Consider the following 57,086-nt stretch of genomic DNA (forward strand, 5'->3'; position numbering starts at 1 on the left):
GGGGCGGGCGGCGGGGGCGACGGCCTCGGCACGCCGGGGCGCGGGCACGGAGGCGGTGTCGCCGGCGGCGGAGGGCGCGGCGGGGCGGCGCGGGTGCTCGCCGGCCGGCGCGGACCGGACCGGGGCGGAAGGCGTCATGGCCGGAGCATGCGGACGCTCCCCCGGCGTCACCGACAGACCCGGCACGGAAGGCGTCGTGGCCGGACCCTGCGGACGCTCGCCCGGCGTCGCCGACCGGACCGGAGCGGAAGGCGTCGTGGCCGGACCGTGCGGACGCTCGGTGGGCGGCGTGGGCGCGTGTGGGGCGGTTTCCTGCCTGGGGGGTGCCGCGGGCTCCTGTCCCGGCTCGCCCTTCGCGGGGCGCGCCGAGGACGGGGGGCGTTGTGCGTCCGTGGTCAATGGCCCCCCTCGTACCCGTCGTGCGTGCGCTGCGGATCGGCTTGGCCGGCAGGGCCGTTCGTCGCCGCGTGGGCGCTACTTTACGGGCTGGGGCGCGTCGGCAGGGATACGGTCCGGGCTCGGGGGATCTGCACCGACTCGTCCCCCTACCCCCGGGTAGGCCGTTCTGGCAGGCTCTGCGCATGACTCCCCGCGCCGCTGACCGGGCCCGGTACGACCGGGCCACCGCCGCTCTCGACGCCCCCCTCGCGCTCGTGGACCTGGAGGCGTTCGACGCCAACGCCGACGACCTGGTCCGGCGCGCGCAGGGCAAACCGATCCGGGTCGCCAGCAAGTCCGTGCGGTGCCGGGCGCTGCTCGAACGGGTGCTGGCCCGGGACGGGTTCGCCGGGATCATGTCGTTCACGCTCGCGGAGTCGATCTGGCTGGCCAGGGCCGGGTTCGAGGACGTCCTGCTGGCGTATCCGTCGGCCGACCGGGACCGGTTCGCGGAGCTCGCCGCCGACCCCAAGCTGGCCGCCGCCGTCACGGTGATGGTCGACGACCCGGCCCAGCTGGACCTCGTCGACCGGGCGCGCGACCGGCACGACCTGCCGGTACGCGTCTGTCTGGAACTGGACACCTCGCTGCGGCTGTTGGGCGGGCGGGTGCGCGTCGGCGCCCGCCGCTCCCCGCTGCGCGAGCCCGCGCAGCTCGCCGAGCTCGCCCGTGCCGTGGTGCGCCGCCCCGGTTTCCGGCTGGTCGGACTGATGGCGTACGAGGGCCATGTGGCCGGGGTCGGGGACGCGATCGCGGGGCGGCCGGTGCGCTCCCGGGCGATCCGGCTGATGCAGGCGGCGGCCCGCCGGGAGCTGGCGGCCCGCCGGGCCGAGGTGGTGCGGGCGGTCCGGGCCGTGGCGCCGGACCTGGAGTTCGTCAACGGCGGCGGGACGGGGAGCGTGCAGCACACGGCGGCCGAGGACGCGGTCACCGAGATCGCCGCCGGGTCGGGCCTGTATGTGCCGCGGCTGTTCGACAACTACACCTCGTTCACCGGGCGCCCGGCCGCGCTGTTCGCCCAGCCCGTGGTGCGCCGGCCGGGTGTCGGCGTGGTCACCGTGCTCGGCGGCGGCTACCCCGCCTCGGGGGCGGCGGGCGTGGACCGGCTGCCCGTCCCGTACCTCCCCGAAGGACTGCGCTACGACCCGCAGGAGGGCGCCGGGGAGGTGCAGACCCCGCTGCTCGGCACGGCCGCCGACGATCTGCTGATCGGGGACAAGGTCTGGTTCCGGCACGCCAAGGCCGGTGAACTGTGCGAGCGGTTCGACGAGTTGCACCTGGTGGAGGGCGACCGGATCACCGCGACGGTCCCCACCTACCGGGGCGAGGGCCGCACGTTCCTCTGAACCGCGCCCGGCGGCTCACGGCGCCGGGGGCGCCACGCTGTTGCCGACCCCGCCGCTCTGCGGGCCGCCGAGGGCCCGGATGCCCGCCGTGATCCGGTCCAGTACGGCGAGCGGCGGGGCGCCCTTCCCCGCGTCGAAGGCGAAGCGGACGACGATCATCGACTCGCTGCCGACGCTCGACGGGAAGGCCAGCGACTGGACGTAACCGCCGGGCCCCGCCCCCGTCTTCACGCTCCAGCGCACCAGATAGCCGGTGCGCCCGGCGACCACCACGGACGCGGCCCGCACCTCGCGGTGCGAGACGATCCCGCCGTAGCGCCGCCGGCCGACGACGTCCTCGCCGAACGCGGCGTCGGCCGCCTCGCTGATGTCGTGCCTGGCGAGCGCCTCGGCGGTCTTGAGGTCGGTGCGGGTGGGCGTACGGGTGTTGACCGTGGCGTGGCGGCAGAACGCGCCCGAGTCGCCCGGGCAGTCGAAGGTGTCCTCGGTCTGCATGGTGGGCAGCCCGTCGATCTTGGAGTCAGCCTTCTCCCAGCCCGGCAGGACCGGCAGCGTGATGCCGTTGAGCTGGTCGACCAGCAGGCTCGGGTCGTCGCTGGGCGACGGCGGCGGCGCACTGCTCGCCGCCTGGGACGCGGCCGTGGTGGCCGCGCCACCGCTCGGCGCCGCGGCGGCCGGGGCTCCGTCGTCCCCGTCGTCCCCGTTCAGGACGACCACCCCGGCCACCAGTGCCGTGACGAGCACCGCGGCGGCCACGGCCACGACGGCCACCGGGCCCCGGCCGCGCGGCCGGGGCGCGACGGGCCCGAGGGGAACGGTCGGCGGCGAGGGCGGCACCACCGGCTGACCGGCGGCCCTGGTGTGCCCGGTCCAGGCCGTGCCGTCCCACCAGCGCTCCAGCACGGGCGTGCCCGGATCCGGGTACCAGCCGGGCGGTGTCGTCATGCTCATCGGGCCACCCTAGAGCGGCGCCTCAGCCGCCGTACACCGAGTCCCGCTGGTCGGGAACGACCGTGCCGTCCGCGCGGCGGACCGGCCCGGCGGTGCCGTCGCGGCCGGTGTACGCGGTGGTGGCGCACGGGTAGGTGCCGCTCTTCTGGCCCTTGGGCTGGATGAACATCGGGTTGACGATCCAGCGGCCGTCGCTGTTGTCGTACGCCCGGCACATCAGCTCGTTCTTGTTGCGGTTCAGGACCAGCCGCAGCCCGGTCGCGTCGCGCAGGAACGAGACGTCCGTGTCGGAGTCGCCGGCCGCGAACACCTGGCGCCGCGCGGCGGGCTGCACCCGCTCGGCCGCCGCCCCGCGCACCCCGAAGACCTCCTGGTTGATCCAGCACCGCTTGCCGTCGATGTACGTGATCATCGCGTCCTCGCCGTCGGCGACCGAGCCGCAGCCCTTGAGGTGCGGGGTGAGCCGCCCGTGCGCGGTGACCGGGCGGATGCCGATGGTGTGGTCGGGCGCGATGCCGACGCCGGCCGCCCAGACGTCGACGACGGGCTCGGGCGACGCCGAGGTGACCCAGACGTCGAACCCGGCCCGCTCGAGCGTACGGATCAGATCGCGCTGCTGGTCGTAGTAGCGCACCCAGCCCATCACCTCGGCCGTGCCGACGCGCTGCCGGGCGCCGATCGGCGCGGCCAGGTTCTCGGCGCGGGCGGCCCGGGCGAAGGAGCGGATGTCGCCGGCCCGCCAGCCGCTCATCAGCTGGGCGAGCCAGGCGTACTGCGGCTCGATGGTGCGCCGGTCCCAGCCGGCGAACGCGGCGGCGCCAGCGGTGGTCCTGCCGTCCCCGTAGACCGTGCGTATCTCGTCGGCGCAGCGCGGGTCGGTGGCGGTGGGCAGCGTGGCGGCGTCCGCCGGGCAGGCGGCGGCGAGCGCGGTGGCGGCCGGTTCGGTGAGGTAGCGGCTGGTGGTGTGCCAGTCGCCGTGCTGGGGGCGGCGGATCTTGGAGTGGCGCAGCATCCAGTACATCGTGGCGTCGCCGACGTCGTTCTTGACGACGGTGTTGTCCCAGTCGAAGACCGCGACGGGCTGGTGGCCCCTGGCCGCGCCCGCGCCCTTCCCGCACCTGCCGTAGGTGTCGACGAGCTCCTGGAGGCGGGCCTTGTTCTGCCCGTACCAGCCCTGGGTCACGGTGAGTTCGGGGCACGCGCCGGTCCGGGCCTGGGCGGTGGGGGCGGCGGCGAAGGCGCTGCCGGCGATCGCCAGGGCGGCGGCCGCGGCCTGCCAACGACGTGCACTGCGCATGAACACTCCTGTCACAAAGGGAAGATCACCGGGGACGGTAGGCAGAACAGCCGGGCGTCGTGCGACGCCCGGCTGTCGGCTGGGTGGAGCGAAGGTGAACGCCTAGAGCGGGGTCACGTACGCGCCCGAGATCCCGCCGTCCACCAGGAAGTCCGTCGCGTTGACGAACGAGGAGTCGTCGCTGGCCAGGAACGCCACCGCCGCCGCGATCTCGTCGGCCTCGGCGAAGCGGCCGAGCGGGATGTGCACCAGGCGGCGCGCGGCCCGCTCCGGGTCCTTGGCGAACAGCTCCTGGAGCAGCGGGGTGTTGACCGGGCCCGGGCAGAGCGCGTTGACCCGGATGCCCTCGCGGGCGAACTGCACGCCCAGCTCGCGGGACATGGCGAGGACGCCGCCCTTGGACGCGGTGTAGGAGATCTGCGAGGTCGCGGCCCCCATCCGGGCCACGAAGGACGCGGTGTTGATGATGGAGCCCCGGCGCTGCTCGCGCATGTACGGGATGGCCGCCTTGCAGCACAGATAGACGGAGGTGAGGTTGACCTCCTGGACCCGCTTCCAGGCCTCCAGGCCGGTCTCCAGGATGGAGTCGTCGTCGGGCGGCGAGATACCGGCGTTGTTGAAGGCGATGTCGACGCTGCCGTAGGTGTCGTACGCGGCCTTGAAGAGCGCGTCGACCTGCTCGGCGTCGGTGACGTCGACGCGTACGGCGAGCCCGCCGACCTCGTCCGCGGCCTTCTTGGCGGCCGCCTCGTCGATGTCGCCGCAGACCACGTGGGCGCCCTCGGAGGCGAGCCGGCGCGCGGCCGCCAGACCGATGCCGCTGCCGGCTCCGGTGATGACGGCGGTGCGGCCGACCAGGCGGCGGCAGATGGTGTCGTCGGTCATGTGCTCAGGCCTCCGTGCTGATGAAGACGTTCTTGGTTTCGGTGAAGGCGGCCAGCGCGTCCGGCCCGAGCTCTCGGCCGAGTCCGGACTGCTTGTAGCCGCCGAAGGGGGTCCAGTAGCGCACGCTGGAGTGCGAGTTGACCGAGAGGTTGCCCGCCGCGACGGCGCCGGAGACGCGCAGCGCGCGCCCCACGTCCCGGGTCCAGATCGAGCCGGACAGCCCGTACTCGGTCGCGTTGGCCAGCCGTACGGCGTCGGCCTCGTCGTCGAAGGGCAGGACGACCGCGACCGGCCCGAACACCTCCTCGACGGCCACGGGGGCGTCGGGGGCGACTCCCGTGACGACGGTGGGCGCGAACCAGAAGCCGGGGCCCTCGGGGGCGGTGCCGCGGATGCCCGGCAGGTCCCCGGGGACGTACGCCCGTACCCGCTCCAGCTGGGTCCGTGAGATCAGCGGGCCCATCTGGGTCTTCTCGTCGGCCGGGTCGCCGACCACCACGGACTCGACGCCGGGGGCGAGGAGCTCCAGGAAGCGGTCGTAGACCGGGCGCTGGACGAGGATGCGGGTGCGGGCGCAGCAGTCCTGGCCGCTGTTGTCGAGGAAGGACATGGGCGCGGCGGCGGCGGCCGCCGCCACGTCGGCGTCCGCGAAGACGATGTTGGCGCTCTTGCCGCCGAGTTCCAGGGTGACCCGCTTCACCCGCTGGGCGCACTTGGCCATGATCTGCTTGCCGACCCGGGTGGAGCCGGTGAACACGATCTTGGCGACGCCGGGGTGCTCGACCAGTGCGTCGCCCGCGACGGCGCCCGCGCCCGGCAGCACCTGGAAGAGGTGCTCGGGCAGACCCGCCGCAAGGGCGAGTTCGGCCAGCCGCAGGGCCGTGAGCGGGGTGGTCTCGGCGGGCTTGAGGATCACCGCGTTGCCGGCCGCGAGCGCGGGGGCGGTGCCCCAGGCGGCGATCGGCATCGGGAAGTTCCAGGGTGCGATGACGCCGACCACGCCGAGCGGTTCGAGCAGGGTGATGTCGAGGCCGCCCGCGACCGGGATCTGCCGTCCGGTCAGCCGCTCCACTCCCCCGGCCGCGTAGTCGAGCAGGTCGCGGACGTTGCCCGCCTCCCAGCGGGCGTTGCCCACGGTGTGCCCGGCCTCGCGCACCTCCAGCCGCGCCAGTTCCTCGACGTGCTCGTCGACGGCGGCGGCGAAGCGGCGCAGCAGCCGGGCGCGGTCGGCGGGGGCGAGCGCCGCCCACGTGGTCTGCGCCCGCGCGGCCCGGGCGACGGCCGCGTCCACGTCCTGGGCGGTGGCGGCGGGGACGGTCGCGATGACCTCCTCCGTCGCCGGGTTGAGCACCTGGTGCTCGTACGGGTGGTTCACGTCGTACGGATCGGACACAGCGGGCCTCACAGGCGTTCGAAGGAGCGGCGCAGCTCCCAGTCGGTCACCGCGGCGTCGAAGGCGTCCAGCTCGACGCGCGCCATGTTGCGGTAGTGCGCGACCACCTCGTCCCCGAAGGCGGCCTTGGCGATGGGGCTGTTCTCCCACAGCTCGGCGGCCTCGCGCAGGGTGGTCGGGACGTGCTCGTAGTCGCCGGTGTAGGCGTTGCCGGTACAGGCGTCCGGCAGCTCGAGGCGCTGCTCGACGCCGTACAGGCCCGCGGCGACGAGTCCGGCGACGGCGAGGTGCGGGTTGACGTCGCCGCCCGGCAGCCGGTTCTCGAACCGGGTCGAGCGGCCGTGGCCGACCACCCGCAGGGCGCAGGTGCGGTTGTCGTAGCCCCAGGCGACGGCGGTGGGCGCGAAGGAGCCGGGCTGGAAGCGCTTGTAGGAGTTGACGTTCGGCGCGTACAGCAGCGAGAAGTCCCGCAGCGCGGCCAGCTGGCCCGCGAGGAAGTACCGCATCAGCGGCGACATCCCCTCGGGCCCGTCGCCCTGCATGGCGTTCCGGCCGTCCTCGTCGGTGAGCGAGAGGTGGATGTGACAGGAGTTGCCCTCACGCTCGTTGTACTTCGCCATGAAGGTGAGCGAGACCCCCTCCTGGGAGGCGATCTCCTTGGCACCGGTCTTGTAGACGGCGTGCTGGTCGCAGGTGACCAGGGCCTCGTCGTAGCGGAAGACGATCTCGTGCTGGCCCGGGTTGCACTCGCCCTTGGCGGACTCCACGGTCAGGCCCGCCGCCGCCATCTCGTTGCGGATGCGGCGCAGCAGCGGCTCGATCCGGCCGGTGCCGAGCACCGAGTAGTCGATGTTGTACTGGTTCGCCGGGGTCAGCCCCCGGTAGTCGGCGTCCCACGCCTCCTCGTAGCTGTCCCGGAAGACGATGAACTCCAGCTCGGTGCCGACCTGGGCGGTCAGTCCCAGCTCGGCGAGCCGGTCGAGCTGGCGGCGCAGGATCTGGCGCGGGGCGGCGACCACGGGCGCGCCGTCGTTCCAGGCGAGGTCGGCGATCAGCAGCGCGGTGCCCTCGTTCCAGGGCACCCGGCGCAGGGTGGCGAGGTCGGGGTGCATGGCGAAGTCGCCGTACCCCCGCTCCCAGGAGGACATCGCGTAGCCCTCGACGGTGTTCATCTCGGTGTCCACGGCGAGCAGGTAGTTGCAGCCCTCGGTGCCGTGGGCCGCGACCTCGTCGAGGAAGAATCGTGCGGCGAACCGCTTGCCCTGGAGCCGCCCTTGCATATCGGGGAACGCCAGGACCACAGTGTCGATCTCGCCGCTCTCGACGAGGGCGCGCAGCGCCTCGATGTCGAGCGGGGGTGTGCGGTCTGCCACGGGAAAAGCCTCCTTCGGTCAGCCGGGAGCCATAAGGTATTGCCGAGAACCATTGCTTGGGAAGGGGGTGCGGCCAGATGTCGCGACCGGATTCCTCGGACCGGCTCGCGCCGGTGCTGCGGACGGTACGGGCCGGCAACGGCTTCGAGGAGGCGCTGGAGCAGATCCTCCAGGTCGTCCGCCTGGGGCTGGTGCCCGGTGGCGAACGGCTGCCGTCGGAGCGGGAGTTGGCCGAGCGGCTGGGCATCAGCCGGGTCACCCTGCGCGAGGTCCTGAAGGTGCTGACCGACCAGGGCCTGGTGGAGGCCCGGCGCGGCCGCTACGGCGGTACGTTCGTGCTGCCCCGCGCCCAGTCGCCCGGCGAGGACGAGCTGCGGCGCCGGGTGGCCGGGGTCGACGTGGAGGACGCGCTGCGCTTCCGCGAGGTGCTGGAGGTGGGCGCGGCCGGGCTGTGCGCGGCGCACGGCCTCACCGCCGAGCAGGCCGAACGGCTGCGGGAGGCGCTGGCCCGTACGCATGACGCGCCGCTGGGCGAGTACCGGCGGCTGGACACGCTGCTGCATCTGACCCTGGCCGAGCTGTCCGGCTCGCCGAGCCTGACCGCGCAGTACGCGGCGGTCCGGGCGACCGTGAACGACCTGCTGGACTGCATTCCGCTGCTGGTGCGGAACCTGGAGCACTCGCAGCGGCAGCACACGGCGCTGGTGGAGGCGGTGCTGGACGGGGACGCGGACGGGGCCCGGGAGATGATGCGGGAGCACTGCGCCGGTACGGCGGCGCTGCTGCGGGGGTTTTTGACGTGATGCCTTCGTCTGCGGACCGTGGTGGGTTGCTCGCGCCCACGCGGCGGAGCCGCAAAATGTCACAGCCCCGCGCCCCTTAGGCGTCCGGTACCGCAACGCACTGCCAGATGATTCCCTCAGCGCCCATCCCGTTTACCCCGACGTAACGCAAGGGGCTTGCTTTTCGGCCGGCTTCCCCGCAAAGGTATGCCCCCAGTCCATTGACCCCATCCCCGTCGGGAGCCGCGTCATGACCCTGGAGTCCACCGAATCCGCACGGCCGGGACCGGCCGAATCCGCCGACGACTATCTGGAGCGGCGTACGCTCCGCCGGGGCAGCGCCGGCTGGCTGCTGCTGACCGGTCTCGGCGTCGCCTATGTCGTCTCCGGCGACTACTCCGGCTGGAACTTCGGCCTCGCGGAGGGCGGCTTCGGCGGTCTCGCGATCGCCATGGCCCTGATGGGCCTGATGTACGTCTGCATGGTCTTCTCGCTCGCCGAGCTCTCCTCCGTCCTGCCCACGGCGGGCGGCGGCTACGGCTTCGCGCGGCGGGCGCTCGGCCCCTGGGGCGGCTTTCTGACCGGGACGGCCATCCTCATCGAGTACGTGCTCGCCCCCGCCGCCATCTCCCTCTTCATCGGCGACTACGTCGAGTCGCTCGGCCTGTTCGGGCTCACCTCTGGCTGGCCGGTCTACCTCGCCTGCTTCGTCGTCTTCATCGGCATCCACCTGTGGGGCGTGGGCGAGGCGCTGCGGTTCAGCTTCGTGGTGACGGGCGTGGCCGTGGCCGCGCTGCTCGTCTTCGCGGTCGGCGCGTTCGTCGACTTCGACGCGTCCAGGCTGGACGACATCGCCGTGCACCACGACGCGTTCGGCTCCAGCTCCTGGCTGCCGATGGGGCTCATGGGCATCTGGGCGGCGTTCCCGTTCGGCATGTGGTTCTTCCTCGGCGTGGAGGGCGTGCCGCTGGCCGCCGAGGAGACCCGCGACCCGGCCCGTACGCTCCCGAAGGCGATCCGCTGGTCCATGGGCATCCTGGTGGTGCTCGCCCTGCTGACCTTCTTCGCCTCGGCGGGCGCGCGCGGCTCGGCCGCGATCCAGGACGCGGGCAACCCGCTGGTCGAGGCGCTCCAGCCGGACGGGAAGGCCACGGCGCTGAGCCGGGTGGTCAACTACGCGGGGCTGGCGGGCCTGGTGGCCTCGTTCTTCTCGCTGATCTACGCGGGCTCGCGCCAGCTCTTCGCCCTGTCCCGGGCGGGCTATCTGCCCCGCTTCCTGTCCCTGACCAGCCGCCGCAAGGCGCCCTACCTGGGTCTCCTGGTGCCCGGCGCGATCGCCTTCTCGCTGGCGGCCGCGACCGGCGACGGGGCGCGGATGCTGAACGCGGCGGTCTTCGGCGCCACCGTCTCGTACGCGCTGATGTCGCTCTCCCACATCGTGCTGCGCCGCCGCGAACCGGATCTGGAACGGCCGTACCGTACGCCGGGAGGAGCGCTGACCTCCTCGGTCGCGCTGGTCCTCGCGTGCGCGGCGCTGGTCGCCACGTTCCTGGTGGACGTGGTGGCGGCGCTGATCGCGCTCGGGGTGTACGCGGTCGCCGTCGGGTACTTCGGCCTCTACAGCCGCAAGCACCTCGTCGCACGGGCCCCCGAGGAGGAGTTCGCGGCGCTCGCGGCGGCGGAGGCCGAGCTGGAGCGCGAGTGAGCGTGGAGCGGCGGCACGGGGTTCGGCAGCACGGGGTTCAGCAGCACGAGAGGGAGGACGCGGTGGTACGGCCACTGATCGGTGTCAGCACATATCTGGAGGAGTCGGTGCGCTGGGGGGTGTGGGACTGGCCGGCCGCGCTGCTGCCCGCCTTCTACCCACGCCTGGTCAGGGCGGCGGGCGGCCTCACGGCGATGCTGCCGCCGGACGACCCGCAGCTGGCCGCGCGGGTGGTGGCCCGGCTCGACGCCGTGGTGATCGCGGGCGGGCCGGATGTGGAGCCGGTACGGTACGGGGCCGCCCGCGACGTCCGGACCGGGCCGTCGGCGCCGGAGCGGGACGCCTGGGAAACCGCCCTGATCGAGGCCGCGCTGGAGTCCGGGACGCCGCTGCTGGGCATCTGCCGCGGGATGCAGCTGCTGAACGTGGTGCTCGGCGGCACGCTGGTGCAGCACCTGGACGGGCACACCGGCGGGCACGGCGTGGTGGGCCGCCACACCGTGCGCCCGGTGCCGGGCACGCTGTACGCCGGGATCGAGCCGGAGGCGGCGTCCGTGCCGACCTACCACCACCAGGCCCTGGACCGCGTCGCCGCCGGTCTCGTGGTGTCCGCCCTGGCGGAGGACGGCACCCCCGAGGCGGTCGAACTGCCGGGCGCGGTCTGGGTGCTGGGCGTCCAGTGGCACCCGGAGCTGGGCGAGGACACGAAGGTGATGCGGGCGCTGGTGACGGCGGCCGGGGCCCGGACGGCGGCGCCGGCGTACTGAGCCCGCCCCCGCCACAACGGCGACGGCGGCAGCGGCAGCATCAGCGGCTCAGCCCACCCCAGGCCCCGACCGCGTCAGCGACAGCAGGTCGCGGGCCGGGCCCGTGGGGCGGTGGGCGGTGCGCCAGACCGCCCGCAGGTCGCGGCGCAGCCGCAGCCCCTCCAGCGGGATACGGACGAGGCGGCGGCCCGCCAGCTCCTCCCCCAGGGCGAGTTCGCTCAGGACCGAGGGGCCCGCGCCGCTCACCACGGCCGCCTTCACGGCCGTGGTGGAGGCGAGCTCCAGGAGCGGCCGGGCCACCCCGCCGTGGCCGGCGAGCGCCGCGTCCAGGACCTGCCGGGTGCCCGAGCCCTCCTCGCGCAGGATCAGCGGGGTCGCGGCCAGTTCGGCGGCGCCGAGCGGGGCGCGGCGCCGGGCCCACGGGTGGGTGGGCGCGGTGACCACCACCAGCCGGTCGTGGCCGACCACGGCCCCGTCGAGCCCGGCCGGCACGGCCAGGCCCTCCACGAAGCCGAGGTCCGCCTCGTCGGCGAGGAGCCGCTCGGCCACGAACGCCGAGTTCCCGGCGAGCAGCGAGACGGCCGTGCCCGGACGCTCGCCCCGCAGTGCGATCAGCCAGCCGGGCAGCAGATACTCCGCGATGGTCATACTGGCGGCCACCCGCAGCCGGGAGTCGCGCCGCCCGCGCAGCGCCTGCGCGCCCGCGTCGAACGCCTCGGCCGCCTCCACGACCCGCCGCGCCCAGTCCGTCACCAGCGCGCCCTCGGCGGTCAGCGTGGAGCCGCGCGGCGAGCGGTCGACGAGGGTGACCCCGAGGTGCCGCTCCATCGAGCGGATCCGGCTGCTCGCGGCGGGCTGGGTGATCCCCAGGTCGCGCGCGGCGCGCCCGAGGCTGCCGTGCCGGGCGACCGCGATCAGCAGCTCCATCGCGCTCAGATCGGGCACCCGCCGGGACAGCGGACCGGCGTCCTCCGCACTGCTCATACTCATAAACCCAGCTTATGTCCCCATAGGAAGATCCGGTCTGGTGCCCCCCTCGTACCGGCGCGAAGGTGGACACATGGTCACCCTCATCCACCCCCGCACCCAGGCGCCCGCCGCACGCCACACCCCTCTGCGGCACCTCGGTCCCAACTGGTACGCCACCGTCATGGGGACCGCGATCATCGCCAACGCGGGTGCCGGACTGCCGGTCCGCGTGCCGGGTCTGACGGTGGTGTGGGGCCTGTCGCTGGCCATGCTCACCGTCCTCGTCGCCGCCCGCGCCGCCCACTGGCGCCACCACCGCGACCAGGCCCGCGCCCACCTCATGGACCCGGGCGTCGCCCCCTTCTACGGCTGTATGTCGATGGCGTTCCTGGCCGTCGGCATCGCCACCCTCACCGTCGGCAAGGATGTGATCGGCGAGGGCGCCGCCGTCCCGCTGGCCTGGGTGCTCTACGCGATCGGCACCGCCACCGGGCTGGCCGTCGCCGTGGGCATCCCCTACCTGATGGTGGTCCGCCACCAGGTCGCCCCCGGCAGCGCCTCCCCGGTCTGGCTGCTGCCCGTGGTGGCCCCCATGGTCTCCGCGACCCTGGGCGCGCTCCTGGTCCCCCACCTCCCGGCCGGCCAGGCCCGCGAGGCGATGCTGCTCGGCTCGTACGCGCTGTTCGGCATGAGTCTGCTCGCCGTCCTGGTCATGCTGCCGGTGATCTTCGCCCGGCTGGTGCACGAGGGCCCCCTCCCCCTGCTCCTGACCCCGGCCCTGTTCCTGGTGCTCGGCCCCCTCGGCCAGTCCACCACCGCCGTGAACAAGCTCGCCGACGTGGCCCCCGGCGCGGTCGACGCCGCCTACGCGGGCGGTCTGAGCGCCTTCGCCGTCGTCTATGGCGTGCCCGTGATGGGCTTCGCCCTGATGTGGCTGGCACTGGCGACCGCGATGGTGGTGCGCGCGGCCCGCTCCGGGATGCCCTTCGCGATGACCTGGTGGGCGTTCACCTTCCCCCTGGGCACCTGTGTGACCGGCGCCGAGGGCCTGGCCCACCACACCGGCCTGGCCGCCTTCACCTGGCTCGCCTACGGGCTGTACGCGCTGCTGGCCACGGCCTGGCTGGTGGCGGCCGCCCACACCGCACGCGGCCTGCTCAGCGGACGGCTGCTCGCAGCGCCCCGCTGAGCGCACCCGGCGCCGCCGCCAGCGACGGCCCGTACCAGGTGAGGAGGCGGCCGTCGACCAGCGCGGCCGGGAGGTCCGGGAAGGCCTCCGGGCCGTCGTCGGCGGTGAAGCGGTAGGGCTCGTCGGGGAGGACCAGCAGGTCCGCCCCGGCGGCCCGCAGCTCGTCCAGGGGGATGCGGGGGTAGCGCTCGGCGTGGTCCGCGTACACGTTGCGGACGCCGAGCCGGTCCAGCAGGTCGCCCGCGAAGGTGTCGCGGCCCAGCACCATCCAGGGGCGGCGCCACACCGGCACCACGGCGGCCACCGGCGACGGCGGGCGCCCCACCCGCTCCCAGGCCTCGCGCGCCTCGTCGAGCCAGCGCGGCCGGGCGAGCCCGCAGGCGTCCACCAGGACCCGCGCCAGCTCCGCGAAGGCCTGGTCGAGGTCGCGGACCTCGGTGACCAGGACCTCCAGGCCCGCCGCGCGCAGGGCGGCCAGGTCAAGCTCGCGGTTCTCCTCCTCGTTGGCGATCACCAGATCGGGGCGCAGCGCGGCGATCGCGGCGGTGTCGGGGTTCTTGGTGCCGCCGATCCGCGCCGCCGCGAGGCCCGGCGGGTGCGTGCACCAGTCGGTGGCGCCGACCACCAGGCCGGGGGCGGTGGCCGCCACCGCCTCGGTGAGCGAGGGCACCAGCGAGACCACCCGGGGACCGGCCGCCGGGCGCCCCATCAGTGGCGGGTCTCCTCGATCGCCTCGATGTGGTCGGCGACCGCCACCAGCAGGATGCGGGTGCCGGGCACCGCCGCGCGCCAGCGGTGGCGGACCCCGCCGGACAGGCACAGCGTGTCGCCGCGCTCCAGGCGGTAGGCGCGGCCCTCCGCCTCGACCTCGGCGGCGCCGTCGGCCACGTACATCAGCTCGTCGTTGCGGTGCTGGAACTCGCGCGCGGTGTCGTGCTCGCCGGTGAACTCCATGGCGTGCAGCTGGTGGTGGCCGCGCAGCAGCTGGCGCACCCCGCCGCCGTCCCCGTCGTCCGCCCGGGCCACCTCGACCGTACGGGCGGTGTCGGCGGCGTCGTACAGCTCGGGCACGGTGGTGCCCAGGGCGTCCGCCACCCGCGCCAGCGAGCGGGGGCTGGGGCGGGCGCGTTCGTTCTCGATCTGGCTCAGGAAGGGCACCGAGAGGCCGCTGCGCTGCGCCACCGCGGCGAGCGTCAGCCCCAGCTCGCGTCGGAGCCGCCGCACCGCGACTCCCACCCGAAGAGTTTCCTTGTCGTCCATCTCTCCGGCTCCCTCCCCGTCACCTGGTCCACTCCGGCCGCCGCACTGCCTGCACCCTACGCAGCTTCGGCGCCCCGGGGCACCACCGTGGAAAAGATGAGTGCCCGCACGGCGGGCCGGGCATACCTGCACGGATGGGGCCCCGCCGGTCTCCCGGCGGGGCCCCATCACCATGCGAACGGCTGAAACGTTCGCCCGTGCGGCACAGCGTTACGAGCCGACCGGCGTCCACTTGTCGGCGAGGCCCGGGTTCTCGTCGAGCCAGGCGCGGACGGCCTGCTGCTCCTTGCCCTTGCCGGTCGACTGGATCTTGGCCTCGAGACCGGTGAGCTGCTTCTCGGTCATCTTGAAGCCCTTCAGCCAGGCACCCACCTTCGGGTTGTCGCCGGAGAAGCCCTTACGGGCCAGGGTGTGCACCCCGTCGCCCTTGCCCCAGGTGCCCCTGGGGTCCTTGAGCTTCTTCAGGTCGTACGTGCTGTACGCCCAGTGCGGCGACCAGAGGGTGACCGCGATCGGCTCCTTCTTGGCGTACGCCCGCTTGAGCTCGGCGAGCATGGACGGCGTGGAGCCGTCGACCACCTTGTACTCGCCGTCCAGGCCGTACTCCTTGAGGACCTTGTCCTTGAGCAGGCCCATCATTCCGGCGCTCGGCTCGATGCCGATGATCCGGCCCTTGAACTGCCCGGACTTGCCCTTGAGGTCCTCAAGCGAGTCGATGCCCTTCATGTACGAGGGCACGCTCAGCTCCAGTGAGGTCGGGCCGTACCAGGCGCCCAGGTCCTCCAGCTTGTCGTGGTACTTCTGCCAGTACGTGGCATGGGTGACCGGCAGCCAGGAGTCGGTCTCGAAGTCGATCTGGCCGCCCGCCATACCGGTGTAGAGCGCGCCCGCCTCGTACTGCTTGGTGTCGACCTTGTAGCCGCGCCGCTCCAGGAGCTCCTTCCACAGGAAGGTGGAGGCGATGCCTTCGTCCCAGGGGATGTAGCCCAGGGAGACCTTCTTGCCCTTGCCGACGTTCTCGGCGCCGGAGGCGGTGGCCGTCGACGAGGAGCCGAACATGCCCATACCGCCGGCCACCAGCGCGAGGACGACCACACCGACGACCGCGACGGCGGGCTGCGGGCGGTGGTTCCAGAGCTTGGCGCCGGAGGACTTGGCGCGGGCCAGCGCCCGGCGGCCGACCGGCGAGACCTGGCGGCCCAGCGCGCCGGTCATCCGGTCCAGGTACATGGCGAGGATGACGATGGAGACGCCCGCCTCGAAGCCCAGGCCGATGTCGACGTTGCCGATGGCGCGGTAGACCGCGCCGCCGAGCCCGCCGCCGCCGACCATGCCCGCGATGACGACCATGGACAGGCCCAGCATGATGACCTGGTTGACGCCCGCCATGATGGTGGGCAGCGCCAGCGGGAGCTGGACCCTGAGCAGGGTGTTGCGCGGGGTGGTGCCGAACGCCTCGGCCGCCTCGACCAGTTCGGGGTCGACCTGGCGGATGCCGAGCTCCGTCATGCGCACGCCCGGAGGCAGCGAGAAGACGATGGTGGCGATGATGCCGGGGACCACGCCGACGCCGAAGAAGATGATGCCGGGGATCAGATAGACCATGGCGGGCATGGTCTGCATGAAGTCCAGGACCGGCCGGCTGATCGCGCTGACCGTCTTGGACCGCGACGACCAGATGCCCAGCGGCACCGCGAGGACCAGGGTGACCACGGTCGCCACGAGGACCAGCGACAGCGTCGACATCGCCTCGTCCCACAGCTCGATCGAGTCGATCAGGGCGAACCCGCCGAAGGCGAGCACACCGGCGACCAGGCCGCGCAGCCACCACGCGACGACCGCGAGGATGCCCGCGAAGAGCAGCGGGTGCGGCGCGGACAGCACGGCGTCGATGCCGTCGTACATGCCGTTGACGACCTTGGTGATGGCGTCGAACAGCCAGGAGAGGTGGGTCTGGAGGAAGGTGACGGCGCTGTCCACCCACTCGCCGAGAGGGAGCCTAGGCACGGGCCACCTCCTGGGCCGAGCAGGCGACCGGCCCGCTCCGGTCGTCCCCCAGGAAGGCGATCAGCCGCTCCTGCGGTACGACACCGAGCACCGAGCCGTCGCTGTCCTTGACGGCGACGGGGTGCGGCACGCGCGCGGCTACGGCGCACAGGTCGGCGACGCTGGTCTCGGGGGTGACCGTCTCGCAGTCGCAGCCGGTCCCGGCGTCGGGGCGGTGCGGCTCGGTCATCACGGACAGGGCGGTGAGCACCCGGGAGCGGTCGACGTCCTGGATGAACGAGGCGACGTAGTCGTTGGCGGGGGTGAGGAGGATGTCCTCGGCGCTGCCGAGCTGGACGATCCGCCCGTCACGCATCACGGCGATGTTGTCGCCGAGCCGCATGGCCTCGTTGAGGTCGTGGGTGATGAACACGATGGTCTTCTTCAGGCGCTTTTGGAGGACGAGGAGCTGGTCCTGCATGTCACGGCGGATCAGTGGGTCGAGCGCGCTGAAGGACTCGTCCATGAGGAGCAGGTCGGCGTCGGTGGCGAGCGCCCGGGCCAGGCCCACGCGCTGCTGCATGCCGCCGGAGAGCTCGTCCGGCCAGGAGTCGCCCCAGCCGGCCAGACCGGTGAGCTCCAGGGCCTCGGCGGCGCGCTTCTCGCGCTCGGCGCGCGGCACGCCCTGGACCTCCAGGCCGTACGCGGCGTTCTCCAGGACGCTGCGGTGCGGGAAGAGCGCGAAGTGCTGGAACACCATGCTGATCTTGTGGGAGCGCACGGCGCGCAGCTCGCGCGGGCTCAGACCGGTCAGGTCCTGCCCGTCGTAGAGCACCCGCCCGGAGGTGGGCTCCAGGAGCCCGTTGAGCATCCGCAGCAGCGTGGACTTTCCGGAGCCGGACAGTCCCATGACGACGAAGATCTGGCCGGGCTCGACCGTGAACGACGCGTCGATCACCGCCGCGGTCGTCCCGTCGGCCCGCAGCTCGTCGCGGTCGGCGCCGCCCTCGAGCCTGCGCACCGCGTCGTCGGGTCGTCTGCCGAACACCTTGTAGAGCTGCTCGGCTTGCAGCGTGGACACATACACCTCACGGGTAGAACCGAAAACGGCCCGCATCCCCCGCCGGCGGGCCGTGGAGCGGCACGGATTCGGTCCGCCGCCCTGCGCATGCGATGCCGTGTTCGTGGTATCCGATACGAGGGTCCGCTCCGGCGCCGCGCCTTCCCGGCCGTACCCGGACCAAACGGAAAAGTGACCCAGCTCACCGGTGTGCCCGCTCGCCGTCGGCGTCTGTCAGTGGGCTGCGGCATCATCGGGGTGTGACGCGACGCCTGATGCTCCTCGACACCGCTTCCCTCTACTTCCGGGCCTATTTCGGGGTCCCCGACTCGGTCCGGGCCCCGGACGGCACCCCGGTCAACGCCGTGCGAGGCCTGCTCGACTTCATCACCCGCCTCGTCCAGGACCACCACCCGGACGACCTGGTGGCCTGCATGGACGCGGACTGGCGCCCGCACTGGCGGGTGGAGCTGATCCCGTCGTACAAGGCGCACCGGGTGGCGGTGGAGACGGCCGAGGGCGTCCCGGACGAGGAGGAGGTCCCGGACACGCTGGCCCCGCAGGTCCCGGTGATCGAGGCGGTCCTGGACGCGCTCGGCATCGCCCGCGTCGGCGTGGCGGGGTACGAGGCGGACGATGTGATCGGCACCCTGGCCGCGGCCGCCCCGGGCCCGGTGGACATCGTCACGGGCGACCGCGACCTGTTCCAGCTGGTCGATGACAAGCGCGGGGTGCGGGTCCTCTACCCCCGCAAGGGCGTCGGCGACTGCGACGCGGTCGACGAGGAGCTGATCCGCACGAAGTACGGGGTGCGCGCCGATCAGTACGCGGACTTCGCCGCCCTGCGCGGTGACGCCAGCGACGGCCTGCCGGGCGTCAAGGGCATCGGCGAGAAGACGGCCGCGCAGCTGATCACCGAGTACGGCGATCTGGCGGGCGTGCGCGCGGCGGCCGTGGACCGCACCTCCCGGCTCACCCCCGCCAAGCGCCGGGGGATCGTCGAGGCCGCCGAGTATCTGGACGTGGCTCCGAAGGTGGTCCGGGTGGCGCAGGACGTGCCAATGCCCGCGTTCGACCCGGCGCTGCCGGCCGAGGCGCTGCACCCGGAGACGGTGGACGAACTGGCGACGCGGTGGGGCCTGGGGAGCTCGCTGACCCGGCTGCTCGCCACGCTGGGCCGCTGAGCCGCCGAGCCGCCGCCGGGGCCTGTGCCCGGTGGGCCTTCGCGCTCTTTGTACGGTGGGCCCGCATGCCCGGGATGCTAACTTAGGTAAACCTAAGAAGAGCACACGGTTCAGCGCGCCGGGCGGACGGTCCGGCACACATCAGGGGAGAACGCTGTGGCAGAACGACCCGCCCGCAAGGGGCCCCGGGCCCACGAGACCCGCGTGGTGCGTACGGAGTGGATCACTCCGCACATGGTCCGGCTGGTCCTGGGGGGCGCGGCGGCGAGCGGCTTCGCCGCCGACGAGTACACCGACCACTATGTGAAGCTCCTCTTCCCGGCGCCCGGGGTGACCTACCCCGAGCCGTTCGACCTGGAGCGGGTGCGCAGTGAGTTCCCGCGCGACCAGTGGCCGAGCAACCGGACGTACACGGTCCGGGCCTGGGACGCCGAGCGGGACGAGCTGACCATCGACTTCGTGGTCCACGGCGACGAGGGCCTGGCCGGGCCGTGGGCCGCCCGCGCCCAGGTCGGCGACGTCCTGCGGCTCTCCGGCCCCGGCGGCGGCTACAGCCCGGACCCGGCCGCCGACTGGCATCTGCTGGTGGGCGACGAGAGCGCCCTTCCGGCGATCGCCGCCGCGCTGGAGGCGATGCCCGAGGGCGCGGTCGTCCACGCCTTCGTGGAGGTCCCCGGCCCGGACGAGGAGCAGAAGATCCTCGCCCCCGAGGGCGTCGAGGTGACCTGGCTGCACCGCGGTGACGCCCCGGTGGGCGACCCGCTGATCGCGGCGGTGCGGGAACTGGCGTTCCCCGAGGGCGATGTCCACGCCTTCGTCCACGGCGAGGCGGCCTTCGTCAAGGAGCTCCGCCGCCATCTGCGCCTGGAGCGCGAGATCCCCCGCGACCGCCTCTCCATCTCGGGCTACTGGCGCCTGGGCCAGAGCGACGAGGCGTGGCGCGCGGTGAAGCGGGAGTGGAACGAGCAGGTGGAACGCGAGCAGGAGTCAGCGGCGGCGTAGCCCCACCGAACGGCCCGCCCCTCCCTCTGGGCTCCGCCCCGGCCCTGCCTTCGTCTGCGGACCGTGCTGGCTTGCTCGCGCAGTTCCCCGCGCCCCTTAAGTGCGCCCCTACGGGGCACACACCCGCGATCGCCCCGGAGGGGCGCTTTAGGGGCGCGGGGAACTGCGCGACCAGCCACCCACCCAGCCGCAGACAAAGACCGGGCCAAAAAAGGGGCGCGGGGAACTGCGCGAGCAACCCACCACTCAGCCGCAGACAAAGGCCGGGCCCCGAGAAGGGCTCAGCCCACCGAGCTGTACGCCACAACCCCCCGCAGCAACGCCTCCACCGCCTTGCGCGCATTCCTGGCCACCGTGCTCCCCCCGGCAGAGCCGGGCGACGCCGCCGCGATCTGCCCGAGCACATCGATGACCTGCTTGCACCACCGCACAAAGTCACCCGCCGGCATCTCCGCCTCGCGCAGCACCTCGTCCAGCCCCTGGCCGGAGGCCCACTGGAAGGCCGCCCAGGCGAAGCCGAGGTCGGGCTCGCGCTGGCCCACCCCCTCCGCCTGGTTGATCTTGTGGTCCTCCTCCAGCGCGTCGAGCCGGCCCCAGATGCGGACCATCTCGCCGAGCGCCGCCTTGGCCGCGCCCGAGGGCAGCTTGGGCGCCACCGCGTCGTCGGCCTGGCGCGCCTCGAAGACCAACGCCGAGACGCACGCCGCCAGTTCGGCCGGGCTCAGGCCCTCCCAGACACCCGCCCGCAGGCACTCGCTGGCCAGCAGGTCCAGCTCGCCGTAGAGCCGGGCCAGCCGTCGGCCGTGCTCGGTGACCTCGTCGGCGCGCAGATAGTCCAGCTCGGTCAGGAGCGCCACGATCCGGTCGAAGGTGCGGGCGATGGTGTTCGTCCGCCCCTCGATGCGCTTCTCCAGCTGACGGGTGTCCCGCTGGAGCCGGTAGTACCGCTCGGCCCAGCGCGCGTGGTCCTCGCGCTCGTCGCAGCCGTGGCACGGGTGGGCGCGCAGCTCCGCCCGCAGCCGCATGATCTCGCGGTCGTCGGCGGCCTCGGAGCGGCCCCTGCGGTGCCGCTCGGGCACGATGTGGCCCGCCTTGGTGCGCAGCGCGGAGGCCAGGTCGCGGCGGGACTGGGGCGAGCGCGCGTTGAAGGACTTGGGGACCCTCATCCGCTCGATCGCCTCCACCGGCACCGGGAAGTCCATCGCGGCGAGCCGCTTGACCTGCCGCTCGGCGGTCAGCACCAGCGGGCGCGGCCCGTCGTGCTGGTCGAAGCCGCGGTGGCCGTTGGAGCGCCCGGCCGGGATGCCCGGGTCGAGCACCAGCGCGAGCCCGGCGAACTTACCGGTCGGCACATGGATGACGTCGCCGGGCTTGAGCCGCTCCAGGGACGCGGCGGCCGCGGCCCGGCGCTGGCTGGCGCCCTGCTTGGCGAGCTCCGTCTCGCGGTCCTTGAGGTCGCGGCGCAGCCGCGCGTACTCCTCGAAGTCCCCGAGGTGGCAGCTCATGCCCTCCTTGTAGCCCTCCAGGCCCTCCTCGTTGCGCTGCACCTGGCGGGAGATGCCGACGACGGACTTGTCCGCCTGGAACTGCGCGAAGGAGGTCTCCAGGAGCTCGCGCGAGCGGTGCCGGCCGAACTGCTCGACCAGGTTCACCGCCATGTTGTACGACGGCCTGAAGCTGGAGCGCAGCGGATACGTCCGCGTGCCCGCGAGGCCCGCGAGCGCGCCCGGGTCCATCCCGCGCTGCCAGAGCACCACCGCGTGGCCCTCGACGTCGATCCCCCGGCGCCCGGCGCGGCCGGTCAGCTGGGTGTACTCACCGGGGGTGATGTCGGCGTGCTGCTCGCCGTTCCACTTCACCAGCTTTTCCAGGATCACCGTCCTGGCGGGCATGTTGATGCCCAGGGCGAGCGTCTCGGTGGCGAAGACTGCCTTCACCAGGCCGCGCACGAAGAGCTCCTCCACAACCTCCTTGAAGGTCGGCAGCATGCCCGCGTGGTGGGCCGCGATGCCCCGCTCCAGGCCCTCCAGCCACTCGTAGTACCCCAGGACGTGCAGGTCCTCGCCGGGGATGGAGGCGGTGCGCTCCTCGACGATCTCGCGCACCTTCTGGCGCGCCTCCTCGTCGTTGAGGCGCAGGCCCGCGTACATGCACTGCTGGACCGCGGCCTCGCAGCCGGCCCGGCTGAAGATGAAGGTGATGGCGGGCAACAGGCCCTCGGCGTCGAGCCGTTCGATGACCTCGGGGCGGCCCGGCGTCCAGATCCGGGAGCGCTGGCGGCGCTCGCGCTCGCGGTCGGCCTCGCGGACCATCTTGCCGCGCCTGCGGTCGCGCGGGTTGTACGTCTTCTGGTTCTCCATCCGGGCCATGCGCAGCAGGTCCGGGTTGACCTCGCGGCGGGCGCCGCCGCGGCCGCCGTGGTCGGTGGACTCCTCGAAGAGGTCGTACATCCGCCGGCCGGCCAGCACATGCTGCCAGAGCGGGACCGGGCGCTCCTCGGAGACGATCACCTCGGTGTCGCCGCGCACGGTGTCCAGCCAGTCGCCGAACTCCTCCGCGTTGGAGACGGTCGCCGACAGTGACACCAACGTCACCGACTCGGGCAGGTGGATGATCACCTCTTCCCAGACGGCGCCCCGGAAGCGGTCGGAGAGGTAGTGCACCTCGTCCATGACCACGTAGCCGAGGCCGGTCAGCGACTGGGAGCCCGCGTAGAGCATGTTGCGGAGCACCTCGGTGGTCATCACGACCACCGGCGCCTCGGAGTTGACGCTGTTGTCGCCGGTGAGCAGGCCGACCTTGTCCGCGCCGTAGCGTCTGACCAGGTCGGCGTACTTCTGGTTGGAGAGCGCCTTGATCGGCGTGGTGTAGAAGCACTTGCGGCCCTGCTGGAGGGCCAGGTGCACGGCGAACTCGCCGACGATCGTCTTGCCGGAGCCGGTGGGGGCGGCCACGAGCACGCCCTTGCCCGCCTCCAGTGCCCGGCAGGCCTCGATCTGGAAGGGGTCCAGATCGAAGTCGTACAGGTCGCGGAAGGGGGCGAGCGCGGTGGCCTGCTCGGCGGCGCGGAGCCGGGCAGCTGCGTACGCTTCGGCTGGTGAGAGGTCCTCTGTCATCTTGTCTTCGAGCCTACCCGCCGCCTCTGACAGAGGTCGCGATCTTTATCGGGACGGGGGTCCGGGAACGCGTGAGCGGCCGGGTGCGCGCCGTGCGCGCCCCGGCCGCTTCACGGCGTGGGATCAGGTGACGTCGTCGTAGCCGTTGACCCGGCTGGAGCGGCCGTCGGCCTGCTCGGGCAGGGCCGGGGCGGTGACCGGCTCGACGGCGCCGATGTCCTCGGGCGTGAGGTCGAGGTCGGAGGCCTCGTCGTCGCCGGGGCCGGCTGCCGCGCGGTCGCGGCGGCGCTTGTCGTTGAGGAACGAGATGCCGACCGCGATGAAGTACAGCACGATGATCGGGGCGGCCAGCAGCAGCATCGACATCGGGTCGACCGTCGGCGTCGCGAAGGCCGCGAAGACGGTGACGCCCATGATCATGCCGCGCCACCAGCCGAGCATCCGGCGGCCGGTGAGCACTCCGCCGAAGTTCAGCATGATCAGCAGGAGCGGCAGCTCGAAGGAGAGGCCGAAGACCACGATCATCCGCAGCACGAGGTCGATGAGCTCGTTCAGCGGGAGCAGGTTCAGCGCGCCGTCGGGGGTGAACTCCAGGAGCACCTTCGCCGCGGCGGGCAGGACGTGGTACGAGAACCAGCCGCCGGCCAGGAAGAGCGGGAAGCCCGCCGCGACGAAGCCCAGCGAGTACTTCTTCTCGTTCTTGTGCAGGCCCGGGGCGATGAACGCCCAGAGCTGGTAGAGCCAGACCGGGCTGGCCCCGACGACACCCGCCACCAGGGACGTCTTGATCATCAACGTGAACGGCGACATGAGGCCGGACATCGTGACGTTGCCGCAGTGGTCCTTGCTGTCCTTCTGGGACAGCGCGTCGAACGCTTCCTTGCAGCCGACCGACTCCCTGACCGGCTTGATGATCAGGTCGACGATGTCCTTGTAGTAGAACGCCGCCACCACGGCGCAGACAAGGATCGCGAGGACCGCCTTCGCGAGCCGGTTGCGCAGCTCACGGAGGTGGTCCGAGAGGGGCATCCGCCCCTCCGGGTCCCTCTGCTGTTTGCGGGCAGACTTCAGCAACCCACGTCCTCATCTCGTGCGGCAGGGCACCTTGGTGACCGGTGCCTGCTTCGGCCCAGGTGTCAGCGGGTGGAGTCGGTCGGCTCGGTGACGGGACGCGAGCTGCTGACGTCGCCGGGGGCCGACTGGATGGTGCGCTGCGCCGGGGGCTGCTCGCCCGGCTGCGGCGGGTCCGCGGGGGCGGTCTGCTGGCCGTCGGACTTCATGGCCTTCGCCTCGCTCTTGAGGATCCGCGCGGACTTGCCGAGCGAGCGCGCCATGTCCGGAAGCTTCTTCGCGCCGAACAGCAGGACGATGACGACGAGGATGAGAATGATCTCGGGGGCTCCGAGCCTTCCGAACATAAGCTTTTACCTTCTCACCGAGGCGACGTGGGTGGGGCTGACGAGTGCCGTGCGGACTGGTGTCCGACGGGTTGCGTGCAGCGATCGTAACGCGCGGGGGTGAACGCTGGGCAATCCCCGTGCGTCGTCGCGACCACGGCCCACTGCCTCGCTCCGTGGTCCGCGCTCTGAAGCGTACCCAAAGGGACGGACACGCAGGAGTCCGCACCTGTCACCGCAAGGTCTCTCCGGTGGCCGACAGTTCAACTGCGGCGCGCTCCAGCTCCTCGGCGGCGCTGTTGATCTTCCGTGTGGTGTCGGCCACTTGGCGGCCGAGCCGCTGGGCCTCGACGAACACCTTGATCGCGAGGACACCGAGGACGGCGATTCCGAAGAACCCGAGGGCGATGGCGGTCATCGGCCAGAACATGAGCGGACCCTAGACGCTGGAGTGGAGGCGGAGGGTGCGGACCCCTCCGCCGGTGAGGAGTTCGACGATGCGCTCACCGGCCGGCTTGCGCACGGCGGAGCCGCACTCGGGGCAGGTGAAGGAGTAGAAGGTGGTACGGCGGCTGGCGCCGATGGCCAGCCGCAGCGCCCCCGCGGCCAGCTCGAAGCGGGCACGACAGTCGGGGCAGGCGGCCCTGAAGAGCACCGACTGGACTGCGGCCACCTGACGGGAAATACCGGGCATCACCGACATACTCCGCTTGTCTCCTCAGCTCTGTCCGTCGTACGCGCTCTGCTCTTCGTACGCCGCGAGCGCCGCCAGCGCCGCGCCGCGGGCACTCGTGGCCAGTTCGTCGGGGGCGACGATCCGGCCGTCCCGGCCCAGCCGCAGCGCGAGGCGGCGCAGCGAGGCCGGGTCCGGGGTGCGCAGGGTGATCCGCAGCCCCCCGTCCGCCAGCTCCTCGGCGCTGTCGTGCGGGTAGTACTCGGCGACCCAGCGCCCACCGGGCCCCACCTCGACGACCACCTCGGGGTCCTCGGCGGCGGGCTGCACCAGCCCCTCGGAGAGGTCCCGCAGCTCCAGCTCGGGCGGTGCGGCCGGCTCGTCGAGCAGCCGGATCTCGGCCACCCGGTCCAGCCGGAAGGTGCGGCGCGCCTCGGAGAGCCGGCACCACGCCTCCATATAGGTGTGGCCGACGGCGAAGAGCCGGATCGGGTCGACCTCGCGCTCGGTGAGCTCGTCGCGCGCGGGCGAGTAGTAGCGCACCCACAGCCGGCGCCGCTCCGAGATCGCCCGGTCGACGTCGGCGAAGACCCCGCCCTCCGACTCGAAGGTGACCGAGAGCCGGGAGCTGGCGCCCGCCGCCTCCCCGGCCGCGGCCTCCAGCTTGGCGGTGGCGCGCAGCAGCGCCTGCCGGTCGCCCTCGCGCAGCCCCGGCAGCGTCGCCACCGCGCGGGCCGCGACCAGGAGCGCGGTCGCCTCGTCGGCGGCGATCCGCAGCGGCTCGGCCGCCTCGGCACCCAGGGCGTTCGGATTGCGCCACCAGATGCGGTCGCCGTCGGTGTCGATGTCGAGCAGGTCGCCGCCGCGGAAGCTGGTCCCGCACATGGGCAGTACGTCGAGGTCCGAGATCAGCTCGTCCTCGGTGATCCCGAAGGCGCGGGCCACGTCGGCGACGTGCGCCCCGGGCCGTTCGCGCAGATAGGTCACGAGGGAGAGCATCCGCCGCGTCTGGTCGATGGCGTTGGCAGCCATGGTCGTTCGGTCCCCCTCAGCCCTTGGCCACGGCGCGCAGCCGGTCCACCACGTCGGCCCGCAGGTCCGCGGGCTCCAGTACGACCACGTCGGGGCCGAACTCCACGAGCCAGGCGTCAAGACCGTGCCCGTACGGAATCTCCAACTCGTCCCACCCGTCGCCGAGTTCCCGCGTCGAGGTGGCCCGGGAGCGCAGCGGATAGCCGGCGCCGGCGCGCAGCCGGATCCGCGCGGAGCGGGTGGCCGTCTCCCCCGCCCAGCTCTCCACGGTCTCGCGCACGGTGACCACGTCGGGCACCGGCGCGGTGAAGGACCCGGCCCGCGAGCGCACCTTGCCGGTGATCCGGGAGAGCCGGAAGACCCGCTCGGCGCCGCGGTCGCGGTCCCAGCCCGCCAGATACCAGTGGCCGCGCCAGCACTCCAGGGTCCACGGCTCGACATGGCGGGTGCCGGGGCGGGCGGCGGTGGCCTTGCGGTACTCGAAGACCACCGGGCGGCGGTCGCGGCAGGCCAGCATCAATGGCTCGAAAGCAACCTCGTGGACCGGGATGCGTGGCTCGATCGCGCTGTGCTCGTACGGGTTGTCGGCTTCCGGCATTCCGGCGGCGCGCAGCTTCTGGAGCGCGCCGCTGGCCGCGCCCGCGAGCCGGGCCTGCTGCCAGACGCGGGCGGCGAGCCCGAGCGCGGCGGCCTCCTCGGCGTCCAGCTGGACCGGCGGCAGCCGGTTGGAGTCACGGCGGGCCAGATAGCCGGTCTCGCCGTCGAGGTTCTCCACCGTCTCGATGACCAGCCCGAGTTCGCGCAGATCGTCCTTGTCGCGCTCGAACATCCGGTTGAAGGCGTCGTCCGAGCCCGCCTCCAGATAGGCCTCGATGGAACCGCGCAGTTCGCGCTTGCTGAGCGGACGGCGCGTCCCCAGCAGACACAGCGCCAGGTTCATCAGCCGCTCGGCCTTGGCAATCGCCATCGACGCCCTTCGCCCTCTTCTCGAATCCGCTGCTCCGACCGTTGACCGTACCGTCCCCGGGTCGCGTGGCAAAAGCCGAGGGCCCGTGCCGGACGGCACGGGCCCTCGGTGTGATCGGGTGTGATCAGACAGCGACCAGGTCGCAGACGAAGATAAGCGTCTCACCCGGCGCGATCCGGCCACCGGCGCCACGGTCGCCGTAGGCGAGGTGCGCGGGGATGGTCAGCTGGCGGCGGCCGCCGACCTTCATGCCCTGGATGCCCTTGTCCCAGCCCTGGATGACCTGGCCGGCACCGAGCTGGAACTCCAGCGGCGTGCCGCGGTTCCAGGAGGAGTCGAACTCCTCGCCGGTGGAGAAGGCGACGCCCACGTAGTGGACCTTCACGTAGTCGCCCGCCTTGGCGACGGCGCCGTCGCCCTCCCAGATCTCCTTGATCTCCAGGTCGGCCGGCGGCTCGCCCTCGGGGAAGTCGATCTCGGGCTTCTCGATGCTCACTGAACTGCTCCTCTTGAATACGTGCAGGGCAACCGGGACAGTCTTACATCTCCGCCGTCACATCTTGGCCAGGATGTCGATCGAGAAGACCATGGTGGAGTTGGCGGGGATACCCGACTGCTCCTTGTCGCCCAGACCCTGGTCGGGCGGGATGACCACCAGGATGCGGCTGCCGACCTTCTTGCCGACCAGACCGGCCTTGAGGCCCTTGAGGGTCAGGTTCGGCAGCGCGAAGGTCTGGGTCTTGCCCTGGTCGTAGGTGCTGTCGAACTTCTTGCTGTCCTTCCACAGGAAGGCCTCGTACGCCAGGACCACGCTGTCCGTGTCCTTCACGACGTCGCCGTCGGCCTCCAGCACGTACTCGGAGACCAGCTTCTTGGGCGGGTCGGTCTTGGGGACGGTCAGCGTCGGCGCCTTGCCGTCGGTGTTGGTGCCCACCTTCGGCAGGTCCTTGTCGTCCTGCGCGACCTCCTTGCCCTTGGCGGCGGTCGGGATGGTGGTCGCCTTGACGATGTCCACGACGAAGACCAGCGTGGCGTTGGGCTTGATGCTGTCGCCCTGGCCCTGCGCGCCGTAACCGAGCTCCGGCGGGATGCCCAGCTCGACGCGGCTGCCGACCTTCTGGCCCTCCAGGCCCTGGTCCCAGCCCTTGATGACCTGACCGGCGCCGAGGGTCAGCGTGAAGGGCTCCTTGCGGTCGAAGCTGTTGTCGAACGGCTTGTCCGAGTCCCAGGCCTGGCCGAGGTAGTTCACGGACACCGCGTCGTTCTTCTTGAGCGGCGCGCCCTTGCCCTCGCTGATGACATTGACCTTGAGGGCCTTGGGCGGGTTGCCCTCGCCCTTGGCGAGGGTCGGCTTCTCCCCGAACTTGGCGCCCGCGGTGATGGCGGGCAGGCCGTTCTTCATCGAGGCGGTGTCGGAGGGGGAGTCGGAGCCCTTGTCGTCACTTCCGCAGGCGGCTGTGGCAACCAGCAGCAGCGGGACGGCGAGCAGGCCGGCAAGTCGGCGCACGTGTTCCTCAGATCTCAGACGGCACAGTAGTTTGCCCGCCACTCTAAGGCGTAGCACGGGCCCCGTACGAGGAACGTACGGGGCCCGTGTTCACGGCGTCGGCCGCGGCCGGTCACATACCGGCGATCAGCTTCTCCACACGGTCGTCCACGGCGCGGAACGGGTCCTTGCACAGCACCGTGCGCTGCGCCTGGTCGTTGAGCTTGAGGTGGACCCAGTCGACGGTGAAGTCCCGGCGCTGCTCCTGCGCCCGGCGGATGAAGTCGCCGCGCAGCCGGGCCCGGGTGGTCTGCGGGGGCACCGACTTGCCCTCGAAGATCTTCAGGTCGTTGCAGATCCGCGCGGCCTGGCCCTTGCGCTCCAGCAGGTAGTAGAGCCCCCGCTGGCGGTGGATGTCGTGGTACGCGAGGTCTATCTGGGCGACCCGCGGGTGCGACATCGTCATGTTGTTCTTCGCCCGGTACCGCTCGATCAGCTGGTACTTCATGACCCAGTCGATCTCGGTGCCGATCCGGTCCAGGTCCTCGGCCTCGATGGCGTCCAGGGTGCGGCCCCACAGCTCCAGGACCTGGTCGACGGTGCCGGTGCGGGTGCCCCGGCGCTCCACGAAGTCCACGGCCTTCTCGTAGTACTCGCGCTGCACCTCGAGGGCGGAGGCCTCGCGGCCGCTGGCCAGGCGCACCTTGCGCTGGCCCGTGATGTCGTGCGAGACCTCGCGGATGGCCCGGATCGGGTTCTCCAGCGTCAGGTCGCGCATCACCGTGCCCGCCTCGATCATGCGTAGCACCAGGTCGGTGGCGCCGACCTTGAGCAGCATGGTCGTCTCGGACATGTTGGAGTCGCCGACGATCACGTGCAGCCGCCGGTAGCGCTCGGCGTCGGCGTGCGGCTCGTCCCGGGTGTTGATGATCGGGCGCGAGCGGGTGGTCGCGGAGCTGACGCCCTCCCAGATGTGCTCGGCGCGCTGGCTGACGCAGTAGACCGCGCCGCGCGGCGTCTGGAGGACCTTGCCCGCCCCGCACAGGAGCTGACGGGTGACCAGGAACGGGATGAGGATGTCCGCCAGCCGGGAGAACTCCCCGTGCCGGGCGACGAGATAGTTCTCGTGGCACCCGTAGGAGTTTCCGGCGGAATCGGTGTTGTTCTTGAAGAGATAGACGTCGCCCGCGATTCCCTCCTCGTGCAGGCGGCGCTCGGCGTCGACGAGCAGGCCTTCGAGAATGCGCTCGCCCGCCTTGTCGTGGGTGACCAGTTCGGTCACGTTGTCGCATTCGGGAGTTGCATATTCCGGATGCGAACCCACGTCGAGGTAGAGGCGGGCGCCGTTCCGCAGGAAGACGTTGCTGCTGCGGCCCCATGACACAACACGGCGGAAGAGGTAGCGCGCCACTTCGTCAGGTGACAGTCGGCGCTGTCCCCTGAACGTGCACGTGACGCCGTACTCGTTCTCCAGCCCGAAAATGCGGCGGTCCATGACTGAACATTACGCCCGATGCCCTCAGCTGAAACCGGGTTCGACGGCACGGGTTGGATCATTTTGGTCAACTCCCGCGACGCTTTCCGTACGCCCGTCAGCTGCGAGGACCCTCCGGGTGGCGAGCAGCACCAGCAGCGCGGCCGCCCCGCCGCCGCCCGCGACGGCGAAGCTCGCCGCGCTGCCGCCGAGTTCGACGGCCGGTCCGGCGAGGGCCGTGCCGAGCGCGGTGCCCACCCCGAACGCGGTCACCAGCCAGGAGAACGCCTCGGTCACGGTGCCGCGCGGAGCGTGCCGGTCCACCACGATGAACGCGCAGGCGATGCACGGCGCGAGGAAGAGGCCGGAGACCACGGCGAGCAGCGCCATGGGCACCACACCGGGGACGAGCATCAGCGGCAGATAGCCGACGGCGAGCAGCGCGACGAGCGAAACCAGCCTTTTCTCGGGAGTTCCGGCCCACTGGCGCGCCCCGTACACCAGACCGCCGAGCAGCGCCCCGAGTCCGTTGGCCGCCATCAGCCAGCCGTAGATCGCGTCCCGGCCGTGGTCGTCCGCGTACGCCGAGGCCGCCACGATGATCGCGCCCAGCGCCAGCCCGACGAAGAAGAACGCCCCGAGGAGCGCGAGCAGGCCCGTGGAACGCAGTGCGCCCAGCCAGTGCGCCTCGCGCGGTGCCGAGCGCCAGGCGCGCGAGGGGCGCGAGAGGACCACGGAGAGCGCGCCGAGCACCCCGAGCACGTTGATGGCGACCAGCGCGGTGGCGGGCGACCACAGCGCGATGCCGAGGGTGACGAGCAGCGGGCCGACCGTGAACATCACCTCCTGGGCTATCGCGTCCATCGCGTAGGCGGTGTGCACCTGGTCCTGGCGGGTCAGGACGCTGGGCCACAGGGCACGCAGCCCGCCCTCCAGAGGCGGTGTGCAGAACCCGGCGACCAGCATCGCCGCGTACGCCACCGCCACCGGCTCGATGCCGCTGAACGCCAGCACGGCCATGCCGAGCGCGCTGGCCACCGAGGCGGGCAGCATCACCCGGGGCTGTCCGTACAGGTCGACCGCGCGGCCGAGCAGCGGCTGCCCGGCCGCGGTGGCCAGGCCGTACACCGCGGTGAGGGCGCCCGCCAGCGAGTAGCTGCCGCCCTCGGCGCGGACGAACAGGACCACGGCGATGGCCGCCGTGGCGTTCGGCAGCCGTCCGGTGAGCGTGCCCACCAGCAGTCGCGCGGCGTGCCGCGTCCGGAGGATCTCCAGATAACCCGCCGCCATGCTCGCCCCTCGGTTGGATGAGTTTTACGTATAACGTCCGACGTCATACGTACCATGTCGACAACCCCCGGGTCCACCCCCGGAGCAGGGACGCCAGCCCGTCGCACCAGCCGCCGCACCCGGCCGCCGCACCCCCCGGAGGACTCCGTGAAGACCCAGCCGACCAGCCGGGACGTCGCCCGCGCGGCCGGGGTCTCCCAGGCCACCGTCTCCCTCGTCCTCGGCGACAAGTGGCGCGGGCGGGTGTCGGAGCGCACGGCGGGGCTGGTGCGCGAGGCCGCCCGCGAACTCGGCTACCGGCCCAACCTCGCCGCCCGCAGCCTGCGCCTGGGCCGCACCCGCACCGCCCTGCTCGTGGTCCCGGCGCTCACCAACGAGTTCTTCGCCCGGGTCTACACCGGCGCCGCCCGTGTCGCGGCCGAGCACGGCTTCGGGGTGGTCCTCTACCCCTCCCCCGAGGGCGTGGGCCCCGCGCGCGACCCCTTCGCCTCCGCGAGCGCCGCCCTGGACGGGGTCATCGCCTCCTCGATGGCCGCCGACGCCCTCGCCTCCATCCGGGGCAGCGACCTGCCGCTGGTGATGCTCGACAGCGACCCGGGCGAGAGCGGCCCGGCCGCGCGCGTCAACCTCGACATCGCCGACGGCATACGGCAGGTGACGGACCATCTGCTGGGCCTGGGCCACCGCCGGTTCGCCCACCTCGCCTCCGCCGTCGACTCCTGGACCTTCCAGGTGCGCGGGCGGGCCCTGGACGAGGCCCTTGCGGGCGTGCCCGGCGCCGAGGTCCTGACCGTGCCCGCCGCGCTCACCGTCGACGCCGCCCGGCAGGCGGCCGAGCGGGCCCTGACCGGGGCCGGCCCCCGCCCGACCGCGCTGATCTGCGACGACGACATCCTGGCCGCCGGGGCCTGCAAGGCCGCCCGGCGGCTGGGACTGCGCGTCCCCGACGACGTCTCGGTGGCCGGGTTCGACGACCTCGCCCTCGCCACCGCCCTGGAACCGGAGCTCACCACGGTCCAGCTGCCCGCCGAGCGGGTGGGCGAGCGGGGCATGGCCGCGCTGCTGGACGTGCTGGAGGGGCGCGAGCCGGAGGCGGGCGACCTGCCCGTCTCACTGGTCGTCCGCGGCTCCACGGCCCCGCCCGCGCGCTGAACGGAAAAGGCCCGTGCCCCGCTGTGAGGAGCGGCGGGGCACGGGCCTTCGCGGAGCAGACCGCCTGGGCGTCTACTCCTCGTCGTCGTTGTCGGAGGGCACCTCGGTCGGCTCGGCGCTCGCCTCCTCCGTCTGGAGGAGCCGGGAGAGCTGACGGCCGACGATCCGCTTGAACTTGCGCTGCTGCGGCCGCGTCCGGTCCAGGACGGCGACCTCCAGACGCTCCGCGGGGATCTCCCGGTCGGCGCCGTTGGTCTGGTTGGAGAGCGCCTGCACGGCCAGCTTCAGGGCCTCCGCCAGCGACATGCCGTCCTGGTGGCGCTGGTCGAGGAAGGAGCTGATCTGCTCCGCGTTGCCGCCGACCGCGACCGAGCCGTGCTCGTCCACGATCGAGCCGTCGTGCGGCAGCCGGTAGATCTGGTCCTCCTCCGGCGTCGCCCCGACCTCGGCGACCACCAGCTCCACCTCGTACGGCTTCTCGCCGGCGCTGGAGAAGATGGTGCCCAGCGTCTGCGCGTACACGTTGGCCAGGCCGCGGGCGGTCACGTCGTCGCGGTCGTAGGTGTATCCCCGCAGGTCCGCATAGCGCACACCGCCGATGCGGAGGTTCTCGTACTCGTTGTACTTGCCGGCGGCCGCGAAGCCGATCCGGTCGTAGATCTCGCTGAACTTGTGCAGCGCGCGGGACGGGTTCTCGCCGACGAAGACGATGCCGTCGGCGTACTGCAGCACGACCAGGCTGCGGCCGCGCGCGATGCCCTTGCGGGCGTACTCGGCGCGGTCGGCCATGGCCTGCTGGGGTGAGACATAGAACGGCGTCGACACCGGCTATCCGTCCCTTTCTGTCAGTGGCGGGGTCATCTCGGCGGTCTCAGAGCAGCGCGGCGCGCGGGCCGTCGGGCTGCTCCAGGCGCCGCTCCAGGATCGAGCGGGCGATCTCGGAGGACTCCGCGTCGGTCAGTCTCCGGAAGCCCTCGTCGCTGATGACCGTGACGATCGGGTAGATCCGGCGGGCCACGTCGGGACCACCGGTCGCCGAGTCGTCGTCCGCCGCGTCGTAGAGCGCCTGGACGACCAGGGTCGTCGTCTGCTCCTCGGTGAGGTCCTCGCGGTAGAGCTTCTTCATCGAGCCCCGGGCGAAGATCGAGCCGGAGCCGGTGGCCGCGTAGCCGTGCTCCTCGGAGCGGCCGCCGGTGACGTCGTACGAGAAGATGCGGCCCTTGTCGCGGTCCACGTCGTACCCCGCGAAGAGCGGGACCACGGCGAGGCCCTGCATGGCCATGCCGAGGTTGCCGCGGATCATCGTGGAGAGGCGGTTGGCCTTGCCCTCCAGGGAGAGGGTGGTCCCCTCGACCTTCTCGAAGTGCTCCAGCTCCAGCTGGAAGAGCTTGACCATCTCCACGGCGAGGCCGGCGGTGCCGGCGATGCCCACCGCCGAGTACTCGTCGGCGGGGAAGACCTTCTCGATGTCGCGCTGGGCGATCATGTTGCCCATGGTGGCCCGCCGGTCACCGGCGAGGACCACGCCACCGGGGAAGGTGGCGGCCACGATGGTGGTGCCGTGCGGCGCCTCCACGTGCCCCTGCACGGGCGGCAGCACCCGCTTGCCCGGCAGCATCTCCGGGGAGTGCTCGGACAGGAAGTCCATGAAGGAGGACGAGCCCGGCGTCAGGAAGGCTGCTGGTAGACGCCCTGTGCCACGAGTGTTGGCTTCCACGAGTTTCCCTCCAGGTAGGCGGCAGCCCGACGAACAGTGTCGGGATCGTCTCCCAACTTGCCGATGGCCGAATTGCAGTTGAAGCACCGGTTGGAGCACCGTACGCCACGGACCTTACCCAGCTTCCGCGGCGGTGATCCACATGAACGGCGAGGGCGGAAGGGCGGGTTGGGCACACCCGGTGCCGCCCCGCCGGCGGGAACCGTCGTTCCCTCATCCACACCCTTCGCCGTTCACGGACGTGGACTACTGTCCACCCTTCTGAACGAAAGAGCGGACGAAGTCCTCGGCGTTCTCCTCCAGCACATCGTCGATCTCGTCCAGCACCGAGTCGACGTCGTCCGAGAGCTTCTCGTGGCGCTCCTTGAGGTCCTCCGAAGCCTGCGCGTCCTGGGCCTGCTCCTCGACCTCCTCGGTGGAACGCGTGGCCTTCTGCTGTCCGCCGCCGGTGTCCTTGGTCGCCATCTACCTCACCCCGCTCGGTTCGATGTCCTTGATCAGACCCTACAAGCAGGGCCCGACATCGGCCCCGCACTTGGTGGAACGTGCGGGGCCTACCTCTGTGTTTCCCCCGCGGCCCACTTTTCAGCCCCTGCTCAGGCGCCCGAGAGCACCCGGACCAGATCCTCCGCCGTCCGGCAGCGGTCGAGCAGCTCCTTCACGTGATTACGCGTTCCGCGAAGCGGTTCCAGGGTTGGCACGCGCTGGAGGGAGTCACGGCCCGGCAGATCGAAGATGACCGAGTCCCAGGAGGCCGCGGCCACGTCGTCCGCGTACTGCTCCAGGCACCGGCCGCGGAAGTAGGCCCGGGTGTCCTCCGGGGGCTTCGTGCGGGCCCGGGAGACCGCGTCCTCGTCGAGCAGCCGCTTCATCCTGCCGCGGGCCGCCAGGCGGTTGTAGAGGCCCTTCTCGGCCCGTACGTCGGCGTACTGGAGGTCGACCAGGTGCAGCCGGGCCGCGTCCCAGCCGAGGCCGTCACGCCGCCGGTAGCCCTCCATCAGCTCCCGCTTGGCGATCCAGTCCAGCTCCCCGGCCAGGCTCATCGGGTCGTTCTCCAGCCGGTTGAGCACGTCCTCCCAGCGGCCCAGGACGTCCTTGGTCTGGTCGTCCGCGTCGGCCCCGAACCGCTCCTCCACGTATTTGCGCGCCAGCTCGAAGTACTCCATCTGGAGTTGTACGGCGGTGAGTGTGCGGCCGCTGCGCAGGGTGACGAGGTGGTGCAGGTCCGGGTCGTGGGAGACCTGGTGGAGGGTGCGCACCGGCTGGTCGACGGCCAGGTCGACGTTGATGAAACCGTCCTCGATCATGGAGAGGACGAGGGCCGTCATACCGAGCTTGAGGTACGTGGAGATCTCGGAGAGGTTGGCGTCGCCGATGATGACGTGCAGCCGGCGGTATTTCTCCGCGTCCGCGTGCGGCTCGTCCCGGGTGTTGATGATGGGGCGCTTGAGGGTGGTCTCCAGGCCCACCTCGACTTCGAAGTAGTCGGCGCGCTGGCTGATCTGGAAGCCGTGCTCGTGCCCGTCCTGGCCGATGCCGACGCGGCCCGCTCCCGTGATGACCTGGCGGGAGACGAAGAACGGGGTGAGGTGGCGCACGATGTCCGAGAACGGGGTCTCCCGCTTCATCAGGTAGTTCTCGTGCGTGCCGTAGGAGGCGCCCTTGTTGTCGGTGTTGTTCTTGTAGAGGTGGATCGGCTGGGCGCCGGGCAGTTGCGCCGCGCGCTCGGCGGCCTCGGCCATGATGCGCTCGCCCGCCTTGTCCCAGAGCACCGCGTCGCGCGGGTTGGTGACCTCGGGCGAGCTGTACTCGGGGTGGGCGTGGTCGACGTAGAGCCGTGCCCCGTTGGTGAGGATGACGTTGGCGAGGCCGATGTCCTCGTCGGTGAGCTGGCTGGAGTCGGCGGCCTCGCGGGCGAGGTCGAAGCCGCGGGCGTCCCGCAGCGGGTTCTCCTCCTCGAAGTCCCACCGCGCGCGGCGCGCCCGGTGCATCGCCGCGGCGTAGGCGTTGACGATCTGGGACGAGGTGAGCATGGCATTGGCATTGGGGTGGCCGGGGACGGAGATGCCGTACTCCGTCTCGATGCCCATTACTCGCCGTACGGTCATGCGGCCCTCCTTGCCCGGCGGCGCTCCCCCGCGGGAGCGGCGCTCAAGTACCGCTGTTTCTCCGGTGCGTGTGCGGTGCCCGTCCCCGCACTGCGCGACTCGGCGGTACGGAAGAGCCTAGAACGCCTTTGCGCTGGTGGGGAGATCAATTCCGTCATTGCTCTTGGTCTGTGCGTGGCCTGAATTCGGCCGGAAACGCAGGCGGCTGCGGATGCCCCGGCCGGGCACCCGCAGCCGCCCCTTGTCCTACAGGTACTGACCGGTGTTGGCCACGGTGTCGATGGAGCGACCGGTGTCCGCGCCCTGCTTTCCGGTGACGAGGGTACGGATGAACACGATCCGCTCGCCCTTCTTTCCGGAGATACGGGCCCAGTCGTCGGGGTTGGTGGTGTTGGGCAGGTCCTCGTTCTCCTTGAACTCGTCCACGCAGGCCTGGAGGAGGTGGGAGACGCGGATGCCCTTCTGGTTGTGGTCGAGGAAGGCCTTGATGGCCATCTTCTTGGCCCGGTCCACGATGTTCTGGATCATGGCGCCGGAGTTGAAGTCCTTGAAGTAGAGGACTTCCTTGTCGCCGTTGGCGTACGTGACTTCCAGGAAGCGGTTCTCCTCGGATTCCGCGTACATCTGCTCGACCACGGACTGGATCATCGCGTGTGCCGCCGCGTCCTTGGAACCGCTGTGTTCGGACAGGTCGTCCGAGTGCAGCGGCAGGGAGGCCGTGAGGTACTTGGCGAAGATGTCCTTGGCCGCCTCGGCGTCCGGCCGCTCGATCTTGATCTTCACGTCCAGGCGCCCGGGGCGCAGGATGGCCGGGTCGATCATGTCCTCGCGGTTGGAGGCGCCGATCACGATGACGTTCTCCAGGCCCTCCACACCGTCGATCTCGGCGAGCAGCTGGGGGACGATGGTGTTCTCCACGTCCGAGCTGACACCGGATCCGCGGGTGCGGAAGAGGGACTCCATCTCGTCGAAGAAGACGATGACGGGGGTGCCCTCGCTGGCCTTCTCGCGCGCCCGCTGGAAGACCAGGCGGATGTGCCGCTCGGTCTCGCCGACGTACTTATTGAGGAGCTCGGGGCCCTTGATGTTGAGGAAGTAGCTCTTCCCCGCGGGCTGGCCGGTGACCTCGGCGACCTTCTTGGCGAGCGAGTTGGCGACGGCCTTGGCGATGAGCGTCTTGCCGCAGCCGGGCGGCCCGTAGAGCAGGATGCCCTTGGGCGGCCGCAGTTCGTGCTCCTTGAAGAGGTCCGGGTACAGGTACGGGAGCTCGACCGCGTCGCGGATCATCTCGATCTGGCCGCCGAGGCCGCCGATCTTGTCGTAGTCGACGTCCGGGACCTCTTCGAGGACGAGTTCCTCGACCTCGCTCTTGGGGACCACCTCGTACACATAGCCGGAGCGGGGTTCGAGCAGCAGGGCGTCGCCGGGGCGGATGGTGGCGTCCAGCAGCGGCTCGGCGAGCCTGACCACCCGTTCCTCGTCGGTGTGCCCGACCACCAGGGCCCGCTCGCCGTCCTCCAGGATCTCCTTGAGGGTGACGATGTCCCCGGCGCGCTCGTACTCCATGGCCTCGACCACGTTGAGCGCTTCGTTGAGCATGACTTCCTGGCCGCGCCTGAGCTCGTCGAGCTCGACGCTGGGGCTGACGTTCACCCGGAGCTTGCGGCCCCCGGTGAAGATGTCCGCCGTGCCGTCCTCGTTGGACTGCAGGAAGACTCCGAAGCCGGCCGGCGGCTGTGCGAGCCGGTCGACCTCCTCCTTGAGGGCCACGATCTGGTCCCGGGCCTCGCGGAGCGTATTGGCGAGCCGCTCGTTCTGCGCGGACACGCCCGCCAGGTTGGTCTGCAGCTCGACGATCCGCTCTTCGAGAATCCTCGTATGACGCGGAGAGTCGGCGAGCTTGCGTCGCAGGACGGCGATTTCCTGCTCTAGATAGGCAACCTGGCCGGCTGGGTCCTCAGACCCCCGCCCGGGCCGGATGCCGCGGTTGATGTCGTCGTCGTGGGCTGCCACGGTCCTCACCTCCTCCAAGGGGAGCTGGACGCTTCCTGACCCTACCTGGGCGGGTGGTGATTGAAACCCCTAGATCACAAAGACTGCGGGGTGTGTCCGATCTTCACCCTTGCGCTCTCCCTCACGCCAGGGGAATACCCACCCATCAACATCGGAAAGCGGGCGGTTGTATCGTCGAGTCGGTCAACACCCGTCAGGACTGGTACCGATTGCTCGGCCGGGCCGTGGGGTGGGACACACCGTACGAACACAGCACCGCGCAGGAACGGCAGGCGACATGAACGAGGCTCTTGAAGTCTGGATCGACCAGGAGCTCTGCACCGGCGACGGCATCTGTGTCCAGTACGCGCCCGAGGTGTTCGAGCTGGACATCGACGGTCTGGCCTATGTGAAGAGCGCCGACGACGAACTGTTGCAGGCGCCGGGCGCCGTGACGCCGGTCCCGCTGCCGCTGCTCCAGGACGTCGTCGACTCCGCCAAGGACTGCCCGGGCGACTGCATTCACGTACGACGGGTTTCGGACAGCGTCGAGGTCTACGGGCCGGACGCCGACTGAGACGGTACGTGACGGAGTACGTACGCTGGGTGACGGATCAGACGCTCGGCGCCAGGGACTGGGTGCTCCGGACGAACTTCCCGCCCTGCCAGCGCCACTTGGCCTTCTGCTCCTGGTCGGGGCAGCAGCGCGGCACGCTCGACGAGGAGTAGCCGAGCAGGGTCGCCGTGACCGCCCCGTCCTGGACCGCGAGGCCGGTCACGCTCAGCTTCTCGCGGGGGTCGGCCAGCGTCGCCACCAGACGGGGCGGGGCGCCCTTCAGTGCCGGCCGGGTCAGTACGTAGATCCCGCTCGGCGGGGTGCCCATGCCCGCGCGGCAGTGGACGACCGCCACGGTCTCCGGGCTGCCGTCGCCGTCGAGGTCGCCGGTGGCGCGGGCGGCCACCTCGGTGCCCACCGCGCCGCACTCCAGGGGATAGCCGACGGCCGCCGCGTCCGGGGCCGGGGCCGCCGCCGCGCGGGCGCCCGGGGCCCCTTGGGAGGCCTTGGCGGTGTCCGGCTGGAGCCAGCCGGCCAGGGCCACGACCGCGGCCATCGCGGCGGCCGTGGCCAGCCAGTGCACCGGGCGGGCGTGGGTGTGCGCGAGCTCGGGGACGGCGGCGTTCTGCACGTCGAAAGGTCTCCTGTGGGTGGCGCGAGCGGTGGGAGTGGCCAGCATCGTGCCACACGTCACAGTCGGGCGGAACAGCGGGGTCCGGCCGTTGTGCGCCCTCTTGCGCGCCGCCGTACCGGTGTCCGCCCCCCACCTCCAACGGAAAAGCGCCGCCGCCGAGTTCCCCGGCGTGTCCGGGAACTCGGCGGCGGCGCCGGTGCGTTGGGCCGACGGGCTCGTCAGTCCTTGTTGGGACCCTCGTAGTCGTCTCCGTACGCGCCCTTGGCGGGGCGGCGGCGGCGCAGCGGGGGCTCGACGCCGTCCGCGAGGCGGCGGGCGGTGACGAGGAAGCCGGTGTGGCCGATCATCCGGTGGTCCGGGCGGACGGCGAGGCCCTCCACGTGCCAGTTGCGGATCATCGACTCCCACGGCTGCGGCTCGGCGAAGCAGCCGATCTCGCGGATCGCCTCGACGGTGCGCGAGAGCTGGGTGGTGGTGGCCACGTAGCAGCAGAGGATGCCGCCGGGCACCAGCGCCTTGGAGACGGCGTCCAGGCACTCCCAGGGGGCCAGCATGTCGAGGATGACGCGGTCGACGTCGGTGTCCGACAGGTTGTCCTGGAGATCGCCGACGGTGAGCTGCCAGGCGGGGTGCGGCTCGCCGAAGTAGCGCTCCACGTTCTGCTGGGCGATCTCGGCGAAGTCCGCGCGGCGCTCGTAGGAGTGGAGCATGCCGTGGTCGCCGATGGCGCGCAGCAGGAAGGCGCTGAGCGAGCCGGAGCCCACGCCCGCCTCGACGACGCGCGCGCCGGCGAAGATGTCGGCGAAGGCCAGGATCTGCCCCGCGTCCTTGGGGTAGACCACGGCGGCGCCGCGGGGCATGGACAGGACGTAGTCGGGGAGCAGCGGGCGCAGCGCGAGGTACGCGACGTTCCCGGTGGTACGGACAACACTGCCCTCGGGAGCGCCGATCAGCTCGTCGTGCGGGAAGGAACCCTTGTGGGTGTGGAAGTTCTTCCCGGCTTCGAGCGTGAACGTGTAGTGGCGTCCCTTGGGGTCGGTGAGCTGGACCTGGTCCCCGACCTTGAAGGGCCCGCGACGGCGGGCGGCACCGGTCGGTTCGGACATACGAACAGGGTACCGGCCCTGTTGACCGGGCCGCGCCACGGCCTGCGGCGACCGGCTCCCGGTCACGGGTGGGGCGGGGTCACGGGGTGGGGGGCGGGGTCACGGGGTGGGGCGGGCTCACGGGGTGGGGCGGGCCATCGCCGCCACGAAGGCCTTCTCGACGTCGGCCGCCGAGAGCACTCCGTAGATCTCCCCGGTCTCCTCGACCACCAGGTACTCGGTGGCGGGGGTGGCCCGGAGCATGTCCAGGAGCGGCTCGCCGGCCAGCTCGGCCGGGACGCGCATCCCCTCGGTGAGGTCCTGGGCGAGACCGCTGACCGCGACCCAGGGGCGGCGGTGCTCCGGTACGCCGACGATGGCGGCCTCGCGGACCAGGCCGGTGGGGTCGCCCTGGCCGTCGACGACGACCAGCGCCCGCGCCCCGGCCTCGTTGGCCCGGCGCAGCGCCTCGGAGAGCGGGGTGGCCGACTCGACGGGGACGGCCCGGCGGGTGAGGTTGCGGGCGCGCAGCTCCGGCAGGTGCTCGCGCAGCCGGGCCATGCGCAGGCTGTTGCCCGCGCCGGTCCAGATGATCGCGGCGAGGATCGCCGCGAGCAGCGCGTCGGTGACGGTGTCCATGCCGTCGACCTCTTCGGGCGCGTTGCCGAGCGCGCCGGTCTGGGTGAGCAGCGGGAGGCCGATGAGGACGGTGACGGCGAGGGCGCGGCCGACCCAGGCGGCGGCGACGGTGCCGCTCATGGGCTTGCCGGTGATCTTCCACACCACCGCGCGGAGCATCCGGCCGCCGTCCAGCGGCAGCCCGGGCAGCAGGTTGAAGCCCGCCACGATGAGATTGGAGATCATCAGTCCGGCGAGCAGCACACCGGGGACGGTGCCGGGCTCCACGGCCTGCATCCCCACGTAGAACAGCCCGGACAGGACCAGGGAGAGCAGCGGTCCGACGAAGGCGAGCACGAACTCGCGGCCCGGGGTCTCGGTCTCCTTCTCGATCTCCGAGACACCGCCGAAGAACTGGAGCTGGATGCGGCGGACGGGGAGCTTGAAGCGCAGCGCGGCGACCGTGTGGGCCAGCTCGTGGACCAGCACCGAGGCGTAGAAGGCGACCGCGAAGAAGAGCGAGACGAGGTAGCGGGCGGCGCCGAGCTCGGGCAGCACCCGGTCGAGCTGGCCGCCGAAGACCCAGGTGATCAGGGCCGCGACCAGGAACCAGCTGGGGGCGACGTAGACCGGCACGCCGAAGGGGCGCCCCATGAGGAGCCCGCCGCCCGGCCCACGGGGCGACCTGCCGCTGTCGGGCGCGGCGCCGGGTCCTTCGTCGCCCGCGCCGGACTGCGGCCTTTTGCTGTCGCCGCTCTCGTCCACGGTGTCCCTTCGTCGGTGCTTCTGTCACGATCATGCAGTGTGAGGGGGCTCGTCGTCGATGGTATTCCGCTCGCTGTCAGTGGCGGGTCGTAGGGTCTGTGTCATGGATACGAGCACCGAAGGGGCCGCGGCGGCCCGGCGACCCGTGTCGTTGTCGCCGTCCCGGGCGAACGACTTCATGCAGTGCCCCTTGCTCTACCGGTTCCGGGTGATCGACAAACTCCCCGAGAAGCCGAGCGAGGCGGCCACCCGCGGCACCCTGGTGCACGCGGTGCTGGAGCGCCTCTTCGACGACCCGGCGGCGGAGCGGACGGCTCCGCGCGCCAAGGCGATGATCCCCGCCCAGTGGGACCGGCTCCTGGAGTCCAAGCCGGAGCTGACCGAGCTGTTCGCCGAGGACGCCGACGGCGCGCGGCTGACGAAGTGGCTGGCGGAGGCCGAGCGGCTGGTGGAGCGCTGGTTCTCGCTGGAGGACCCGACCCGGCTGGAGCCGGTGGAGCGGGAGTTCTTCGTCGAGACGGAGCTGGCGTCGGGGCTGCGGCTGCGCGGGGTGATCGACCGGGTCGACGTGGCACCCACCGGCGACGTGCGGATCGTCGACTACAAGACGGGCAAGGCCCCCCGCCCGGAGTACGCGGAGGGCGCGCTCTTCCAGATGAAGTTCTACGCGCTGGTGGTGTGGCGGCTGAAGAACGTGCTGCCGCGCCGCCTCCAGCTGGTGTACCTGGGCAGCGGGGACGTGCTGACGTACGACCCGGTGGAGGCGGATCTGCACCAGGTGGAGCGGAAGCTGCACGCGCTGTGGGAGGCGATCCGGCTGGCCACCGAGACGGGCGACTGGCGGCCGCGGCCGACGAAGCTCTGCGGCTGGTGCGACCACCAGGCGGTCTGTCCGGAATTCGGGGGGACTCCCCCGGTCTATCCGATTCCGCTGGTCCCAGCCGGGGTGGCGCAGGATGAGCAGGGCAGAATGGAGCCGGTCCAGCAATCCTGATGAGGAGTTCCCGTGGCGATCCGCGTCCTACTGGTCGACGACCAGCCGCTGCTGCGCACCGGTTTCCGGATGATCCTGGAAGCCGAGCAGGACATCGCGGTGGTGGGCGAGGCCGGTGACGGTCTCCAGGCCCTCGACCAGGTGCGGGCGCTCCAGCCCGATGTGGTGCTGATGGACATCCGGATGCCCCGGATGGACGGCGTGGAGGCGACCCGGCAGATCAGCGGCCCGGGCAAGGACGGCCCGGCCAAGGTGCTGGTGCTGACCACCTTCGACCTCGACGAGTACGTGGTGGAGGCGCTGAAGGCGGGGGCCAGCGGCTTCCTGCTGAAGGACGCGCCGGCCAACGAGCTGGTGCAGGCGATCCGGGTGGTCGCGGCGGGCGAGGCGATGCTCGCCCCGTCGATCACGCGCCGGCTGCTCGACAAGTACGCGGACCACCTCCCCTCGGGCGAGGAGCCGGTCCCCGACACCCTGCACACCCTCACCGACCGCGAGGTCGAGGTGCTGAAGCTGGTGGCGCGCGGGCTGTCCAACGCGGAGATCGCCGCGGACCTGTTCGTCAGCGAGACGACGGTGAAGACGCACGTCGGCCATGTGCTCACCAAGCTGGGCCTGCGCGACCGCGTCCAGGCGGCGGTGTACGCGTACGAGAGCGGCCTGGTCCGGCCGGGAGCGCAGTAACGGGCCGGGAGCCCGGTAGCGGACGCGGTGACACGGCAAGGGGCGCGGGGTCTTCTCCACCCCGCGCCCCTTCCGCTTGCGCGCTCACGGCCGCTCACCGCGGCCGTCCGCGCCTAGTTCTTGCTGATCTCCCAGAACCGGAAGACCGTGGACGGGTCCAGGGTCCACTCCAGGCCCACCACGCCCTCGCGGGCCACCGCGTACTGCTTGCCCTGCCACAGCGGCAGGACGGGCAGGTCGGCCGCGACGAGGTCCTGGAGGCGGGAGAAGTCGCCCTCGGTGGCCGAGCGGTCCTCCGTGGCGGCGGTCGACGGGATGATCTCGTCGGTGATCGCCTTGTTCACGTAGTGGTTGGCCAGCACGTTGTCCTTGCCGAAGAACGGCGAGGTGAAGTTGTCCGGATCCGGGTAGTCGGGGATCCAGCCCTTCACGTACACGCCGTACTTGCCTGCCTCGATGTCCTTCTCGTACTGCTTGAACTCGACGGAGCGCACATCGGCTTCGAACAGCCCGCTGTCGTTGAGCTGCTTGGCGATGGCCCGGAGCTCGTCGTCGGTGCCCGGGCCGTAGCGGATCGGGGTGGACCACAGGGTGAGCTTCACCTTGCCGGTGAGACCGGCCTTGTGCAGGACCTGCTTGGCCTTGGCGGGCTGCGCGCTGCCGCCGTACATGTCGAACAGCGAGGTGCTGTGCGCGGTGATGCCGGACGGGACGATCGAGTAGAGCGGTGTGGCGGTCGACTTGTAGACGTCGCGCACCAGCGCCTCGCGGTCGACGAGGTAGGCGATGGCCTTGCGGACGGCGAGCTTGCCGGCGACCGGGTCGTTCATGTTGAAGACCAGGTGCTGGACCTCGGCGCTGGTGCCCTCGACGACCTTGACGCCCTTCTTGTCGGCCACGCTGGAGGCCTGGAGGTCGGCGATGTCCTTGGCGGTGAGACCGCGGTAGGCGAGGTCGATGTCGCCCTGCTTGAGCGCGTCCGCCAGGTCCTTCTGCCGGCCGTGGAAGAGCTTCATGGTCATACCGGAGTTCTTGACCTTGGCGGTGCCCTTGTAGCCGGAGTTGACCGAGAAGCTGGCCTGCTTCTCACCGAAGGCGTCGAGCTTGTAGACGCCCGAGCCCACCGCCTTGCCGTCGGTGCGCAGCTTGTCGGCCGGGTACGTCTGGTGGTCGACGATCGAGCCGGCACCGGAGGCGATCTTGCTGGGGAAGGTGGCGTCGGACACCTTGAGGTGGAAGACGACGGTCTGCTTGTCCGGGGTGTCGATCTTGCCCAGGGTGGAGAGCAGCGGGGCGGGCCCGTTGGCGTCGTTGATGCGCAGCACCCGCTCGAACGAGAACTTGACGTCCTCGGAGGTCAGCGCGTGGCCGTTGGTGAACTTCAGGCCGGAGCGCAGGGTGCAGCGGAAGACCCTGGAGCCGCCCTTGTCGAACGAGCAGTGCTCGGCCGCGTCGGGCTGCGGGTTGGAGCTCCCCTTGGGGAAGCTGAGCAGCGACTGGAAGACGTTGTTGAACAGCAGCCAGGAGCCCGGATCGTAGCCGGACGCCGGGTCGGTGGCCTGGATGTCGTCCGACATCCCCATGACCACCGACTCGCCGTTGCCGGACGAGGATCCGTCCTCCGAGCCGCAGCCGCTGAGGAGACCGGCCGCCAGCCCCGCGGCGAGCGGGCCCGTCAGCCATCGGTTCCGTATCTTCACGTGCAAGTGCCTCACAGTCGTTGCTCGGCCGGGCTGCCCGGGGAGGTCGCCCCGGGCGGCCCGGCCTCACTGAAATTGCTTGCCGGCACGTGAGAATCGCGGCCGGTTCCTGCGTTACTTCACACCGCGGCCCAGCTCCCAGAGCTGGAGGTCGGCGGAGGAGTTGAGCGCCCACTCGGTGCCCGTGATCTCGCTGCGGGCGGCGACGTACTGCTTGCCCTGCCACAGCGGCAGCACGGGGACGTCGTTGGCGACGATGTCCTGGATCTTCTCGAACGGCTTGGCGGCCTGGTTGCGGTCGGCCGCGACGCGGGACTCCGGGATCAGGGTGTTGCGCACCTCGACGTTGGAGTACGGCGAGTTGAGGAAGTTGTCACGGCCGAGGAAGGGCGCGACGTAGTTGTCCGGGTCCGGGAAGTCGGGGAACCAGCCGAGGCCGTAGACGGCGTACTCGCCGGCCTTCTGCGCCGGGCGGTACTTGGGCCAGTCGGTCGCCTTGAGCGTGGTGGCGAACAGGCCGGTGGCGTTCAGCTGGTCCCGCAGGATCGCGAACTCCTTGGCGGTGCCCGGACCGTAGTGGTCGCCCGTGTAGTTCAGCGTGAGCTTCACCGGGGTGGCCACGCCCGCGGCCTTCAGGATGGAGGTGGCCTTCTGCTTGCTGGGCTCGCCGTACTTGTTGAAGAACGAGTTGGTGTGCCCGGCGATCGAGGTCGGGATGAGCGAGTAGAGCGGCTCGGCGGTCGCCCCGTACACCTTGGAGGCCAGCGCGCCGCGGTCGACGACGGCGGCCATCGCCTGGCGGACGGCCTTGTTCTTCACCGACGGGTCGTTGGTGTTGAAGCCCAGGTAGCGGATCTCCAGACCGGGCATCTCGACGAGGTTGACGTTCTTCGGCGGGGTGACCGAGTACTTCTGGATCTGCTCCGGCGACATGGAGCGGGTCATCATGTCGATCTTGCCGGACTCCAGCTCGGCGCCCATGGCGTCGGCGTCGGCGAAGGAGCGCAGCTCGACCTTGTCGTTGTTGACCTTCAAGTCCCCCTTGTAGTGGGGGTTCTTGCTGAAGACGGCCTTGACGACCTGGTCGCCCTTGTACTCGGCCTTGAGGGTGTACGGGCCGGAGCCGTCCACCTCGAAGCCGCCGCGCAGCTTCTTGGGCGCGTACTTGTCCTTCTGCACGATCGCGGCGGCGGGCGTCGCGAGCTTGTACGGGAAGGTGGCGTCCGGCGTCTTCAGATGGAAGATGATCTCGTCGTCGCCCTTGGTCTCCATCGTGTCGATGTTCTCCAGGAGCGCGACGGGGCCGTTGCCGTCCTTGATGTTCAGGACGCGCTGGATGGAGTAGTGCACATCGGCGGCGGTCAGCTTGGAGCCGTCGGAGAACTTCATGTCGCTGCGCAGCTTGCAGCGGTAGCTCTCGTTCTCCTTGTCGGTGAACGCGCAGCTGGAGGCCGCGTCCGGGACGGGCTCGCCGCCGCCGCGCGGCACGTGCACCAGCATCTGCACGGTCTGGCGCAGCACGTTCCAGGCGCCGGTGTCGTACGCGTAGGCCGGGTCGAAGGGAGCGGGCGCGTCCTTGGTGACCACGAACTGGTCCGTGGTGCCCACGACGATGGCCTTGCCGCCGTCGCCCCCACTTCCCGCGCCGCCACATGCGGCGAGTACGGGGGCGAGCAGGCCCACTACGGCCGGCAGCACCAAAGTCTTGCGGTTCATCCTGGACGTTCTCCCTATGTGTCCGGCACTGGGGTACAGCGGTGTACGGAAGACTCCGCCGCGGCCGCCCGGTCGGGGCGGAGTGGCGATCGGGCCGGTACGTACGATCGGACCTGCGCGCCCGGCGGCTTGATGGGTGCCGGGGCAGTTGAGGGTGCGGCGAAGTTCTCGCGACGAGATTAGTGGGCGGGCCGGGAAATCCCGTACCGGGCCTGCTCCATTCACTCGCCACACCCTGGCCGGAAATAGCGGCCCGCCGATATCGAGGCGCCGGAATCTTTCGTACAGGAGATCACCAAACAGGACACAAGGGCACCTCCAGACGGCCTGGAGATGCCCTTGACGTGGTTCCTTGACGGCGGATCAGGTGACGAACGTCACCCCCTTGACAAGCATGGACAGCCATTGACCCGTCGTGAATTCAACCGTTGTTGATGCCTCCGCCGCCCTCTTGCGGGGTAACGGAAAATGCACGGTCGGATGCGATCAGTTTGCGCCGCATTCAGGGCGCACGCTGTGTGTACGGATCAGTTCATCCTGGTGATCAAGGTACGCAGAAAAGCCAGGTCGACCTGTTCGAGCGAATCGACGACGACCCGGCCGGAAGCGGCCTCGATGGGGGCGACGGAGGGCACCGCCACGACCCGGCAGCCGGCCGCCTCGGCGGCCGCCACACCGGTCGCGGTGTCCTCGATCACCGCGCATCTGGTGGGGTCCGCGCCGAGCCCGGCGGCGGCGAACAGATACGGCTCGGGGTGCGGCTTGGTGCGCCCGACCTCGTCCCCGGCGACGGTGAGGGCGAAGTTGCGCGGGCCGAGCGACTGCAGGACGCGGTCGATGATCCGCCGGTGCGAGGCCGAGACCAGGGCGGTCGGCACCGCGTGCTCGGCGAGCTCGCCGAGCAGCCGGGCGGCGCCGGGCATCAGCGGCACACCCCGGCTGATGCGCGCCTCGAAGCGGTCGTTGAGCAGCACCGTGAGCTCGGGGACGGTGATGTCGGCGCCGGTGGCCTCGATGAGGAACCCGGCGCTGCGGCTCATCGGCCCGCCCACCACGACGTCGCGCCAGCTCTCCTGGAGCCGGTGGCCGAGCGCGGCGAAGACCTCCACCTCGGCGTCCCACCAGAACCCCTCGGTGTCGACCAGGGTGCCGTCCATGTCGAGGAAGACGGCTTCGAGGGCGGAGCCTTCGGCCGTGCCGGTTACGGGCGCGGGAACCGTGGTGGTCATCCGGGCACACCTCCTGGAGGGACGAGAAGGCCGGTTCCCAGGGTGGGAACCGGCCTGCGCTGGACCGACCAGTGTACGTCCCGTCAGCGGGAAACGCTCGTGGTGAGGGTCACGTCCCGGTTCAGCGGGCGTTGAAGTACTTCGCCTCGGGGTGGTGGATGACGATGGCGTCCGTGGACTGCTCCGGGTGGAGCTGGAACTCCTCGGAGAGGTGGACGCCGATCCGCTCCGGCTGGAGGAGTTCGGCGATCTTCGCGCGGTCCTCCAGGTCGGGGCAGGCGCCGTAGCCCAGCGAGAAGCGCGCGCCACGGTACTTGAGGGCGAACATGTCCTCCACGTCGGACGGGTCCTCCCCCGCGAAGCCCAGCTCGCCGCGCACCCGCGCGTGCCAGTACTCGGCCAGCGCCTCCGCCAACTGCACGGACAGACCGTGCAGTTCGAGGTAGTCGCGGTAGGAGTTGGCCTCGAACAGCTCGGCCGTGGCCTCGCCGATCTTCGAGCCGACCGTGACCACCTGGAGCCCGACCACGTCGGTCTCCCCGGACTCCTCCGGGCGGAAGAAGTCCGCCAGGCACAGCCGGCGGCCGCGGCGCTGGCGCGGGAAGGTGAAGCGGGTGCGCTCCGAGCCGTCCTCGTTGAGGATGATCAGGTCGTCGCCCTTGGAGACACACGGGAAGTAGCCGTGGACGACGGCCGCCTCCAGCAGGTTGCGGGTGTGCAGCTGCTCCAGCCAGCCGCGCAGCCGCGGCCGGCCCTCGCTCTCCACCAGCTCCTCGTAGCTCGGCCCGTCGCCGGCCCGGTTCTGCTTGAGGCCCCACTGGCCCTTGAAGAGCGCGCCCTCGTCCAGCCAGGAGGCGTACTCCTTGAGGCCGATCCCCTTGATCACCCGGGTGCCCCAGAAGGGCGGCTCGGGGATGCGGTTGTCGACGGCCACGTCCGAGCGGACCGAGCCCTCGGGCTCCTCCGCCTCCGGCAGGGCGGTGGCGCGCTTGGGCACCCGGCGCTGCTTGAGCTCGGGCAGGGTCGCGCCGGGCACCCCGCGCTTCACCGCGACCAGCGCGTCCATCAGGCGCAGGCCCTCGAACGCGTCGCGGGCGTAGCGGACCTCGCCTTCGTAGATCTCGTGCAGGTCCTGCTCGACGTACGCGCGCGTGAGGGCCGCGCCGCCCAGGATCACCGGGTAGTCCGCCGCCAGCTTGCGCTGGTTGAGCTCCTCCAGGTTCTCCTTCATGATCACGGTCGACTTCACCAGCAGACCGGACATGCCGATGACGTCCGCCCGGTGCTCCTCGGCGGCCTCCAGGATCGCCGAGACGGGCTGCTTGATGCCGAGGTTGACGACGTTGTAGCCGTTGTTGGAGAGGATGATGTCGACGAGGTTCTTGCCGATGTCGTGGACGTCGCCGCGCACGGTGGCCAGCACGATGGTGCCCTTGCCCTCCGCGTCGGACTTCTCCATGTGCGGCTCCAGATGGGCCACCGCCGTCTTCATGACCTCGGCGGACTGGAGGACGAACGGCAGCTGCATCTGGCCGGAGCCGAAGAGCTCGCCGACGACCTTCATGCCCTCCAGGAGGGTGTCGTTGACGATGTCGAGCGCCGGGCGGGTCAGCAGCGCCTCGTCGAGGTCGGCCTCCAGGCCGTTCTTCTCACCGTCGACGATCCGGCGCTGGAGCCTCTCGTCCAGCGGCAGGGCGAGCAGCTCCTCGGCCTTGCCCGCCTTCATCGACTTGGTGCTGACGCCCTCGAAGAGCTCCATCAGGCGCTGGAGCGGGTCGTAGCCCTCGGCGCGGCGGTCGTAGATGAGGTCGAGCGCGACCTTGACCTGCTCCTCCTCCAGGCGCGCGATGGGCAGGATCTTGGAGGCGTGCACGATCGCGGAGTCCAGGCCCGCCTTGACGCACTCGTCCAGGAACACCGAGTTCAGGACGACCCGGGCGGCCGGGTTGAGGCCGAAGGAGATGTTGGACAGGCCCAGCGTCGTCTGGACGTCCGGGCGGCGGCGCTTGAGCTCCCGGATCGCCTCGATGGTGGCGATGCCGTCCTTGCGGGACTCCTCCTGGCCGGTGCAGATGGTGAAGGTCAGCGCGTCGATGAGGATGTCGCACTCGCGTACGCCCCAGTTGCCGGTGAGGTCGTCGATGAGCCGCTCGGCGATGGCGACCTTGTTCTCGACGGTACGGGCCTGGCCCTCCTCGTCGATGGTGAGCGCGATCAGCGCCGCGCCGTGCTCCACCGCCAGCTTGGTGACCTTGGCGAACCGCGACTCGGGCCCGTCGCCGTCCTCGTAGTTGACGGAGTTGATGACGGCGCGCCCGCCCAGCTTCTCCAGACCGGCCTGGAGGACGTTCACCTCGGTGGAGTCCAGGACGATCGGCAGGGTGGAGGCGGTGGCGAAGCGGCCGGCCAGCTCCTCCATGTCGGCGACGCCGTCGCGGCCCACGTAGTCGACGCAGAGGTCGAGCATGTGGGCGCCCTCGCGGATCTGGTCGCGGGCCATCTCCACACAGTCGTCCCAGCGGCCCTCCAGCATGGCCTCGCGGAACTTCTTGGAGCCGTTGGCGTTGGTGCGCTCGCCGATCGCCATGTACGAGGTGTCCTGGCGGAACGGCACGCTCTGGTAGAGCGAGGCGGCGCCCGGCTCCGGGCGCGGGCTGCGCTCGGTGGGGGTCAGGCCCCGGACCCGCTCGACGACCTGGCGCAGATGCTCGGGCGTGGTGCCGCAGCAGCCGCCGACCAGGGAGAGGCCGTACTCGCGGACGAAGGTCTCCTGGGCGTCGGCGAGCTCCGGCGCGGAGAGCGGGTAGTGCGCGCCGTCCTTGCCGAGGACGGGCAGTCCGGCGTTGGGCATGCAGGACAGCGGCACCCGGGAGTTGCGGGCGAGGTAGCGCAGGTGCTCGCTCATCTCGGCCGGGCCCGTGGCGCAGTTGAGGCCGATCATGTCGATGCCGAGCGGCTCCAGGGCGGTGAGCGCGGCGCCGATCTCGGAGCCGAGCAGCATGGTGCCGGTGGTCTCGACGGTGACCGAGCAGATGAGCGGGACCCGGTAGCCCGCCACGTCCAGGGCGCGCTGGGCGCCGAGGATCGCGGCCTTGGTCTGGAGCAGGTCCTGGGTGGTCTCCACCAGGAGCGCGTCGGCGCCGCCGGCCAGCATGCCCTCGGCGTTGCGCTGGTAGGCGTCGCGCAGCACGGTGTACGGGGCGTGGCCGAGGGTGGGCAGCTTGGTGCCGGGGCCCATGGAGCCGAGCACCCAGCGCTGCTGCCCGGTGGCGGCGGTGAACTCGTCGGCCACCTCGCGGGCGATCCGGGCGCCCGCCTCGGACAGCTCGTACACCCGCTCGGGGATGTCGTACTCACCGAGGGCGGAGAAGTTGGCGCCGAAGGTGTTGGTCTCCACGCAGTCGACGCCGACGCCGAAGTACTCCTGGTGCACCGAGCGCACGATGTCGGGCCGGGTGATGTTGAGGATCTCGTTGCAGCCCTCGAGGTCCTGGAAGTCCTCCAGGGTGGGGTCCTGGGCCTGGAGCATGGTGCCCATGGCTCCGTCGGCCACCACCACTCGGGTGGCGAGCGCTTCGCGGAGCGCGTCGGCGCGGGTCCGGCTGTCGGCGGAAGGGGTCGGCAACGAGGCCATGGATGTGCTCCCTGGAGTGCGACGGCTGTCGGCTTTGCGGCGTCCGGAGGGAGGCCGCACCCGGTCAGGGTAACCGGGTGCGGGGCGGGTGGGCACAGGTGTCCCACGAGGCGGACGGCGCGGGGGGCCGGGCGGGTGACGGCCGGATGGCCCCGGTGCGGCTGTCATCTGAACTGGCCGGAGGGCGGCGGGGAGCGTCCATCACGGTGACACGGGGTCGGCAACGGCCGATACTGTTCAGCATTGTCGAACTCAACGTTCCGAAGTGGGAGGAAGCGCGATGGCGCGGAACATCCAGTCGCTCGAACGGGCGGCCGCCATGCTGCGGCTGCTCGCGGGCGGCGAGCGGCGGCTCGGCCTGTCCGAGGTGGCCTCCGCGCTGGGCCTCGCGAAGGGCACCGCGCACGGCATCCTGCGCACCCTCCAGGCGGAGGGGTTCGTCGAGCAGGACCCGGCGTCGGGCCGCTACCAGCTCGGCGCGGAGCTGCTGCGCCTGGGCAACAGCTATCTGGACGTGCACGAGCTGCGGGCGCGCGCCCTGGTGTGGACCGACGACCTGGCCCGCTCCAGCGGCGAGAGCGTGTACGTGGGCGTGCTGCACCAGCAGGGCGTGCTGATCATGCACCACGTCTTCCGGCCCGACGACAGCCGCCAGGTCCTGGAGGTCGGGGCGATGCAGCCGCTGCACTCCACCGCGCTCGGCAAGGTGCTCTCCGCGTACGACCCGGTGGCGCACACCGAGGCCGTGGAGGCCGAGCGGACCGCGTTCACCCCCCGCACGGTGACCGAGCCGGCCCGCTTCGAGGAGCTGCTCGACCTGATCCGCGCGCGCGGCTGGGCCGGCGACACGGAGGAGACCTGGGACGGGGTGGCCTCGGTGGCGGCGCCCATCTTCGACCGGCGCCGGATGCCGGTGGGCGCGGTGGGGATCACCGGGGCCGTGGAGCGGGTGTGCAAGGAGGGCGAGATCCGTTCCGACCTGGTGGCGGCGGTGCGCGACTGCGCCCGCTCGGTCTCGCGCGATCTGGGCGCCGGCCGCTTCTGAGGTCCTGCCGAAAGGCGGCCGAAGGCCTGACCAGAGGCCTGACCAGAGGCCTGACCAGCCACTTCCGGGCCGCTTCTGATCGTTTCCGATCGTGGCCGGAAGTTTTCGATCAATGTGGCCGAAAGATACCTGCTGGTAACGATCGGGATACCGGCCACAGAACCCTTGACGCCGACTTAACACCGGGGCAACACTGCCGTTCATCGGTCGGCATTGTCGAACACCTAACGGCAATACGAGTTAGAGTGTGACAACGCCAAGGGCCGCCAAGCCCTCGACGTGAGGGCGCGGACCACCGGAGTGACCCGGGGTTCGCCTTCCCCTGGACGAAGGACAAAGGAGTCGCGGGTGTCCAGCTCCGACATCTTCACCGGCGAGATCATCGGTACCGCCGTTCTCATCCTGCTCGGCGGTGGCGTGTGCGCCGCCGTCACGCTGAAGAGCTCCAAGGCACGCAACGCGGGCTGGCTCGCCATCACCTTCGGGTGGGGCTTCGCGGTGCTCACCGGCGCTTACATCTCCGCCCCGCTCTCGGGTGCGCACCTCAACCCGGCGGTGACGCTCGGCCTTGCGATCGAGGGCGGCACCGAGTGGAGCGACGTGCCCACCTACCTCGCGGGACAGCTGCTCGGCGCCATGATCGGCGCCACCCTGGTCTGGCTCGCCTACTACGGCCAGTTCCAGGCGCATCTGACGGACCCGGAGATCGTCGGCCGGCCCGACGAAGACGCCGCCAAGGCGGTCGAGGGACCGCACGACGGCGCCTCGCAGGCCGGCCCGGTGCTCGGGATCTTCTCCACCGGCCCCGAGATCCGCAACGCGATACAGAACCTCACCACCGAGATCATCGGCACGGCCGTGCTGGTCCTGGCGATCCTCACGCAGGGTCTCAACGGCGACGGCAAGGGCCTCGGCGTGATCGGCGTACTGATCACCTCGCTGGTCGTCGTCGGCCTCGGCCTCTCGCTCGGCGGCCCCACGGGCTACGCCATCAACCCGTTCCGCGACCTGGGTCCGCGCATCGTGCACGCGCTGCTGCCGCTGCCCAACAAGGGCGGTTCGGACTGGGGCTACGCCTGGGTGCCGGTCGTCGGCCCGCTTGCCGGTGCCGCCCTCGCGGGCGGCCTGTACAACCTCGCGTTCGCCTGAGCCGTACAGCGCTGAGAAGCCGAAGAGACCTTCCACCCTCCAGGAGCACTCCGTGAGCGACACCCACACCACCGCCTCGCACGGCCACGGCCCGTTCATCGCGGCCATCGACCAGGGCACCACCTCCTCCCGCTGCATCGTCTTCGACAAGGACGGCCGGATCGTCTCGGTCGACCAGAAGGAGCACGAGCAGATCTTCCCGAAGCCGGGCTGGGTCGAGCACGACGCCGCCGAGATCTGGACCAACGTCCAGGAAGTCGTGGCGGGCGCCATCGACAAGGCCGGCATCACCGCCGCCGACGTCAAGGCGATCGGCATCACCAACCAGCGCGAGACCACGCTGCTGTGGGACAAGAACACCGGCGAGCCCGTGCACAACGCGCTCGTCTGGCAGGACACCCGCACCGACGCGCTCTGCAAGGAGCTCGGCCGCAACGTGGGCCAGGACCGCTTCCGCCGCGAGACGGGCCTGCCGCTCGCCTCGTACTTCGCCGGCCCCAAGGTCCGCTGGCTGCTCGACAACGTCGAGGGCCTGCGCGAGCGCGCCGAGCGCGGCGACATCCTCTTCGGCACCATGGACTCCTGGGTCATCTGGAACCTCACCGGTGGCACCGAGGGCGGTGTGCACGTCACCGACGTCACCAACGCCTCGCGCACCATGCTGATGAACCTCCACGAGATGGCCTGGGACGACAAGATCCTGTCGTCCATGGAGATCCCGGCGGCCGTGCTGCCCGAGATCCGCTCCTCCGCCGAGGTGTACGGCCACGCCAAGGGCGGCGTCCTGGACGGCGTCCCGGTCGCCTCCGCGCTCGGCGACCAGCAGGCGGCCCTGTTCGGCCAGACCTGCTTCTCGGAGGGCGAGGCCAAGTCGACGTACGGCACCGGCACCTTCATGCTGATGAACACCGGTGACAAGCCCGTCAACTCCTACAACGGCCTGCTGACCACCGTCGGCTACCAGATCGGCGACCAGAAGCCGGTCTACGCCCTCGAGGGCTCGATCGCCGTCACCGGCTCGCTCGTCCAGTGGATGCGCGACCAGATGGGCATGATCAAGACCGCGGCCGAGATCGAGACCCTGGCCTCCTCCGTCGAGGACAACGGCGGCGCCTACTTCGTCCCGGCCTTCTCCGGTCTGTTCGCCCCGTACTGGCGCTCCGACGCCCGCGGTGTGATCGCCGGTCTGACCCGGTACGTCACCAAGGCGCACATCGCGCGCGCCGTGCTCGAGGCCACCGCCTGGCAGACCCGCGAGATCACCGACGCCATGACCAAGGACTCCGGCGTCGAGCTGACCGCGCTCAAGGTCGACGGCGGTATGACCTCCAACAACCTGCTGATGCAGACGCTCTCGGACTTCCTGGACGCGCCCGTGGTGCGTCCGATGGTCGCCGAGACCACCTGCCTCGGCGCCGCCTACGCCGCCGGTCTGGCCGTCGGCTTCTGGCCGGACACCGACGCGCTGCGCGCCAACTGGCGCCGGGCGGCGGAATGGACCCCTCGCATGGACGCCGAGCAGCGTGACAGCGAGTACAAGAACTGGCTCAAGGCCGTCGAGCGGACCATGGGCTGGATCGAGGACGAGGAGTAATCGACATGACCACCCTGCAGAGCGTCCCTGCCCTGGGGACGCACCCGGCCTCCGGCTCCCACCCGAGCCGCGCCGAAACTCGGGAGCAGCTTTCCAAGGCGACGTACGACCTCCTGGTGATCGGCGGCGGCATCCTGGGCATCTCCACCGCCTGGCACGCCGCGCAGTCCGGGCTGCGGGTGGCCCTGGTGGACGCCGGCGACTTCGCCGGCGCCACCTCCTCGGCCTCCTCCAAGCTCCTGCACGGCGGTCTGCGCTACCTGCAGACCGGCGCCGTGAAGCTGGTGGCCGAGAACCACTTCGAGCGGCGTGCGGTGTCGCGTCAGGTGGCACCGCACCTCGCCAACCCGCTCACCTTCTACCTGCCCGTCTACAAGGGCGGCCCGCACGGCGCGGCCAAGCTCGGCGCGGGCGTCTTCGCCTACTCGGCGCTCTCCGCCTTCGGTGACGGCGTCGGCCACCTGCTCTCGCCCTCCAAGGCCGCGCAGGACGTGCCGGAGCTGCGCACGGACAACCTGAAGGCCGTGGCCGTGTACGGCGACGACCAGATGAACGACGCGCGGATGGCCCTGATGACGGTCCGCGCCGCCGTGGACGCGGGCGCGGCCGTGCTCAACCACGCCGAGGTCACCGGGCTGCGCTTCACCAAGGGCCGGGTCACCGGCGCCGATCTGCGCGACCGGCTCTCCGGCGACGAGTTCGGCGTCAACGCCCGGCTGGTGCTGAACGCCACCGGCCCGTGGGTCGACCACCTGCGCAAGATGGAGGACCCGGACGCGGCCCCCTCCATCCGCCTCTCCAAGGGCGCGCACCTGGTCCTGAAGCGCACCTCCCCCTGGAAGGCGGCGCTGGCCACCCCGATCGACAAGTACCGCATCACCTTCGCGCTGCCGTGGGAGGACATGCTCCTGCTCGGCACCACGGACGAGGAGTTCGAGGGCGACCCGGCGGATGTCGCGGTCACCGAGAAGGACACCGCCCAGATCCTGGACGAGGCCGCGTTCTCGATCCGCGACCAGCAGCTGTCGCGCGATCTGATCACGTACTCCTTCGCCGGTCTGCGGGTCCTGCCGGGCGGCCCCGGCGACACCTCCAAGGCCAAGCGCGAGACGGTCGTCACCGAGGGCCGCGGCGGCATGCTGTCGGTGGCCGGCGGCAAGTGGACGACCTTCCGCCACATCGGCCGTACGGTGATGCAGAAGCTGGAGCAGCTGCCGGGGCGTCCGCTCGGCGACGACTTCGAGCCGATCTCCTCGCTCCCCGGCAAGCTGCCGCTGCCCGGTATAGCCAACCCGCGTGCCGTCGCCCACCGCCTGATGGTGGACGGCCCGGCGCCCGGCCCGCGCATGGCGGCCGACACCGCCAAGCACCTCGCCACGCACTACGGCTCGCTCTCCTTCGACATCGCGCGCCTGGCCAACGAGGACGCGGCGCTGGCCGAGCGGATCCACCCGGACGCGCCGGAGATCTGGGCGCAGGTCGTGTACGCGCGCGACCACGAGTGGGCCGAGACGGCCGACGACGTGCTGCGTCGCCGCACCACGCTCACGATCCGGGGCCTGGCCACGGACGAGATCCGCGGCAAGGTCGACGACCTGCTCGGCAAGAAGAACTGACGTATAGTTAGTCCGGCCAGTCAGCCGGAAGGGGCGGTTCCCACGGGGGGAGCCGCCCCTTTCGCATGCTCCCGCA

Annotated in this window: 49 protein-coding genes; 15 read left to right on the forward strand and 34 right to left on the reverse strand. The window is 71.3% G+C overall.

Annotated elements, in window-relative coordinates; translation table 11 throughout:
* The first annotated feature begins 581 nt into the window (after nt 1–581).
* Nucleotides 582–1,784, forward strand: a complete 1,203-nt coding sequence (locus ABD236_RS20590) for an amino acid deaminase/aldolase (RefSeq protein WP_344075266.1) — start codon at nt 582–584, stop codon at nt 1,782–1,784.
* A gap of 15 nt (nt 1,785–1,799) precedes the next feature.
* On the opposite strand, the gene ABD236_RS20595 is transcribed toward ABD236_RS20590, so the two are convergent.
* From ABD236_RS20595 to ABD236_RS20615, 5 genes are all read right to left on the reverse strand, one after another.
* The gene (locus ABD236_RS20595) at nt 1,800–2,735 is read right to left on the reverse strand and encodes a DUF2510 domain-containing protein (protein WP_344075267.1); all 936 of its coding nucleotides are present in this window, start codon (nt 2,733–2,735) and stop codon (nt 1,800–1,802) included.
* Between the two features lie 22 nt (nt 2,736–2,757).
* Nucleotides 2,758–4,032 carry a haloacid dehalogenase-like hydrolase gene (locus tag ABD236_RS20600; RefSeq protein ID WP_344075268.1) on the reverse strand — a complete coding sequence of 425 codons (1,275 nt, stop codon included), beginning with the start codon at nt 4,030–4,032 and terminating at the stop codon, nt 2,758–2,760.
* 102 nt (nt 4,033–4,134) lie between these two features.
* Nucleotides 4,135–4,917 carry a 3-oxoacyl-ACP reductase gene (locus ABD236_RS20605; protein ID WP_344075269.1) on the reverse strand — a complete coding sequence of 261 codons (783 nt, stop codon included), beginning with the start codon at nt 4,915–4,917 and terminating at the stop codon, nt 4,135–4,137.
* Nucleotides 4,918–4,921: 4 nt separating this feature from the next.
* Nucleotides 4,922–6,310, reverse strand: a complete 1,389-nt coding sequence (locus ABD236_RS20610) for an aldehyde dehydrogenase family protein (RefSeq protein WP_425543915.1) — start codon at nt 6,308–6,310, stop codon at nt 4,922–4,924.
* Nucleotides 6,311–6,318: 8 nt separating this feature from the next.
* Nucleotides 6,319–7,683 carry a glutamine synthetase family protein gene (locus tag ABD236_RS20615; RefSeq protein WP_344075270.1) on the reverse strand — a complete coding sequence of 455 codons (1,365 nt, stop codon included), beginning with the start codon at nt 7,681–7,683 and terminating at the stop codon, nt 6,319–6,321.
* A 77-nt stretch (nt 7,684–7,760) separates the two neighbouring features.
* Between ABD236_RS20615 and ABD236_RS20620 the strand changes: the two genes are divergently transcribed.
* From ABD236_RS20620 to ABD236_RS20630, 3 genes are all read left to right on the forward strand, one after another.
* The gene (locus tag ABD236_RS20620) at nt 7,761–8,486 is read left to right on the forward strand and encodes a FadR/GntR family transcriptional regulator (RefSeq protein ID WP_344075271.1); all 726 of its coding nucleotides are present in this window, start codon (nt 7,761–7,763) and stop codon (nt 8,484–8,486) included.
* Nucleotides 8,487–8,715: 229 nt separating this feature from the next.
* On the forward strand, nt 8,716–10,170 hold the full coding sequence (eat, locus tag ABD236_RS20625; RefSeq protein ID WP_344075272.1) for an ethanolamine permease: 1,455 nt from the start codon (nt 8,716–8,718) through the stop codon (nt 10,168–10,170).
* Nucleotides 10,171–10,232: 62 nt separating this feature from the next.
* Nucleotides 10,233–10,937 (forward strand): gamma-glutamyl-gamma-aminobutyrate hydrolase family protein, encoded by a 705-nt coding sequence (locus ABD236_RS20630; protein ID WP_344075273.1) that lies wholly within the window; start codon nt 10,233–10,235, stop codon nt 10,935–10,937.
* Between the two features lie 48 nt (nt 10,938–10,985).
* On the opposite strand, the gene ABD236_RS20635 is transcribed toward ABD236_RS20630, so the two are convergent.
* The gene (locus tag ABD236_RS20635) at nt 10,986–11,927 is read right to left on the reverse strand and encodes a LysR family transcriptional regulator (protein ID WP_425543916.1); all 942 of its coding nucleotides are present in this window, start codon (nt 11,925–11,927) and stop codon (nt 10,986–10,988) included.
* Nucleotides 11,928–11,997: 70 nt separating this feature from the next.
* Between ABD236_RS20635 and ABD236_RS20640 the strand changes: the two genes are divergently transcribed.
* Nucleotides 11,998–13,095, forward strand: a complete 1,098-nt coding sequence (locus ABD236_RS20640; RefSeq protein WP_344075274.1) for a TDT family transporter — start codon at nt 11,998–12,000, stop codon at nt 13,093–13,095.
* Here the strand turns inward: ABD236_RS20640 and ABD236_RS20645 are convergent.
* From ABD236_RS20645 to ABD236_RS20660, 4 genes are all read right to left on the reverse strand, one after another.
* Nucleotides 13,064–13,804: a helical backbone metal receptor gene (locus tag ABD236_RS20645; RefSeq protein ID WP_344075275.1), complete on the reverse strand. Its 741-nt coding sequence runs from the start codon at nt 13,802–13,804 to the stop codon at nt 13,064–13,066. The two genes, ABD236_RS20640 and ABD236_RS20645, sit on opposite strands and share 32 nt — an antisense overlap.
* Nucleotides 13,804–14,355 (reverse strand): helix-turn-helix domain-containing protein, encoded by a 552-nt coding sequence (locus ABD236_RS20650; protein WP_067154906.1) that lies wholly within the window; start codon nt 14,353–14,355, stop codon nt 13,804–13,806. Before ABD236_RS20650 ends, ABD236_RS20645 begins: the two co-directional genes overlap by 1 nt.
* Nucleotides 14,356–14,565: 210 nt before the next feature.
* Nucleotides 14,566–16,362: an ABC transporter permease/substrate binding protein gene (locus ABD236_RS20655; RefSeq protein WP_344075276.1), complete on the reverse strand. Its 1,797-nt coding sequence runs from the start codon at nt 16,360–16,362 to the stop codon at nt 14,566–14,568.
* A complete protein-coding gene (locus tag ABD236_RS20660) occupies nt 16,355–17,458 on the reverse strand; it encodes a quaternary amine ABC transporter ATP-binding protein (protein WP_425543917.1) in 1,104 nt (367 codons plus the stop codon). Before ABD236_RS20660 ends, ABD236_RS20655 begins: the two co-directional genes overlap by 8 nt.
* A gap of 218 nt (nt 17,459–17,676) precedes the next feature.
* Between ABD236_RS20660 and ABD236_RS20665 the strand changes: the two genes are divergently transcribed.
* Complete coding sequence (locus ABD236_RS20665; RefSeq protein WP_344075446.1) at nt 17,677–18,585, forward strand: 5'-3' exonuclease; 909 nt, start codon at nt 17,677–17,679, stop codon at nt 18,583–18,585.
* A gap of 156 nt (nt 18,586–18,741) precedes the next feature.
* Nucleotides 18,742–19,587: a siderophore-interacting protein gene (locus ABD236_RS20670; RefSeq protein WP_344075279.1), complete on the forward strand. Its 846-nt coding sequence runs from the start codon at nt 18,742–18,744 to the stop codon at nt 19,585–19,587.
* Nucleotides 19,588–19,868: 281 nt separating this feature from the next.
* Here the strand turns inward: ABD236_RS20670 and ABD236_RS20675 are convergent, their stop codons facing one another.
* The 11 genes from ABD236_RS20675 to ABD236_RS20725 form a co-directional block, all read right to left on the reverse strand.
* A complete protein-coding gene (locus ABD236_RS20675) occupies nt 19,869–22,703 on the reverse strand; it encodes a DEAD/DEAH box helicase (protein ID WP_344075280.1) in 2,835 nt (944 codons plus the stop codon).
* Nucleotides 22,704–22,826: 123 nt separating this feature from the next.
* Nucleotides 22,827–23,777, reverse strand: a complete 951-nt coding sequence (gene tatC, locus ABD236_RS20680; RefSeq protein ID WP_344075281.1) for a twin-arginine translocase subunit TatC — start codon at nt 23,775–23,777, stop codon at nt 22,827–22,829.
* Between the two features lie 62 nt (nt 23,778–23,839).
* Complete coding sequence (gene tatA, locus ABD236_RS20685) at nt 23,840–24,121, reverse strand: Sec-independent protein translocase subunit TatA (RefSeq protein WP_067154882.1); 282 nt, start codon at nt 24,119–24,121, stop codon at nt 23,840–23,842.
* A 211-nt stretch (nt 24,122–24,332) separates the two neighbouring features.
* Nucleotides 24,333–24,530 (reverse strand): hypothetical protein, encoded by a 198-nt coding sequence (locus ABD236_RS20690; protein ID WP_344075282.1) that lies wholly within the window; start codon nt 24,528–24,530, stop codon nt 24,333–24,335.
* Nucleotides 24,531–24,539: 9 nt separating this feature from the next.
* Nucleotides 24,540–24,803, reverse strand: a complete 264-nt coding sequence (locus tag ABD236_RS20695; protein ID WP_344075283.1) for a CpXC domain-containing protein — start codon at nt 24,801–24,803, stop codon at nt 24,540–24,542.
* A gap of 15 nt (nt 24,804–24,818) precedes the next feature.
* Nucleotides 24,819–25,805, reverse strand: coding sequence for a helix-turn-helix transcriptional regulator (locus ABD236_RS20700; RefSeq protein WP_344075284.1), 987 nt, complete (start codon nt 25,803–25,805; stop codon nt 24,819–24,821).
* Nucleotides 25,806–25,821: 16 nt separating this feature from the next.
* Complete coding sequence (locus ABD236_RS20705; protein ID WP_344075285.1) at nt 25,822–26,772, reverse strand: helix-turn-helix transcriptional regulator; 951 nt, start codon at nt 26,770–26,772, stop codon at nt 25,822–25,824.
* A 124-nt stretch (nt 26,773–26,896) separates the two neighbouring features.
* On the reverse strand, nt 26,897–27,268 hold the full coding sequence (locus ABD236_RS20710) for an FKBP-type peptidyl-prolyl cis-trans isomerase (protein ID WP_344075286.1): 372 nt from the start codon (nt 27,266–27,268) through the stop codon (nt 26,897–26,899).
* 57 nt (nt 27,269–27,325) lie between these two features.
* On the reverse strand, nt 27,326–28,279 hold the full coding sequence (locus tag ABD236_RS20715; RefSeq protein ID WP_344075287.1) for an FKBP-type peptidyl-prolyl cis-trans isomerase: 954 nt from the start codon (nt 28,277–28,279) through the stop codon (nt 27,326–27,328).
* A gap of 112 nt (nt 28,280–28,391) precedes the next feature.
* Nucleotides 28,392–29,753, reverse strand: coding sequence for a Pup--protein ligase (gene pafA, locus ABD236_RS20720; RefSeq protein ID WP_344075288.1), 1,362 nt, complete (start codon nt 29,751–29,753; stop codon nt 28,392–28,394).
* A gap of 24 nt (nt 29,754–29,777) precedes the next feature.
* Nucleotides 29,778–31,022, reverse strand: coding sequence for an MFS transporter (locus tag ABD236_RS20725; RefSeq protein ID WP_344075290.1), 1,245 nt, complete (start codon nt 31,020–31,022; stop codon nt 29,778–29,780).
* Between the two features lie 147 nt (nt 31,023–31,169).
* Here ABD236_RS20725 and ABD236_RS20730 point away from each other — a divergent pair, with 147 nt between their 5' ends.
* Nucleotides 31,170–32,174 carry a LacI family DNA-binding transcriptional regulator gene (locus tag ABD236_RS20730; protein WP_344075291.1) on the forward strand — a complete coding sequence of 335 codons (1,005 nt, stop codon included), beginning with the start codon at nt 31,170–31,172 and terminating at the stop codon, nt 32,172–32,174.
* Between the two features lie 72 nt (nt 32,175–32,246).
* On the opposite strand, the gene prcA is transcribed toward ABD236_RS20730, so the two are convergent.
* The 6 genes from prcA to arc form a co-directional block, all read right to left on the reverse strand.
* Entirely contained in the window at nt 32,247–32,999 is a 753-nt protein-coding gene (gene prcA / locus ABD236_RS20735) for a proteasome subunit alpha (RefSeq protein ID WP_344075293.1), read from the reverse strand.
* 46 nt (nt 33,000–33,045) lie between these two features.
* Nucleotides 33,046–33,891 carry a proteasome subunit beta gene (gene prcB / locus ABD236_RS20740; RefSeq protein ID WP_344075294.1) on the reverse strand — a complete coding sequence of 282 codons (846 nt, stop codon included), beginning with the start codon at nt 33,889–33,891 and terminating at the stop codon, nt 33,046–33,048.
* On the reverse strand, nt 33,843–34,112 hold the full coding sequence (locus ABD236_RS20745) for an endonuclease domain-containing protein (protein ID WP_425543918.1): 270 nt from the start codon (nt 34,110–34,112) through the stop codon (nt 33,843–33,845). The genes prcB and ABD236_RS20745 overlap by 49 nt, the downstream gene beginning before the upstream one ends.
* Nucleotides 34,113–34,137: 25 nt before the next feature.
* Nucleotides 34,138–34,356, reverse strand: a complete 219-nt coding sequence (locus ABD236_RS20750) for a ubiquitin-like protein Pup (protein WP_030608326.1) — start codon at nt 34,354–34,356, stop codon at nt 34,138–34,140.
* Between the two features lie 131 nt (nt 34,357–34,487).
* Entirely contained in the window at nt 34,488–35,999 is a 1,512-nt protein-coding gene (gene dop / locus ABD236_RS20755) for a depupylase/deamidase Dop (RefSeq protein ID WP_344075295.1), read from the reverse strand.
* A 246-nt stretch (nt 36,000–36,245) separates the two neighbouring features.
* Nucleotides 36,246–38,012: a proteasome ATPase gene (gene arc / locus ABD236_RS20760; RefSeq protein ID WP_344075296.1), complete on the reverse strand. Its 1,767-nt coding sequence runs from the start codon at nt 38,010–38,012 to the stop codon at nt 36,246–36,248.
* 277 nt (nt 38,013–38,289) lie between these two features.
* Here arc and ABD236_RS20765 point away from each other — a divergent pair, with 277 nt between their 5' ends.
* On the forward strand, nt 38,290–38,568 hold the full coding sequence (locus ABD236_RS20765; RefSeq protein ID WP_344075297.1) for a ferredoxin: 279 nt from the start codon (nt 38,290–38,292) through the stop codon (nt 38,566–38,568).
* A 37-nt stretch (nt 38,569–38,605) separates the two neighbouring features.
* On the opposite strand, the gene ABD236_RS20770 is transcribed toward ABD236_RS20765, so the two are convergent.
* The 3 genes from ABD236_RS20770 to ABD236_RS20780 all read right to left on the reverse strand — a co-directional run bounded on the left by ABD236_RS20770 (nt 38,606) and on the right by ABD236_RS20780 (nt 41,649).
* Nucleotides 38,606–39,178, reverse strand: a complete 573-nt coding sequence (locus ABD236_RS20770; protein WP_344075299.1) for a hypothetical protein — start codon at nt 39,176–39,178, stop codon at nt 38,606–38,608.
* A gap of 221 nt (nt 39,179–39,399) precedes the next feature.
* Complete coding sequence (locus ABD236_RS20775; RefSeq protein WP_067156039.1) at nt 39,400–40,287, reverse strand: tRNA (adenine-N1)-methyltransferase; 888 nt, start codon at nt 40,285–40,287, stop codon at nt 39,400–39,402.
* 117 nt (nt 40,288–40,404) lie between these two features.
* A complete protein-coding gene (locus ABD236_RS20780) occupies nt 40,405–41,649 on the reverse strand; it encodes a site-2 protease family protein (protein ID WP_344075300.1) in 1,245 nt (414 codons plus the stop codon).
* Nucleotides 41,650–41,752: 103 nt separating this feature from the next.
* Between ABD236_RS20780 and ABD236_RS20785 the strand changes: the two genes are divergently transcribed.
* Both ABD236_RS20785 and ABD236_RS20790 read left to right on the forward strand, forming a co-directional pair.
* On the forward strand, nt 41,753–42,643 hold the full coding sequence (locus ABD236_RS20785; RefSeq protein ID WP_344075301.1) for a RecB family exonuclease: 891 nt from the start codon (nt 41,753–41,755) through the stop codon (nt 42,641–42,643).
* 12 nt (nt 42,644–42,655) lie between these two features.
* Nucleotides 42,656–43,327 (forward strand): response regulator, encoded by a 672-nt coding sequence (locus tag ABD236_RS20790; RefSeq protein WP_053723497.1) that lies wholly within the window; start codon nt 42,656–42,658, stop codon nt 43,325–43,327.
* 113 nt (nt 43,328–43,440) lie between these two features.
* On the opposite strand, the gene ABD236_RS20795 is transcribed toward ABD236_RS20790, so the two are convergent.
* The 4 genes from ABD236_RS20795 to metH all read right to left on the reverse strand — a co-directional run bounded on the left by ABD236_RS20795 (nt 43,441) and on the right by metH (nt 51,606).
* On the reverse strand, nt 43,441–45,027 hold the full coding sequence (locus ABD236_RS20795; RefSeq protein ID WP_344075303.1) for an ABC transporter substrate-binding protein: 1,587 nt from the start codon (nt 45,025–45,027) through the stop codon (nt 43,441–43,443).
* 114 nt (nt 45,028–45,141) lie between these two features.
* Nucleotides 45,142–46,743, reverse strand: a complete 1,602-nt coding sequence (locus ABD236_RS20800) for an ABC transporter substrate-binding protein (RefSeq protein ID WP_344075305.1) — start codon at nt 46,741–46,743, stop codon at nt 45,142–45,144.
* Nucleotides 46,744–47,270: 527 nt separating this feature from the next.
* The gene (locus ABD236_RS20805) at nt 47,271–47,972 is read right to left on the reverse strand and encodes an HAD family hydrolase (RefSeq protein WP_344075307.1); all 702 of its coding nucleotides are present in this window, start codon (nt 47,970–47,972) and stop codon (nt 47,271–47,273) included.
* A 121-nt stretch (nt 47,973–48,093) separates the two neighbouring features.
* Nucleotides 48,094–51,606, reverse strand: a complete 3,513-nt coding sequence (gene metH / locus ABD236_RS20810; protein ID WP_344075308.1) for a methionine synthase — start codon at nt 51,604–51,606, stop codon at nt 48,094–48,096.
* 280 nt (nt 51,607–51,886) lie between these two features.
* Here metH and ABD236_RS20815 point away from each other — a divergent pair, with 280 nt between their 5' ends.
* The 4 genes from ABD236_RS20815 to ABD236_RS20830 all read left to right on the forward strand — a co-directional run bounded on the left by ABD236_RS20815 (nt 51,887) and on the right by ABD236_RS20830 (nt 57,010).
* The gene (locus ABD236_RS20815; protein ID WP_344075309.1) at nt 51,887–52,651 is read left to right on the forward strand and encodes an IclR family transcriptional regulator; all 765 of its coding nucleotides are present in this window, start codon (nt 51,887–51,889) and stop codon (nt 52,649–52,651) included.
* A 348-nt stretch (nt 52,652–52,999) separates the two neighbouring features.
* Nucleotides 53,000–53,800, forward strand: a complete 801-nt coding sequence (locus ABD236_RS20820) for an MIP/aquaporin family protein (protein WP_344075310.1) — start codon at nt 53,000–53,002, stop codon at nt 53,798–53,800.
* Between the two features lie 52 nt (nt 53,801–53,852).
* Nucleotides 53,853–55,394: a glycerol kinase GlpK gene (glpK, locus tag ABD236_RS20825; protein ID WP_344075311.1), complete on the forward strand. Its 1,542-nt coding sequence runs from the start codon at nt 53,853–53,855 to the stop codon at nt 55,392–55,394.
* 5 nt (nt 55,395–55,399) lie between these two features.
* Complete coding sequence (locus ABD236_RS20830) at nt 55,400–57,010, forward strand: glycerol-3-phosphate dehydrogenase/oxidase (protein WP_344075312.1); 1,611 nt, start codon at nt 55,400–55,402, stop codon at nt 57,008–57,010.
* Nucleotides 57,011–57,086 lie beyond the last annotated feature (76 nt).

It is taken from the genome of Streptomyces crystallinus, assembly GCF_039521265.1.
Classification (GTDB): Bacteria; Actinomycetota; Actinomycetes; order Streptomycetales; family Streptomycetaceae; genus Streptomyces; species Streptomyces crystallinus.

What these genes read in the sequence shown, in the direction of transcription:
- ABD236_RS20805 (WP_344075307.1), bottom strand. Translation starts at nt 47,972, where the DNA reads ATGACCACCACGGTTCCCGCGCCCGTAACCGGCACGGCCGAAGGCTCC.
- ABD236_RS20830 (WP_344075312.1), top strand. Translation starts at nt 55,400, where the DNA reads ATGACCACCCTGCAGAGCGTCCCTGCCCTGGGGACGCACCCGGCCTCC.
- pafA (WP_344075288.1), bottom strand. Translation starts at nt 29,753, where the DNA reads ATGGACCGCCGCATTTTCGGGCTGGAGAACGAGTACGGCGTCACGTGC.
- ABD236_RS20640 (WP_344075274.1), top strand. Translation starts at nt 11,998, where the DNA reads ATGGTCACCCTCATCCACCCCCGCACCCAGGCGCCCGCCGCACGCCAC.
- dop (WP_344075295.1), bottom strand. Translation starts at nt 35,999, where the DNA reads ATGACCGTACGGCGAGTAATGGGCATCGAGACGGAGTACGGCATCTCC.
- ABD236_RS20595 (WP_344075267.1), bottom strand. Translation starts at nt 2,735, where the DNA reads ATGAGCATGACGACACCGCCCGGCTGGTACCCGGATCCGGGCACGCCC.
- tatA (WP_067154882.1), bottom strand. Translation starts at nt 24,121, where the DNA reads ATGTTCGGAAGGCTCGGAGCCCCCGAGATCATTCTCATCCTCGTCGTC.
- ABD236_RS20635 (WP_425543916.1), bottom strand. Translation starts at nt 11,927, where the DNA reads ATGAGTATGAGCAGTGCGGAGGACGCCGGTCCGCTGTCCCGGCGGGTG.
- ABD236_RS20750 (WP_030608326.1), bottom strand. Translation starts at nt 34,356, where the DNA reads ATGGCGACCAAGGACACCGGCGGCGGACAGCAGAAGGCCACGCGTTCC.
- ABD236_RS20620 (WP_344075271.1), top strand. Translation starts at nt 7,761, where the DNA reads ATGTCGCGACCGGATTCCTCGGACCGGCTCGCGCCGGTGCTGCGGACG.
- ABD236_RS20650 (WP_067154906.1), bottom strand. Translation starts at nt 14,355, where the DNA reads ATGGACGACAAGGAAACTCTTCGGGTGGGAGTCGCGGTGCGGCGGCTC.
- ABD236_RS20725 (WP_344075290.1), bottom strand. Translation starts at nt 31,022, where the DNA reads ATGGCGGCGGGTTATCTGGAGATCCTCCGGACGCGGCACGCCGCGCGA.
- ABD236_RS20815 (WP_344075309.1), top strand. Translation starts at nt 51,887, where the DNA reads ATGGCGCGGAACATCCAGTCGCTCGAACGGGCGGCCGCCATGCTGCGG.
- eat (WP_344075272.1), top strand. Translation starts at nt 8,716, where the DNA reads ATGACCCTGGAGTCCACCGAATCCGCACGGCCGGGACCGGCCGAATCC.
- ABD236_RS20690 (WP_344075282.1), bottom strand. Translation starts at nt 24,530, where the DNA reads ATGTTCTGGCCGATGACCGCCATCGCCCTCGGGTTCTTCGGAATCGCC.
- ABD236_RS20705 (WP_344075285.1), bottom strand. Translation starts at nt 26,772, where the DNA reads ATGGCGATTGCCAAGGCCGAGCGGCTGATGAACCTGGCGCTGTGTCTG.
- ABD236_RS20645 (WP_344075275.1), bottom strand. Translation starts at nt 13,804, where the DNA reads ATGGGGCGCCCGGCGGCCGGTCCCCGGGTGGTCTCGCTGGTGCCCTCG.
- ABD236_RS20605 (WP_344075269.1), bottom strand. Translation starts at nt 4,917, where the DNA reads ATGACCGACGACACCATCTGCCGCCGCCTGGTCGGCCGCACCGCCGTC.
- ABD236_RS20675 (WP_344075280.1), bottom strand. Translation starts at nt 22,703, where the DNA reads ATGACAGAGGACCTCTCACCAGCCGAAGCGTACGCAGCTGCCCGGCTC.
- ABD236_RS20665 (WP_344075446.1), top strand. Translation starts at nt 17,677, where the DNA reads ATGCTCCTCGACACCGCTTCCCTCTACTTCCGGGCCTATTTCGGGGTC.
- ABD236_RS20785 (WP_344075301.1), top strand. Translation starts at nt 41,753, where the DNA reads ATGGATACGAGCACCGAAGGGGCCGCGGCGGCCCGGCGACCCGTGTCG.
- ABD236_RS20600 (WP_344075268.1), bottom strand. Translation starts at nt 4,032, where the DNA reads ATGCGCAGTGCACGTCGTTGGCAGGCCGCGGCCGCCGCCCTGGCGATC.
- ABD236_RS20765 (WP_344075297.1), top strand. Translation starts at nt 38,290, where the DNA reads ATGAACGAGGCTCTTGAAGTCTGGATCGACCAGGAGCTCTGCACCGGC.
- ABD236_RS20800 (WP_344075305.1), bottom strand. Translation starts at nt 46,743, where the DNA reads ATGAACCGCAAGACTTTGGTGCTGCCGGCCGTAGTGGGCCTGCTCGCC.
- metH (WP_344075308.1), bottom strand. Translation starts at nt 51,606, where the DNA reads ATGGCCTCGTTGCCGACCCCTTCCGCCGACAGCCGGACCCGCGCCGAC.
- ABD236_RS20700 (WP_344075284.1), bottom strand. Translation starts at nt 25,805, where the DNA reads ATGGCTGCCAACGCCATCGACCAGACGCGGCGGATGCTCTCCCTCGTG.
- ABD236_RS20590 (WP_344075266.1), top strand. Translation starts at nt 582, where the DNA reads ATGACTCCCCGCGCCGCTGACCGGGCCCGGTACGACCGGGCCACCGCC.
- ABD236_RS20775 (WP_067156039.1), bottom strand. Translation starts at nt 40,287, where the DNA reads ATGTCCGAACCGACCGGTGCCGCCCGCCGTCGCGGGCCCTTCAAGGTC.
- ABD236_RS20660 (WP_425543917.1), bottom strand. Translation starts at nt 17,458, where the DNA reads ATGCGGGCCGTTTTCGGTTCTACCCGTGAGGTGTATGTGTCCACGCTG.
- ABD236_RS20695 (WP_344075283.1), bottom strand. Translation starts at nt 24,803, where the DNA reads ATGTCGGTGATGCCCGGTATTTCCCGTCAGGTGGCCGCAGTCCAGTCG.